The sequence below is a fragment of the Microcystis sp. LE18-22.4A genome (assembly GCF_027531105.1).
Lineage (GTDB): Bacteria > Cyanobacteriota > Cyanobacteriia > Cyanobacteriales > Microcystaceae > Microcystis > Microcystis aeruginosa.
Genome location: NZ_JAPZRB010000233.1, coordinates 1 through 48,957 on the forward strand (window position 1 = coordinate 1; position 48,957 = coordinate 48,957).

At 43.4% G+C, this 48,957-nt stretch carries 44 protein-coding genes and 1 pseudogene; 22 read left to right on the forward strand and 23 right to left on the reverse strand.

Features of this window, described 5'->3' with window-relative positions; all coding sequences use genetic code 11:
* Nucleotides 1-641: 641 nt before the first annotated feature.
* Nucleotides 642-2,006, reverse strand: a complete 1,365-nt coding sequence (locus tag O9295_RS10580) for an NAD-dependent succinate-semialdehyde dehydrogenase (protein WP_079208020.1) — start codon at nt 2,004-2,006, stop codon at nt 642-644.
* A gap of 24 nt (nt 2,007-2,030) precedes the next feature.
* Complete coding sequence (gene pdxA / locus O9295_RS10585; protein ID WP_288032902.1) at nt 2,031-3,059, reverse strand: 4-hydroxythreonine-4-phosphate dehydrogenase PdxA; 1,029 nt, start codon at nt 3,057-3,059, stop codon at nt 2,031-2,033.
* Between the two features lie 191 nt (nt 3,060-3,250).
* Here pdxA and corA point away from each other — a divergent pair, with 191 nt between their 5' ends.
* Nucleotides 3,251-4,408 carry a magnesium/cobalt transporter CorA gene (corA, locus tag O9295_RS10590; RefSeq protein WP_079208025.1) on the forward strand — a complete coding sequence of 386 codons (1,158 nt, stop codon included), beginning with the start codon at nt 3,251-3,253 and terminating at the stop codon, nt 4,406-4,408.
* Between the two features lie 217 nt (nt 4,409-4,625).
* On the opposite strand, the gene O9295_RS10595 is transcribed toward corA, so the two are convergent.
* A complete protein-coding gene (locus O9295_RS10595) occupies nt 4,626-6,290 on the reverse strand; it encodes a CHAT domain-containing protein (RefSeq protein ID WP_147068739.1) in 1,665 nt (554 codons plus the stop codon).
* A gap of 70 nt (nt 6,291-6,360) precedes the next feature.
* Entirely contained in the window at nt 6,361-7,344 is a 984-nt protein-coding gene (gene holA / locus O9295_RS10600; RefSeq protein WP_288032903.1) for a DNA polymerase III subunit delta, read from the reverse strand.
* A 266-nt stretch (nt 7,345-7,610) separates the two neighbouring features.
* On the opposite strand from holA, the gene O9295_RS10605 reads away from it, so the two are divergent.
* The gene (locus tag O9295_RS10605) at nt 7,611-8,561 is read left to right on the forward strand and encodes an SGNH/GDSL hydrolase family protein (protein WP_190722644.1); all 951 of its coding nucleotides are present in this window, start codon (nt 7,611-7,613) and stop codon (nt 8,559-8,561) included.
* Nucleotides 8,562-8,705: 144 nt separating this feature from the next.
* Here O9295_RS10605 and O9295_RS10610 read toward each other — a convergent pair.
* Nucleotides 8,706-8,903 (reverse strand): annotated as a pseudogene (locus O9295_RS10610) (WD40 repeat domain-containing protein).
* Nucleotides 8,904-9,068: 165 nt separating this feature from the next.
* Here O9295_RS10610 and O9295_RS10615 point away from each other — a divergent pair.
* The gene (locus tag O9295_RS10615) at nt 9,069-9,983 is read left to right on the forward strand and encodes a Ycf66 family protein (RefSeq protein ID WP_288032904.1); all 915 of its coding nucleotides are present in this window, start codon (nt 9,069-9,071) and stop codon (nt 9,981-9,983) included.
* Nucleotides 9,984-10,183: 200 nt separating this feature from the next.
* Here O9295_RS10615 and O9295_RS27360 read toward each other — a convergent pair whose 3' ends face one another.
* Nucleotides 10,184-10,375: a transposase gene (locus O9295_RS27360; RefSeq protein ID WP_103111750.1), complete on the reverse strand. Its 192-nt coding sequence runs from the start codon at nt 10,373-10,375 to the stop codon at nt 10,184-10,186.
* A gap of 318 nt (nt 10,376-10,693) precedes the next feature.
* Here O9295_RS27360 and O9295_RS10620 point away from each other — a divergent pair, with 318 nt between their 5' ends.
* From O9295_RS10620 to O9295_RS10635, 4 genes are all read left to right on the forward strand, one after another.
* Nucleotides 10,694-11,974, forward strand: a complete 1,281-nt coding sequence (locus O9295_RS10620) for an NACHT domain-containing protein (protein ID WP_261779253.1) — start codon at nt 10,694-10,696, stop codon at nt 11,972-11,974.
* A 96-nt stretch (nt 11,975-12,070) separates the two neighbouring features.
* On the forward strand, nt 12,071-13,996 hold the full coding sequence (locus O9295_RS10625) for an SH3 domain-containing protein (protein WP_288032905.1): 1,926 nt from the start codon (nt 12,071-12,073) through the stop codon (nt 13,994-13,996).
* Between the two features lie 45 nt (nt 13,997-14,041).
* Complete coding sequence (locus tag O9295_RS10630) at nt 14,042-14,365, forward strand: hypothetical protein (protein ID WP_288032907.1); 324 nt, start codon at nt 14,042-14,044, stop codon at nt 14,363-14,365.
* Between the two features lie 184 nt (nt 14,366-14,549).
* Nucleotides 14,550-15,017, forward strand: coding sequence for a M15 family metallopeptidase (locus tag O9295_RS10635; RefSeq protein ID WP_288032908.1), 468 nt, complete (start codon nt 14,550-14,552; stop codon nt 15,015-15,017).
* A 309-nt stretch (nt 15,018-15,326) separates the two neighbouring features.
* Here the strand turns inward: O9295_RS10635 and O9295_RS10640 are convergent, their stop codons facing one another.
* On the reverse strand, nt 15,327-18,653 hold the full coding sequence (locus tag O9295_RS10640; RefSeq protein ID WP_288032909.1) for an AAA-like domain-containing protein: 3,327 nt from the start codon (nt 18,651-18,653) through the stop codon (nt 15,327-15,329).
* Between the two features lie 114 nt (nt 18,654-18,767).
* Between O9295_RS10640 and O9295_RS10645 the strand changes: the two genes are divergently transcribed.
* Entirely contained in the window at nt 18,768-19,124 is a 357-nt protein-coding gene (locus O9295_RS10645; RefSeq protein WP_288032910.1) for a hypothetical protein, read from the forward strand.
* Between the two features lie 117 nt (nt 19,125-19,241).
* Nucleotides 19,242-19,478, forward strand: coding sequence for a hypothetical protein (locus O9295_RS10650; protein ID WP_002738997.1), 237 nt, complete (start codon nt 19,242-19,244; stop codon nt 19,476-19,478).
* Nucleotides 19,479-19,543: 65 nt separating this feature from the next.
* On the opposite strand, the gene O9295_RS10655 is transcribed toward O9295_RS10650, so the two are convergent.
* Complete coding sequence (locus O9295_RS10655; protein ID WP_288032911.1) at nt 19,544-20,467, reverse strand: lysylphosphatidylglycerol synthase domain-containing protein; 924 nt, start codon at nt 20,465-20,467, stop codon at nt 19,544-19,546.
* 38 nt (nt 20,468-20,505) lie between these two features.
* On the opposite strand from O9295_RS10655, the gene O9295_RS10660 reads away from it, so the two are divergent.
* Nucleotides 20,506-21,009 (forward strand): hypothetical protein, encoded by a 504-nt coding sequence (locus O9295_RS10660; RefSeq protein WP_190722618.1) that lies wholly within the window; start codon nt 20,506-20,508, stop codon nt 21,007-21,009.
* A 37-nt stretch (nt 21,010-21,046) separates the two neighbouring features.
* Here O9295_RS10660 and patR read toward each other — a convergent pair whose 3' ends face one another.
* A complete protein-coding gene (gene patR / locus O9295_RS10665) occupies nt 21,047-21,895 on the reverse strand; it encodes a heterocyst master regulator PatR (protein WP_288032912.1) in 849 nt (282 codons plus the stop codon).
* 274 nt (nt 21,896-22,169) lie between these two features.
* Between patR and O9295_RS10670 the strand changes: the two genes are divergently transcribed.
* Nucleotides 22,170-23,000 carry a tetratricopeptide repeat protein gene (locus tag O9295_RS10670; RefSeq protein WP_147068749.1) on the forward strand — a complete coding sequence of 277 codons (831 nt, stop codon included), beginning with the start codon at nt 22,170-22,172 and terminating at the stop codon, nt 22,998-23,000.
* Here O9295_RS10670 and O9295_RS10675 read toward each other — a convergent pair whose 3' ends face one another.
* From O9295_RS10675 to O9295_RS10700, 6 genes are all read right to left on the reverse strand, one after another.
* The gene (locus tag O9295_RS10675) at nt 23,001-23,858 is read right to left on the reverse strand and encodes a DNA-formamidopyrimidine glycosylase (RefSeq protein WP_287972982.1); all 858 of its coding nucleotides are present in this window, start codon (nt 23,856-23,858) and stop codon (nt 23,001-23,003) included.
* A gap of 264 nt (nt 23,859-24,122) precedes the next feature.
* Complete coding sequence (locus O9295_RS10680; RefSeq protein ID WP_288032913.1) at nt 24,123-25,466, reverse strand: cytochrome c biogenesis protein; 1,344 nt, start codon at nt 25,464-25,466, stop codon at nt 24,123-24,125.
* A 50-nt stretch (nt 25,467-25,516) separates the two neighbouring features.
* The gene (locus tag O9295_RS10685) at nt 25,517-26,245 is read right to left on the reverse strand and encodes a cytochrome c biogenesis protein CcdA (protein WP_066029848.1); all 729 of its coding nucleotides are present in this window, start codon (nt 26,243-26,245) and stop codon (nt 25,517-25,519) included.
* Between the two features lie 18 nt (nt 26,246-26,263).
* Nucleotides 26,264-26,626 (reverse strand): VOC family protein, encoded by a 363-nt coding sequence (locus O9295_RS10690; RefSeq protein ID WP_002799051.1) that lies wholly within the window; start codon nt 26,624-26,626, stop codon nt 26,264-26,266.
* Nucleotides 26,627-26,628: 2 nt separating this feature from the next.
* Nucleotides 26,629-27,585 (reverse strand): ABC transporter permease, encoded by a 957-nt coding sequence (locus O9295_RS10695; RefSeq protein ID WP_288032914.1) that lies wholly within the window; start codon nt 27,583-27,585, stop codon nt 26,629-26,631.
* The gene (locus O9295_RS10700; protein ID WP_288032915.1) at nt 27,586-29,319 is read right to left on the reverse strand and encodes a peptide ABC transporter substrate-binding protein; all 1,734 of its coding nucleotides are present in this window, start codon (nt 29,317-29,319) and stop codon (nt 27,586-27,588) included. It abuts the gene before it with no gap.
* A gap of 198 nt (nt 29,320-29,517) precedes the next feature.
* Between O9295_RS10700 and O9295_RS10705 the strand changes: the two genes are divergently transcribed.
* The 4 genes from O9295_RS10705 (at nt 29,518) to O9295_RS10720 (ending at nt 32,432) form a co-directional block, all read left to right on the forward strand.
* Complete coding sequence (locus tag O9295_RS10705) at nt 29,518-29,763, forward strand: DUF433 domain-containing protein (RefSeq protein WP_130756413.1); 246 nt, start codon at nt 29,518-29,520, stop codon at nt 29,761-29,763.
* A gap of 430 nt (nt 29,764-30,193) precedes the next feature.
* Entirely contained in the window at nt 30,194-30,865 is a 672-nt protein-coding gene (locus O9295_RS10710; protein WP_016514528.1) for a hypothetical protein, read from the forward strand.
* An 800-nt stretch (nt 30,866-31,665) separates the two neighbouring features.
* Entirely contained in the window at nt 31,666-32,043 is a 378-nt protein-coding gene (locus tag O9295_RS10715; RefSeq protein ID WP_002778608.1) for a DUF433 domain-containing protein, read from the forward strand.
* Nucleotides 32,040-32,432 carry a hypothetical protein gene (locus O9295_RS10720; protein WP_002791850.1) on the forward strand — a complete coding sequence of 131 codons (393 nt, stop codon included), beginning with the start codon at nt 32,040-32,042 and terminating at the stop codon, nt 32,430-32,432. The genes O9295_RS10715 and O9295_RS10720 overlap by 4 nt, the downstream gene beginning before the upstream one ends.
* 332 nt (nt 32,433-32,764) lie before the next feature.
* Here O9295_RS10720 and O9295_RS10725 read toward each other — a convergent pair whose 3' ends face one another.
* The 3 genes from O9295_RS10725 to murC form a co-directional block, all read right to left on the reverse strand.
* Nucleotides 32,765-33,586, reverse strand: a complete 822-nt coding sequence (locus O9295_RS10725; RefSeq protein WP_288032916.1) for a hypothetical protein — start codon at nt 33,584-33,586, stop codon at nt 32,765-32,767.
* A 412-nt stretch (nt 33,587-33,998) separates the two neighbouring features.
* Nucleotides 33,999-34,877, reverse strand: a complete 879-nt coding sequence (murB, locus tag O9295_RS10730) for a UDP-N-acetylmuramate dehydrogenase (protein WP_288032917.1) — start codon at nt 34,875-34,877, stop codon at nt 33,999-34,001.
* Between the two features lie 113 nt (nt 34,878-34,990).
* Nucleotides 34,991-36,418, reverse strand: a complete 1,428-nt coding sequence (murC, locus tag O9295_RS10735) for a UDP-N-acetylmuramate--L-alanine ligase (protein WP_288032918.1) — start codon at nt 36,416-36,418, stop codon at nt 34,991-34,993.
* A 447-nt stretch (nt 36,419-36,865) separates the two neighbouring features.
* Between murC and O9295_RS10740 the strand changes: the two genes are divergently transcribed.
* Nucleotides 36,866-37,882, forward strand: a complete 1,017-nt coding sequence (locus O9295_RS10740; RefSeq protein WP_288032920.1) for a type I glyceraldehyde-3-phosphate dehydrogenase — start codon at nt 36,866-36,868, stop codon at nt 37,880-37,882.
* Between the two features lie 117 nt (nt 37,883-37,999).
* Here the strand turns inward: O9295_RS10740 and O9295_RS10745 are convergent, their stop codons facing one another.
* Nucleotides 38,000-38,776 carry an ABC transporter permease gene (locus tag O9295_RS10745; RefSeq protein WP_288032921.1) on the reverse strand — a complete coding sequence of 259 codons (777 nt, stop codon included), beginning with the start codon at nt 38,774-38,776 and terminating at the stop codon, nt 38,000-38,002.
* Between the two features lie 127 nt (nt 38,777-38,903).
* Between O9295_RS10745 and O9295_RS10750 the strand changes: the two genes are divergently transcribed.
* The gene (locus tag O9295_RS10750; protein WP_288032922.1) at nt 38,904-40,016 is read left to right on the forward strand and encodes a DegT/DnrJ/EryC1/StrS family aminotransferase; all 1,113 of its coding nucleotides are present in this window, start codon (nt 38,904-38,906) and stop codon (nt 40,014-40,016) included.
* Between the two features lie 124 nt (nt 40,017-40,140).
* Here the strand turns inward: O9295_RS10750 and O9295_RS10755 are convergent, their stop codons facing one another.
* From O9295_RS10755 to O9295_RS10765, 3 genes are all read right to left on the reverse strand, one after another.
* Nucleotides 40,141-40,323: a hypothetical protein gene (locus tag O9295_RS10755; protein WP_288032923.1), complete on the reverse strand. Its 183-nt coding sequence runs from the start codon at nt 40,321-40,323 to the stop codon at nt 40,141-40,143.
* Nucleotides 40,324-41,101: 778 nt separating this feature from the next.
* Nucleotides 41,102-42,805, reverse strand: a complete 1,704-nt coding sequence (hflX, locus tag O9295_RS10760; protein WP_288032924.1) for a GTPase HflX — start codon at nt 42,803-42,805, stop codon at nt 41,102-41,104.
* 150 nt (nt 42,806-42,955) lie between these two features.
* Nucleotides 42,956-44,143: an RNA-guided endonuclease InsQ/TnpB family protein gene (locus tag O9295_RS10765; RefSeq protein WP_288032926.1), complete on the reverse strand. Its 1,188-nt coding sequence runs from the start codon at nt 44,141-44,143 to the stop codon at nt 42,956-42,958.
* A 277-nt stretch (nt 44,144-44,420) separates the two neighbouring features.
* Between O9295_RS10765 and O9295_RS10770 the strand changes: the two genes are divergently transcribed.
* Nucleotides 44,421-44,609, forward strand: a complete 189-nt coding sequence (locus tag O9295_RS10770) for a hypothetical protein (RefSeq protein ID WP_079205652.1) — start codon at nt 44,421-44,423, stop codon at nt 44,607-44,609.
* A gap of 45 nt (nt 44,610-44,654) precedes the next feature.
* Here O9295_RS10770 and O9295_RS10775 read toward each other — a convergent pair whose 3' ends face one another.
* On the reverse strand, nt 44,655-45,212 hold the full coding sequence (locus O9295_RS10775) for a Uma2 family endonuclease (RefSeq protein ID WP_002763043.1): 558 nt from the start codon (nt 45,210-45,212) through the stop codon (nt 44,655-44,657).
* 178 nt (nt 45,213-45,390) lie between these two features.
* Between O9295_RS10775 and O9295_RS10780 the strand changes: the two genes are divergently transcribed.
* The 4 genes from O9295_RS10780 to O9295_RS10795 all read left to right on the forward strand — a co-directional run.
* Entirely contained in the window at nt 45,391-45,885 is a 495-nt protein-coding gene (locus O9295_RS10780) for a tetratricopeptide repeat protein (RefSeq protein WP_072924763.1), read from the forward strand.
* A 143-nt stretch (nt 45,886-46,028) separates the two neighbouring features.
* Nucleotides 46,029-47,129 carry a S1C family serine protease gene (locus tag O9295_RS10785; protein WP_012264042.1) on the forward strand — a complete coding sequence of 367 codons (1,101 nt, stop codon included), beginning with the start codon at nt 46,029-46,031 and terminating at the stop codon, nt 47,127-47,129.
* 59 nt (nt 47,130-47,188) lie between these two features.
* Complete coding sequence (locus O9295_RS10790) at nt 47,189-47,797, forward strand: COP23 domain-containing protein (protein WP_002774765.1); 609 nt, start codon at nt 47,189-47,191, stop codon at nt 47,795-47,797.
* A gap of 39 nt (nt 47,798-47,836) precedes the next feature.
* A partial coding sequence (locus O9295_RS10795) for a S1 family serine peptidase (RefSeq protein ID WP_288032925.1) occupies nt 47,837-48,957 on the forward strand: 1,121 nt, incomplete at its 3' end.

Genomic DNA, 48,957 nt, shown 5'->3' on the forward strand with positions numbered 1-48,957 from the left:
GGGGTCAATTACCTAATTTTCAGGGAAAAAGTCCCTGAATTTACCCCTGATCACTCCCATATCTGGTACTTTTTGAGGGGAAAAAAGTCCAAAAGTCTTATCCAACAAGGTTTTTAGATTTATTCAGCAAGCCCTAAGTAGCCTATACTCAACGGATTTAGTATGAGGTGGCTTTACCGATTGTGGAATCAATTTGAAAATGGCTTATTTCGTTTTTGTAAATATAATATTCGAGACCTAATTTTTTTGATTGATTTATTAATAACTTTAATTTATATTCCCTTTCTTGTTGTTTTTTTACCTATTAGTATAGTCGTTGCTATTTGGGAAGAAATGACTGAGGACAAGGATTAAAAGGAGTATCCCCCATTTCTTGTTATCAAATGGCCTTAGCTCATCATCAAGGTGAAAGGTATTAAAGGTGTAAAGGTTACTGCCAACCGCGCAAATTAAAATAACCCACACAAAAATCAGCCCCTTTTCTGTAAAATTGGCCATAAATGGGACTCAATATGATCAAAAATGCGCGGCATATTTTTAATCCGTAGGGTGCGCTCTTCGATAGCGTAACGCACCGACAATTGTGGTGGGTGATTTTGGTTATGGTGGTGGGTTACGCGTTGCTAACCCACCCTACTGATTTACTTAATCCAAACAGTTTTAACGTTGACAAATTCGCGAATACCTTCGACACTTAATTCCCGTCCAAAACCAGAACGTTTAATACCCCCAAAGGGCAAGCGAGGATCGGATTTAACCATACCGTTAATAAACACACAACCGGCCTCAATTTCGGTAATTAAACGCTCAATTTCTGCGGGGTTATTCGTCCAAGCACTAGAACCTAAACCAAAGGGACTATCATTAGCTAAAGCGATCGCTTCATCGATATTTTTGACTCGAAATAGTAAAGCCACCGGTCCAAAAAATTCCTCTTTTTCCCCCGGAGAACCGACAGGAATATCGGTTAAAATCGTTGGTAGATAAAAGTTACCTTTTCCCTCTAAACGTTGACCCCCCACAAGGACTTTACCACCCATAGCGACGGTTTTTTCGACTTGATGGGCAATTTCCGAGACGATCGATACCGTGGCCAAAGGACCGATATCAACAGTTTCATCGAGGGGATCACCCACTCTTAAAGCTTGGAATTTGGCCACTAATAACTGTTCAAATTGAGCGGCGACAGTTTCCATAACAATAAACCGTTTAGCGGCGATACAAGTCTGACCATTATTTAACAATCGCGCCGTCACTGCCGTAGCCGCTGCCGCCTCGATATCGGCAGTATCTAAAACGATAAAAGGATCACTACCTCCCAACTCCAAAACCACTTTTTTGATCTGTTTTCCCGCGGCGGCTGCTAAACTCATCCCCGCCGGTTCACTACCGGTTAAAGTGGCGGCTTTTACCCGTTCATCGTTAATTAAATCACTAACGCGATCGGCCCCGATCAAAAGAGTTTGAAAAGCACCTTCGGGAAAACCGGCTTCTAATAAAATTCTTTCCACCGCTAAAGCTGATTGGGGGACATTAGAAGCGTGTTTGAGTAGGCCGACATTTCCCGCCATTAAAGCGGGGGCAGCAAAGCGAAATACTTGCCATAAAGGGAAATTCCAGGGCATAACCGCTAAAATTACCCCTAACGGTTGATAACGGACAAAACTGCGACTAGCATCGGTGGCAATCAACACATCTTCTAGATAACCGGCGGCATTATCGGCATAAAAACGACAAACCAAGGCACATTTGAGGACTTCTGCGATCGCTGATTTGATCGGTTTCCCCATTTCTAAAGTCATGGTTTTAGCCAATGCCACCTGATCCCGTTCCAAAATATCCGCCGCTTGCCGTAACCACTGTCCCCGTTCACTGATGGCGGTCCGGCGATACTGCTGAAAAGTGGCCTCAGCTAGGGCCAATTTCGCCGCCAATTCCTCCGAGGTTAGAGGGGTAAAAGTCTTGAGAATTTCTCCAGTGGCAGGGTTAACTGAAGCGATACCCATATCCCAATTGTCTCCTATCGAGCGCTATATCTCTAGTTTAGTTCTCCGGCTGTCCCGCTGCTGACATAATTCGATCGCTAATTGGATCGCCGCTTGCATACTCTGGGGTCTAGCGATGCCAAGACCGGCGATATCAAAAGCCGTCCCGTGGTCTGGAGAGGTGCGAACAAAAGGCAAACCGATGGTAGTATTAACAGCACAGTCAAAAGCCATTAATTTGACGGGAATTAGGCCTTGATCGTGGTATAATGCCAGATATGCGTCGGCGGGTTGCCCTGCACCGCTAAACCAAGCGCGCCCCGGTTCCACCCAAAGCGTATCGGGGGGGACAAGGCCGATTAATTGGGTTTGCGGGTATTTTTGCGCCATTGACTCTAGCCAAGGCTGTAACCAGTCCTTTTCTTCCCTTCCCAGTTTTCCCGCTTCGCCACTGTGGGGATTAAGGCCGGATATGGCGATTTTTGGGCGATCGATGCCGAAATCTAGCTTTAAAGACTCGATCAATAGATCTAGTTTTCGGGTCATCAGATCGGGGTTAAGGGCATCGGGAACTTCTCGCAGGGGGATGTGGGTAGTGGCGAGGAGAGTGCGTAAGTTATAGCCGGTGTGAGGGGATTTAGCGACGAATAGCATCCCATAACGGTTAATTCCCGGCATGGTAGCTAAAACCTCCGTTTGACCGGGGAAATCATAACCGGCCAACTGCCAACAGGATTTGGCAATCGGACCGGTGACAATACCATCAAATTCGCCCTTGAGGGTGCGTTTTATGGCTTCTTGCAGGTAAAGAAAGCTGATTTCACCACTGTGGGCATCCCCACGCCCGCAAACGATTTTTTCTTGATTGTAGGGCAAATCGATCAGAGAAAAGCGATCGAGAAGATGGGGATCGTGATAGGCTTTTTCGAGAAGCGTTCTTGTGCCGATTAGAGTAATCTGACAACTGCACGAGATGGGGGAATCGGCGATCGCTTTTAACACCACTTCAGGGCCGATCCCGGCGGGATCACCGACGGGGATAACTAGACGGGGAATAAAAGAGGCGGATTCCATAAATTTTGGCCGTCAAGATGGCTAATTCTCCCGATTAATCTGATCGTTGACAATCATCAGGAGGGAATAAATCAGTAAACAATCTTCAGTTTACTGTAATCTCATGGCGATAGATAGTAACTTTAGGCAAATTAAATTTTTTAACTTCTCTGTTTTCTGATTGCCCAAATTAGCCAGATTGTTGTAAGCTTATGACCCAACTACAACCCGATATATTCGTCAACAATCGTCCCGATACCGATGGAGACGAGGAAGAAGACTACTTCGATTATTTTTATGATGAACCGGGTAGTGAACCAGGGACATTAATTATTGAACCAGATGCCAAACCCTCGCGGATTATTTTAATCGACTACGATGAAGATAACGCCATTCGCAAGGTGGATATTACTCCCAATGCTTGCGCCCCCTATATTGGCACAAATACCGTGTCTTGGATGGATATTCAAGGGTTAGGTAGTGAGACGGTTTTAAAACAGGTGGGAGAAATTTTTAATCTGCATCCTTTGTTATTAGAAGATGTGGTTAATGTGCCGCAGCGACCGAAGTTAGAGGACTATAACAATCAATTGTTAGTGATTTCTCAGATGGTGCGACTGAAAGAAGATGAAAGCGGTTTTGATACGGAACAGGTGAGTTTTGTCTTGGGAAAACGCTATCTTTTAAGTTTTCAAGAGGAGGAATTACAGGACTGTTTTGAGATAGTGAGAGATCGAATTCGCACTTCCCAGGGACGAGTACGGAAATCGGGGGCGGATTATTTAACCTATTTATTATTAGATACGATTATCGATGGTTATTTTCCCGTGGTAGAACACTACGAAGATCGGATTGAAGCGTTGGAAGATGCGATTATTAGTCATCCCGATCGAGATACAATGCAGGAAATCTATGATGTCCGTCGGGAATTATTGGCACTGCGTCGCTTAATTTGGCCGATGCGAAATGTCCTACATTTACTGATGCGTGACCATCATGGTATAGTCAGCGATGAGGTACAAATTTATTTTCGGGATTCCTACGACCACGTCATTCAAATTCTGGAAATTATCGAAGCTTATCGAGAATTAGCGGCGAGTTTGATGGATGTTTATATGTCCACTATGGGCAATAAATTAAACGAAATTATGAAGTTTTTAACCGTAATTTCGACGATTTTTATTCCCTTAACTTTTATCGTTGGTGTCTATGGCATGAACTTCGAGAATATGCCAGAATTAAAAGGAGAATGGAGTTATTTCATGGTCTGGTTAGTCATGTTAGCCGTAGCGGGAGGCTTGATTTTCTACTTCTGGCGCAAAGGTTGGTTTAAACCAATTTATTCCCTTAAAGAGGAAGCAAAAAGTTAGTTAACGAAGCCAGGAGACAGGAGTCAGGAGTCAGGAGGCAGGAGTCAGGAGACAGGAGACAGGAGATTATTTTTATTTATTCTTCCCACACCCCACACCCCACACCCCACACCCCACACCCCACACCCCAAAACCCCAACACCCCAAAACCCCAACACCCCACACCCCACACCCCACTTCCCCACACCCGACGACAAACTTTTTCAGCCAACCCTAATTATTCCACCACAAATGCGAGGATTTGGCCTTGGTAACTGCCGAAGCGAATCTGTAAACCGGACTCTAGGGGAACTTCTTGGTTATGTACCTGTTTCCAGTGGCCATCTTGATAGATAAAAGTACCAAAACGGGAGAAATCTTCGAGAAAGTATTGATAGTCTGAATCATCGGGTTTTTTACGGCAAATGATCCGACAATGGTTTTTACTAACCCATTTTTCAGTAATCTGTAGATCATTTTCCATGTCCCGTCCTATATTCATGCCACCACCACGGATTGACCATTTTCTTTCGGGACGATCGAGATAGTATAAGAAAGCGGCGGGCATGGTTCTGGAGACATTGGGCATAACCGTCGGTGATTGAGTCTCATCAAGGGTTTGCAGCAATTGCCCGTCGAATTCTGGGTGCATATAGAGAATCGGCAAAGTCCAAGCGGGTTGATTGTACTTGTAGAGGGTTAATAATTGCTGCCTGGCGATACGAACGGCCTGATCAATAGGGACTCTCGGACCGGGAAACAACGTGGACATCTGCGCTTCTTTGTCTTTGAACCCGAAGAGGGTGCGGGTAAAAACTTCGATAAAACTCAAGGCCTCGCGATCTGCGATCGCATCTCGCATGGCCAAAACTGCGGGAACGCCGTGGTGAATCAAGACTTCCGCCAGACTGCTGCGGGGGATCATCTCCTGACCCGATTTAGCGGGATAAGCACCCCAACAGGCATTAAAAACCGTTAAAATAACTTGATTTCTCACCAAAGCTTGGGCTAACTCCGTCCCATTTAGCTGTTCCCCCGGCCGCAGAAATAGGGAACCGCCATTGGGGGCGGCCATTCCGTGACCGGCGTAGAAAAAAGCTTGATATTTACCCGTATCCAAGGCCCTGGTCAGTTCTTCGGCCTCGGGTCGAATTAGGGTATCGACTTTGACTTTCACTCCCAAATAGGAAATCTGAGGGGGGGAACTACTGCCCCCGGGGGAGATGGCCCGGATGAGATTGGCGGCCTCGGATTCCAGTGCCTGGTCGGAATTAGTTTCTCCACCCGTATTAATGGCGGTGAGATTGCGGGAACTAGCTGCGGTTTTAATCTGTTTTTCGCCGATAACTAAGAGAATATTGAGACTATTACTCGATTTTATCGGTGGCAGTGGTTCCACATCGCTGCTGGTGCGGCTAAAGAGTATATTCGGATGCAGAGATATGGCCTGTTTACCTGCTTGCTGCATAATTTCCCAGGGCAGCAGAATTAAATGGGGATTGCGACATTCCAAGCGAATTCGCAGGGGCTGATTTTTGCCGAGGGCGATTCCCTGACTTTGGGCGAAACTTTGACTAATTGATGCTTGAAATAACCATTGCCAGAGACTAATACCTAGTTTCTGCATTAATTGACCGCCATAACTGCCGCCTTCTCCCGAAAGAGTCAGTTTAGGTCGAGAATTTGCTTCTAATTGCTCTAACATCGGCAAGGTCGGCATTTTTTGCAGACAGAACATTTCCTGCCATGCCATCCATTCCGTGGTTAGACTCTCGGTCCATTCACAGTCATGATGCACATATCCCCCGGGTAGGGGTGCTTTCGTCACCCAACGGGCGAAATGATTACTTGTCGCTAAACTAGCGATGGCTAAATTTAGACTAGGGATGGCATCATCGGTCATTGTGGTTATTGAGAAGTTTGAAGTCTATAGAATCTTATTCTAGAGGATTTCTGAAAAGCAAGGAAGAGTATTAAGTCACCAATAAACAACAAAGTTCGATAATTTTGGTTTGCAAAGTTGCCAAAGGTTCTGCACCCCGCTTGAGACGATATTCTAAGTCAAGAAGTATGGGCAAGGTGGCCAGAAGTTGCTTAGAAGAAAAGGATTGTATCTCTTTGCGAATGAAATACAGTCGCTTGGGATTGGCAATTTCGGCGGCGGCGGCGATATTTTTGTCGTCTTTTTCTCCTTCTTCAATTTTTAATTTCACTATTGCCCAAGTGCGAAATTGACCCACTAGGGTGGCGGTGATACCTAGGGGGTTCTCGTTGCGATTTAATAATTCATTGACTAATTCGAGGGCCTTGCCTGTCTCCCGTTTTAAAATAGCACTGGCTAACTGTAAGCTGCTTTGATTGCTGGCGTTGACTAAGCTTAAAATGTCCTTTTTGTCAATAGTTCCCGCCGAATTATTTTTAAATAAACGCAGTTTTTCTAACTCCATCCACAGCAAGCGGCTGTTATTTCCCACCGCTTCCGCTAAGAGTTCGATCGCATCGGGAGTTAATTTTACTCCCACTTCTTTGGCAATTTCCCTAACTCTTTGGGCAATTTCCTCGACTTTCCAAGGCGGAATTAGTTCAAATTCTTTAACCTCCGCCTGATTTTGGATAAACTTGCTCGATTTTAAGCGGGAGTCGGGTTTTTTGGCACTGGTTAATAACAGATAGGAATTTTCGGGTAAATTGGGCAAAGTGCGCTGTAATTCCTGGAAAATATCCTCGGAACATTGTTGACAAATAACCGTATCAGCTAACCAAACTAAACGATTTCCCATGCCGAAAACTGGAGTCATCGCTTGATTGAGGGCCTCGATAATTGCCTCATTGCGATCGCCGTTGATTTTATCATAATTAAACTGTATCCAATTGGGATCAAGAAGTTTTGCTTGCAGATTTTTCACCGCTTGGTTAATAGCAAATTCATCTTCTCCCCAATAAAATATTGTCGGCATAAGTTTCGATTTTGATAATTTAAGACAACGTTGCTCATCAAGAGGAAGTGTGACGGGATTTGGCCTCATCTCTAGACCCCCAGCTACTGTTCTGCTATCAACTAGCTGTCGGGTTTAAGTCAATCATAGCAAAAGTTAAATTCTTAACTTTAAAAACCCTTGAGCGGATTTGTTAAAAATATCTTACAAAAAAAGCTTTTTGAGCCAAAATATGTTAATTTGTGCAGAACACGCTAATTGATCTAGGGTAGAATCCCATCTATTTTATGTTCAATAACCATCTGAAAAAATCTCTGTCTGTTACAGGTTTTGTCATTCTTTCCTTTTGCGTCCCCACCGCAGCGAATGCCTTTAGCCAGGCATTTGTTTTTGGGGATAGTCTCTCCGATGCTGGGCGATTTTTTATTGCCTCTGGAGGAATTGCCCCCCAGCCTCCCTACGACCAAAGATTTTCTAATGGTATAGTTTGGGTAGAATATCTGCAAACATCCCTAGGACTCACCCCCACTCTACAGACAAATTTTGCTATCGCTGGTGCCACTACCGGCAATGCTAACACAGTAGATCCCGGCTTGCCCGGCATTGAACAACAAGTAGGCGGTTTCTTGTTGACAAATCCAGCCGTGGACTCTGATGCTTTGTATATTGTCTTTGGTGGTGCGAATGATTATCTTGGTAATCAGCCAATCAATGTGAGTGATTCCGTTGACAATATCGGCGATTATATTATTGATCTTTACAATGCTGGTGCTAGAAATTTTCTCATTCCCAATTTACCGGATTTAGGGCAATTACCCGCCACCTTATCAACTCCTAACTCCAGCAATCTTAGTCTAATCACCCAATCTCATAACGGCTTACTGGCCTTCACTTTGAGTAGTTTATCGCAAAATATCCCCAGTATTGAAATTACTTCCCTTGACATTTTTTCCCTGTTTGCCGATGCTCGCAATCGTCCCATTGAGTACGAATTTACTAATGTTGATCAAGCTTGTTTAAGTACCATTCAAGACGGAATTCCCGTGCAACCTATCCAAGTTTGTCCTAATCCGAATGAATACCTTTTTTGGGATAATATTCATCCCACCACCCGCAGTCATCAATTAATCGGTCAATTGGCACTGAAAGCCTTAGGAATTCCCGAACCTAGTAGCACTTGGGGATTATTGGGTTTAGGCTTAATTGCTGCGGGATTGAGTTTAATTAAAAAACGTTAGTTAGGATTAAATAAATTAGGCAGAATCCTCGGAACAATTGTCTTAATTTTACTATTTTATCCTACTGCCAGCGTTTCTCGTCAAGGTGAAGTATAAATAAAACTTTGCCGAAGTAAGGATTTCAGTCGCAAAAACGCAGCTCATCTAGGGGAGAAACGCTTTATTCTGCCAGATTTTTATAGTTTTGTCAGCCCTAACAATAATCAAATATTTCTCATCGGCACTAATTACTAAAGATAGCAGTTTGTCTGTGGGTTGATCAAGGGTTCCTAATTCCTCTTTGCTTGTTAAATCTCAAAACTTAATTGTTTGCTCCGAAAGCTTGTTTAATCTGATCAGCACCAGCAGCAGAGGATAAACCCAGAATTTTCTAATATTGACGCTGGCTATTCATCAACACAGTTAAAGACGATATGACTCGATAATTTCCCAAATTAATCAAAAAATAGACTCGATCGACCCCAAATAACGCACAATAAAAAAGGAAATGTCAAAGGAGAATCGCAAATGTTGCCCTATATCCTAGCGGTCGTTGTGGGATTGAGTAGTCTCTACCTCCTCACCACCGCTTTTATCGCCCCCGATCGCCACCGTCAAGATGATTTTCTCTGGAGTGCGGTAGGATTATTCTATGCCCTTGTCCTCTGGTTGTGCGCGGGAAGGATTACAGGCGCTATCCTCCTCGGACAAGCTGCCGCAGCCATATTATTTATTGCTTTCGCTTGGCAAACTCTCAAACTCAGACAAGCACTTTTTTATCCCGACAAACCGGTTAAATTATTTACTATTGTCGGTTGGTTAGGCAATCGTCTGGGGAAAGTTACTCCCTCTCAATCCCCTAAAACTAAAGCTAAAGCTGAGAAAGTAGCGGCAAAAGTTAAAGAAACGGTTAAAGAAACGGTGGACCCCGTTATAGAAAAAGCGGCGGCTATCGGGGAAACTATTACAGAATCAGTGACAGAAATTGAGGAAAAAGCTCAAGAAACGGTGGACCCCGTTATAGAAAAAGCGGCGGCTATCGGGGAAACTATTACAGAATCAGTGACAGAAATTGGGGAAAAAGCCGCAGAAATTATTGATGATGATGAAACTTTCGATGATTTCGATGATTTCGATGATTTTGATTTGGCAACGGAAGAGATCAACCCTTCCGAAAATGCCCAAGAAATTCCCCCGACTGAACCTGTCGCAACTGTTGAAGTCGAAACTATTGCCGTTAGCGAAACGGTGATTATTGAAGTTACCGAGGAAGATTTGCCCCCAGAAGAAACTATCGGAGAAGATACTCCCCCAGAAACTCGATCACAAAGGGAAGAAAATTCCCCCCCAGAGGAAGATTTGCCCCCAGAAAAAACTATCGGAGAAGATACTCCCCCAGAAACTCGATCGCCAAGCGCAGAAAATCCCCCCTCATCGGATTAAAAGTTAAGATTATTGAGCGGGTGGGTTAGGCAATAATTACCCAAGAAATGGTTCTTCGTTACTTGGTATGGTTTGATAGGGGGGCATAAATCGACTAAATCCTTATCTGGCAAGAGACTTAATTGATTAGTTCGTTCTAGATCGAAAACAATTGACAAAAATTGCCAAATGTCTTTCTATATAAATAAGGGTTCCATCCCTTATAACCCCCGTCCATTGCATAACACAAACCGAAGAACCATGATTCCCTGACTTTTCCACTGTTTATAATGCCAGAACATGGTGGAGTAGGGAGAGAAATCTTTCGGGAATTCCCGCCAATTACAGCCATTTTTGAGTTGATAGAAAATCCCATCTAAAATCTGTCGTTTTGTCCCTTTCGGGGGGGCCAGTCAATTTCTTCTTTGGCAATAGCGGTTCTGCGATAGACTACTCTTCATTCGTCATACTACTTGAGTACATTTTAGCTTACTCCTCTATTGATTTTCGGGGACGACTAGACGGTGGCGCATTCACTGACGGGGTTCAGACCAAAGTATTGCCGTTAAACAGGCTACAGACTCTCTTCCCTGAAACCTATAATGGACAAGGTTTTCGCTTCACCTTTTCAGCCTAGCATCTACATTATAAAAGATACCAAATGGGTTCTATAATAGATTTGGTGGTTGGGAGATTAAAGCCTCAATATCAAACTGGGTAAGCATTCTTCCTTGATTTTTCCAATCGGGTCTAAAAAAATGATCATGCCTTCAAATCCTTTCACTATTGGTCAACGAGTTACTCCTGAAAATTTCATTGGAAGAAAGACATTAATCAGGAGAGCATTGCATCAGATTAGAAGCCGTAGTTCTCTAGCGGTTTGGGGTGGTCCGGGTATGGGCAAATCATCTTTTTTAAAACTGCTAACATATCCTATTATCTGGGAACAATGCGGACAAGATTATAACCAAGCAGTTGTTGTATTCATTGACTGTCAAAGCCTGGAACCTTTTAAGATTTCTGATTTTTGGCGCAATATTTTAGTAACAATTAAGAATAATTTTTCTTTCTTAAAAACCAGTATTGATACTCTTTCAGAAAAACCAGAAGCCACAGTTAATGATTTGCTTATTATCTTGCGTTTACTTAAAGAACAGGGTAAATTTTTAGTTTTACTTATCGATAATTACGATGTAACCTTACGTCCCAATTCTCAATATACGAAAGCTGATATAGATACCTTCGTCAGTCAGTGTCGTACCCTGGCTCAATCCGAGGAGCAAAATATCTCGATAGTTGTGACTTCATCTCGTCGGTTGAGTCAAATTGGTCCAGAACTTACACCTGATAAATCACCTTGGTATAATGGTTATTTATTTGAAAATCTTAAGCCTTTTACTAATCAGGAAGTAAACCTTTTACTCGATAGAAGTGAGAGTCTATTGGGTTGGAAACAAGCTATCCGTAAAATTGCTGATGGTAATCCAGCTTTACTGCAAAATGCTTGTTTCTTATTATATGAAGAATTGGTTTCGGGAAATAACCTTAATGAGAAAAAATTTATTCAAGAATTTCAAACAAACACTTTACACTTATTTCAAGCTATTTGGCAACTGTCCACTGAAACAGAGCAAAATTTGTTAATGTTACTGGCTTTATCCCAATTAGAAGGCAAATTAGGGAGGAATCGATACGCTCTCGGTGGAATTGAAGCGATTTTCAGTCAAAAAGAAATAGAATTAAATAATTTGGTTGAGCGAGGTATCTTAAAGAAGGTAGAGGGAGAAGAAAATACTACTTATTCTTTCTGCTCATCTATAATGGAGTGGTGGGTGATTAAGCAAATCGAGAATAGCCAGGAAGAGGAGTTGAAAAAACGACAAAGAGGATTCCTTAATTTAATGAGCCGCCAACAGACGACAAGAGTTAATACTGCTATTCGTTGGCTATGGCAAAATAAAGATAAGATAGCATCTATCATTGAGCAATTAGGGGGGTTATTAAGTACCTAAGCAAAATTAATTACACATATCTAACCACCTCTTGCCTCTTGTCTCTTGCCTCTTGCCTATCTTCACTAGGAAATTAATTTTGCACGACTCCTTATCATGATGACAACACAAACAAGGCACATAAATCCCTATATTGTCGGTCGTCCCATTTATGACCGAGAGTCATTTTTTGGCCGACGGAAACTTTTTAGATTTATTGAAGATAATCTCAAACAAAATACACAAGTTGTTTTGCTGCATGGTCAAAGACGTATTGGTAAATCTTCTGTACTCATGCAAATTCCTAATTTTGTGGGACTAGGTGAGTTCGTGTTTATCTATTTTGATTTGCATGATAAAACGCGACTACCACTTGACAGTATCTTACAAAATCTTGCTTCAACTATTGCTGATAAGTTGAATATTCCTCAATCAGAATCTTTGTCCTTGAATTATAAAACGGTTTTCTCTGATGAGTTTTTACCTCAAGTAATTGAGGTCTTAAAAGAGCAGAAACGAAAAATGGTTTGGTTATTAGACGAATTTGATGTTTTAAATGATCAAACACCTGATTCCCCAGTTGAATCTTTTTTTCCTTATCTGGAAACTCTTATCGGTCAATACAATAATTTATTTATCATTCCAGTAATAGGGAGAAGAGTAGAAGATTTAACCAACTTAAAAAGCTTATTTAGACAAGCTGTCAATCAAGAAATTGGCTTATTAGAAAAATCAGATGCTAAAGCATTAATTACTAAACCTGCTGCACATTATTTAAACTATGATTCTCAGGCTATCGATGCAATTTTAGAATTGAGTTCAGGTCATCCTTATTTTACTCAAGTGATATGTAATGCTCTTTTTTTACAAGCTGAAGAAGAGGATAAGTCAGAAATTACCTGTGATGATGTTACTAAAATTGTCGATGATGCAATTGAAACTGCTGAAGGAGGACTAGCTTGGTTTCGAGATGGATTACCGATTCCTGAAAGAGTTGTTTTTTCAGCAGTAGCGCAAGCGGAGAAAATGGCTGAGAAGAAAAATAATTCAGTGACAGAAGAACCTTTAAAATTGCTCAGAGAATATGGAGTTATCATAACAGAAGCTTTAAATAAAGCTCCAGAAAATTTAGTTCAATGGGAATTTTTAGAGAGAGTAGAAAATTCAGAATTTCACTACAAAATTAAAGTTAAGCTAGTTCGTTATTGGTTGGTTAAACGCTATCCTTTAAGACAGGCTATCTGGGATTTAGAAAAAGTTGATTTAGATGCTTGCAGACTTTTTGAATTGGCCGAAGATATAGCTGAGAATCGTAATTTATCTAGTTCCGATATTTATGAACAAATTGCAAAACTGAATCCTAATCATTTTACGGCTTTATTTAAATTGGCTGAAGATTATCTTGACACTAAAAACTATCAACAAGCATTAGAAAAATATAACAGAGCATATAAAGTTGATCCCACACGCGCTTATGAAGGATATGAGCTAACGCGAGGAAAAAAATATAGAATTTGGTGGAATAAAAACCGATTAACATTAGCTTTATTATCTGTATTTTTACTAACAATAAGTGTTACTATTAATCTGTTCCAACTGTCCCAAGTACAAACACAACTTAAAGAAAAAAAAGCCAGACTTGCTGAATTAGAAAAACTAGATGATTTAATTGCTGAATTAGAAAAACTAGATGATTTAAATGATCCTACCAGTATTTCAATGCAGCCAACAATGCCGAAGGAGCCAGAAGAAATAACGAAATTGAAAGCAATACGGAGGACGAAAGTAATAGTAATACCGTGGTGGGAAAAAACTTTGTCCAGCGGAACTAATGCTACAATTAGTGGCACTCCAGGAACGAAAAATATGCTCTCTGGTGCTGGAACTGCTAATAGGGTGGTAGGAACTGTCCGTACAGGCGATCGTGTGCAAATTTTGGGTAGTAGCTATGATAAAAATGGTTATCAGTGGTACAAAGTCTATCATCCTCAGTCCGGTAAGACAGGCTGGATTGCTGCTGATCAATTAATTAGTTCTGACTAGCTCTAGTGTGACAATAAGTAACTGCACACAATTACTACAACTAATATGAAATCTTTTATTTCAGCTTTTCAATATTTTATTATTCCTATAATTGTTGTAATGGGTGTATCGATTTATTTAGGGTTTAAACAGCCTGCTGAACCGCCAACCACTGCGATAGTTTCTACCTCGCCTTCAGTTTCTTCTACTTCTCTAATTTCTCCTGCTTCTATCCCTAAAAATACTCTAACGCCTCCCTTACAGCGACCTTATCCTTTGGCAAATACATCCAAAGCTTTGCCAGTTCCTTCGCCCATGGTTACTGGTGCTGATGATATCTATTCACTATCTTCGCCACCTCCCAAGGGAGCATCTCATTTATGCAAGTGAGTAATTATACTTATCCCTAAAACTGTTTTCTAGCAAGGCTTTCAAAATAGCTTGACATAAAAACCTGATTTAGGGGTTACAAAGGTGAGATGCTCCCCCTCCCAAGAATTACACTGTACTTTCACTTCCTAACCAAACTGAAATTCCTTTTCATATAAAATACGAAGAAAATGCTAATGATTTAGTGGAAATTGGTATTTTCTACGAACGTAAAGCATATCTAAATCGAGAAGCGGCAGAGATGTTTAAACAGATGCAATTAGCCGCTCAACAAGAGGGAATTGAGATCGTTCCTGTTTCTGGCTTTCGCTCAGTTGCCGATCAAAAAAAGCTGTTTGAGCGACAAATTCAACGCCAAGGAAGCAAGAAAGCAGCCTCTAAACTGAGTGCGCCTCCAGGTTTCAGCGAACATCATACAGGCTATGCTCTCGATGTTGGTGACGGTAAAAGTCCTAATACTATCCTCAAATTGACATTCGACTCTACTGAAGCCTATCGCTGGCTAGAAGTTCACGCTGCTCAATATGGCTTTGAACTATCATTTCCGAAAAACAATTTCCAAGGTGTTAGTTATGAACCTTGGCACTGGCGTTTTGTCGGTTCAGCAACAGCTCAAGAAATTTTTAGAGTAGCAAAGACACAAAGACAATGATTATACCCGGACTCTCTCGTTGACAAAAGGTCATTAGATAAAATTCTAGCGTTAAAACCAAAAATGTTGGGTTCTTCGTTACTTGGTATGATTCTATATGGAGGCATAAATCGACTAAATCCTGATCTGGCAAGAGATTTAATTGATTAGTTCGCTCCAGATTGCAAACAATTGACAAAAATCGCAGTAATGTCTGTTTCTATAAGGGTTTCATCCCTTATAACCCTGTCCGTTGCATAAGACAAACCGAAGAGATCAAGAAATTAACTAATTAATTTAACCTTCACCCCCCACCCAGTCAAACCAAGTTTAAAATGTGAATGGTTTTATTTTCCTAGTACACAGGGATAGAGCTTCTCGTTTTTCGGGACGATTCCCGAGATAATCTTCTAACCAAAGACAACCTCGATCGAGCAATTTTTGTAAATAATTATATTCTGTTTCTAAAGGCCATCGATGCTTTTGACCATCCCTAGCAATAATCACAATCTCTTGGCTATCAGGACTAAAAGTGATCCCATAGACGATATCTTCTTCTATTTTAAACTCCGAGCGCAAATTTCCGTCCCTGTCCCAGCGTCTAGCTGTACCATCCCTTGAAATAGCGGCGATTTTTTCACCATCGGGACTAAAACTAACTCCATAAACGGGAAAAGAATCAGTTTTAATCTCCTCGAAAAGATTGCCCTGTAAATCCCAAATTTTAATCTTTCCCCGAGTAGCAGTAGCAATTTTTTGATGATCGGGAGAAAACACCAAATCATAGATAATATTATCATCGGCTGTCCAGGAATTAATTAATTGAGGCCGATGATTGCTTAAATGCCAGTATTGAATTTTTCCCTCGCTTGTTCCCGTGATTATTGCTGTTCCCTCTCCATTAAAAGCAAGACTATAAATCGGTACTTGACTAGCAGTAAATTCTTGAAGCATTGTTCCTTTTTGACTCCAGATTTGTACTTTTCCATTTCTTCCTGTAATCGCTATCTGATTACTATCGGGATGAAAAGCTATACTATAGATTGAGCGCATTTTTGTGGCAAATTCTCTAATTTTTTTTCCCTGGGAATCGAGTAAAGTAATTTGACCATCTTTGTTAGCAATAGCGATAATACTGCCCTGGGAATTAATGCTAACACTGATATTATCGGCCTGAGCTTGATTTAAATTGTTCAGTTGCCAAATTTTAGCAGTTTCATCACTCGATCCAGTTACCACCTGTTTTCCATCTTGACTAAATACAGCAGTAAAAACTGATTCTTGATGTCCTCTGAGAGTAGTTATTTCTTCCCCTTGCATTCCCCAAATTTTAGCACTACCGTCACTAGATGCAGTAATTATAAACTTGCCATCAGGACTAAAATTCACACTGTTGACAAAATCTTGATGTCCCCGGAAAGTAGCTATTAAATTTCCCTGTAAATCCCAAATTTTAGCAGTTTTATCTGCCGCTGCTCCGGCAATTTTTTGACCGTCGGGACTAAAATTAACACTATAAAAAGCCTCAATATTTTCTTGACCTAAACTCAAGATAATTTTACCTGATAAATCCCAGATTTTAATCGTACCATCCCGGGAAGCGGTGGCAATTTTTTGACCATCGGGACTAAAACTAGCTGCATCTATCGATCTTTTATGTCCCTTAAATACCTGTAAAGTTTCACCTGATAAATTCCATAATCTAGCGGTTTTATCCCTGGAAGTGGTGACAATTTTTTGACCATCGGGACTAAAACTAACACTATAAACTGATTCTTGATGGTCAGGATAGGTGACTAAATTTTGTCCTTGCAAGTTCCAAATTTTGGCGGTTTTATCTTCGGAAGCAGTGGCGATTTTTTGACCATCGGGACTAAAACTAACACTATAAACTGCTCCTTGATGACCTGTCAAAGTTTGAATATTCTCACCTTTTTGATTCCAAATTTTTACCGTCCCATCCTGAGAAGCAGTGGCAATTTTTTGACGATCAGGACTAATACTAACACTATAAATAGTTCCCCGGTGTCCTTGCAGTTGGTTTTTTTCTTGAATGCGATCTAAAATTTGTTGCAGGGTAATAATTGGACTGGTAGCAGGATATTTACCCAGGGTTTGGTCATCGGTAACGATATTTTTTAAACTATTTACTGCTTGCATAGCCGCAATTAAAGATTCTAGTTGTTCAAATTGAAATTGCTGCCAATAACTGTCACCATTGCGCTGTAATTTAATACCTAATTTAGCGGTTTCTACTTGCTGCCACGCTTGTTTTACCTGGACAAAAGCTAAGAGAGAACCCAAAAGAGAAGCAATTAAAATTACCGAGCCAATTTGAATTCTTTTGGTAGCTTTTTGGTGAGCAATTGCTAGAATTTTATTAGCTTGCCTCTGGGTTTCTAGGCTAATTTCTGCCTCTCTTTTATCGAGATTTTGACTGGCAGTTAAAAACTGATAATCAAGATTACTTAAGCTTTTTCCCTGAGACCAATCGAGAGCATTATTTAAAGCTTTTCCGCGTAAAAGCCGCGATTCATCGGTATAATTAGACTGTTGCCAAGCGGCGATTGCTTCTGAGTAGGGACGCAATTGCTCTAATTGTTTTTCTACCCAATTGAGATTAAATATTTCTCGATAAATAGGATTATAAACTACTAATTGATTATCCTTTTTTACTACTAACCCCGATAACCTTAATTCCCCTTGTTCTGGACTATCATCGCACAGGATTGCCCCTTTTTCTAAAATTTGTTGATAGATGCCTAACAAACGACCGGCTTTGTCTTGATTTCTTAACAAGCGATCGGCAATAGTTCGCAGATGCACTGGTTCATCTTGAGATTCCCAATTATTAATAATTCTTTCTTTGATCAGCGTCTCAATATCTAAATTACTTTCCAGCAATAGCTGACAGATTTTCTGGGTTAAAAATGGCTGTCCTCCCGTCCAAAAAATAATTTTTTCTAAGCAGTCGGGTTGATAATTACTTTGACTAGATAATCCTGCGGCTAAAGGAGCAATTTCGGTCAGATTAAATCCTGTTAATTCGATCGCTTGGCCGATATTAAAAGATGTTTGGGTCTTTTCGCGAATTAAATCTGCTGGGGTAGCAACACCGAATAAAGCGAAAGTAATTCTTTCATACTGGGCATTTTCCGCTCTTTGGTTATAACAATAACGAATCAGGGAAAAAAAGTCATCTAGAGAAAACTGTAAACTGAGAATTTTATCGATCTCGTCGATAAAAATATATATTTTCTCTCCCCGACAATAAACTAATAAAACTTCCTCGATAAATTGTCCCAAACGCTGCACGGGAGGTAAATCCTCTCGCTCGCGCAACCAGGATTTAAGATTAATTTTTCCCGTCAGATTAAATCCTAAAAACAAACGGGTAATCACCCCGTTATACCATTGGGATAAATTATCATTACTGCCAAGACTGGTTATATCTACGGACGCGCAATCCATGCCCAATTGCTGTAAAATATGAGTCACTCGTACCCTTAAACTGGATTTACCCATCTGACGACAGTTAAAAACGTAGCAAAATTGACCATTTTTCAACGCCGTTAACAGTTCTCGATCGGCATTTCTCTCGATATAGGTAGGATGGTTATAGGCAAGACTACCCCCAACACGATATTGATAATTCATTATCCTTAAACAAAATTATCCCAATGTCACCAACGGAAATAAAATAGACAATTGTGATGGAGATATCTATAATGCAAGGATAATCGCTATTGACAACCTATCCCCAAGGCAATTATGAAGAAAACTTTTTTCACCTCCATCGCCGTTAGTGCCACCCTCGTCAGTGGTATTGTTTTAGGTACTCTTGATGCTGGCAGTGCCTCCGCTTGTGCTTTCGCTAAAGCTAAAGGCATTTTTGGCAGCAATACCACCTTCCATGTCAATCCTAACAAACTTATTTTAGGGGTTGCCGCCGCTACAGGAGCAATCACCGTAGCTGGTGTTTTAAGCTACCGTCGTTTTCACCCTGGGCAGCCTCCCGAAGATGCCACCGCTAACCTGCCGTCGGTATTTCCTATCCCCATTCCCCCCGTCGCTTTAAACGCGGCAGTGGAGGCGGAAGAAGCGGCAGAAACCAGCAAAATCTCCTAAAAATCTGCTATATTTCCTCAAAAAAGGTGTTGGCATCCCCGCAGCTTTCCCGCTAGGCAACACCTTTTTCTGCCTAATTGTGTCCCAGTTATCAGAATTTTCAGCGATTTTTAAGTTATGTTAAAAGGTGCAACCCTACCACCAGAGGTAAAGATGGGCAACTCTACCACATTTTCTGACACCCCACTTCACAAAGATCATCACACTTGGGAGCATTTAAAACAAGCCATCGCCGCTAGTTCCGGTTTTCGGCGTTGGCAGCAAGAACAACTAGAATCAGGTAAAAATAGAGACGATGCTGATGCTCGCATTTGTTCCTATCTACGGGAAACTTTAGAAACTTTAGCCTACTAGATTGATGCTCCCCAGCTATGACTGCATGGGGACTTTTTTTGTCCGTTTAAGCTAATTTGAAGACCTTATTTTCTGCGCGCCTCGTAACCCAACAACCAGACAAAAGCGACAATTAAAGGCAGGAAATAATAAATAGCTCGATAGGCGATTAAAGAACCGAAAAGCTCGGCATTAGATACATATTCGGGGCGTAATCTCAGCATGATAAACTCAAAAACACCTATTCCCCCCGGCACATTGCTTAATACCCCTGCCGTCATGGCAAATACATAGAGACCGAAAAATCCTAAAAACGAAGTATTGTAGCTGCCCGGGAGAAGAAGATAGAGAACTCTAGCGGCTAATATCCAATCAATAAAAGTCAGCAAAATCAAAGCTAGGGAAAGAGTCCAAGAGGGTAAATAGATATTTTCTTGGCCGATTCTTATTGGTTTTTTATAGGTGAGAGTCAAGAAAAAATATCCCGTAACCAGCAATAAAAAAATTATTCCTAAAGGTTTAGTAGTTAAAAAAGGTAATTTTAAAAGTTGAGGAATCCGTTGGGGATCGAGGAGGAAACTTAAACCACCAATCCCTAACATTCCTAACCAAAAGCTTAAATGGGTAAAAGTGATAACTTTGGCAATATCCACCACCCCCACCCCCGCAGGAGTATAGAAACGATAACGGATTGCTGTCCCAGAAAATAAGGTCAAACCAATGGTATTACCAAGAGCATAACTGATAAAAGCAGTGCGGATAATAGTGCCTAAAGCTAAGGGATGCTTGATATAATAAAAACCTAGGCGATCATAACCCGTCATCGACAAATAACCCAAAGCCATCCAAAAAATAGCTTCTAGCTGACGACTTGTGGTAATATGATCCAAACTAGCCAAGAGTTGGGCAAAAGTGTAGTGTTTAAATTCTTGACTAATTGCCCAGACCGCTAGAATAAATAAACTCAAGGACAGGATAATCGGAGCAAAACGCCGGATTTTTTTATACATCTTACTTTTTACGAATTACTTTTGACTCATTAAAATTTATGAAAAAATCAAAGTTAGATTTAGCTAAACGTTTAAATCGATCCCGAAAAAGGAAATATGATAAGTTCCTGACTTCCTCCTTATATTTAACAATTATTCTGGGTTTATTTTATCTACTCTACCTCAATCTTCCTTGGTCTTTTCATCTTTTTGTGCATTGGGTGACTAAAGGGGGTGATTTAGACAAAATTCCTGCCAAATTTTATGCAGAACTTAATCAATTGTGTTTGAGGGCAGATAGTAGGGGGGAAGTAAGAACGAGAAACTATACAGAACATACAGAAATTGCCGAATCTCTTGGTACATTTAGATGTACTTTAGTTAATGGTGGTCAAGAATGGTTAATAGAAGATTATAAATCTTTTAGTTCTGCCGATGAAGCGATTTTAGGCACTCAGTTAGCGGTTTTTATCGCCGAGATTTTGGGAACAGATTATAGTTATAACATTCGCGCTTATATTCCCAATACTAAGTATCAAATAGCTCCCAAAACCAAATCCTAGACTAGGGATGGGTTTCTCACCCATCCTTAGAAAAAAATTAGTTTTCCGATACGGGTTTTGGTCGGGAAGGCCGAGGGATAGGGGATTGTCCGGGGGTAAAAGGTCGTTTTTCTCCTTCCCCCGAGGGATGACGATTTTTATCAAAAGGCTTTTTAAAACCTCCCTTACCCATCGGTTTTTTCTTGCTGGCAAAACCGAGGTCTAAACCTTCCAAAATGGTTAAGGCATCCCCTTTCAGTTGTACCTGAAAATCCCAAAAACGACTGATCGGTTTACCAGGTAAAGTGCCGCGCAATTTTAGTTTAAAAAACTTGGGTTTGTCCGCTTCAGTTTTGGGCATTTGTCGGATTTTGACCACTACCGCTTGATTTTCCCGTTCGGTAAAGATGACTTCGCCTCGAATCGAGAAATAACCCGGGGTAGAAGCGAGGAGAGGCTCTATCTCCTGATCATCCTCCTTTTTCAGGGTTTCTGGTTCCCAAACACCGACAATCTGAACATGAAGGGCATCATTTTCCTGACGGGTGCGCGGATAAACCACCCAAAGATGGGGTTTTTCCAGATCGAGATGATTTTTAACCAAACTGATCACCCGACCGAGAATCACAGAATCGATCAGAGTACCATCGGCAGTTAAAATATTGCCTTTAGTTAATTGTTCCTCCGATCGCTGATAATGGCCATAGACGAGACCGATCGCCCGATACTGCCGCAGATGACTGGGAGGGGGGATCGGTTGTTGACGTTTGACTTCTTCGGGGGTGGCTGACTCTACGGCTAAATCAGCCTCGGTATGGGGGGATTCAAGGGGGACTTCCTGAATTTCCACTTCAGGGGTCGGGGGGGTTTTCGGTGATTCGGTAAACCGATTCCCAGGACGATTCATATCACACTCCTAGCGGCGGAGACACATAGTAAATTAGTAATCAAGCAAGTCAAAAGCGCGATCTGGGGGGTTACAATAACCCTCTAGGGCGACTCTACTGGCATCTAATATATTAAGAACCATGATCTTTTGACTGTCAACCCAGTCAAAACCCTTTTGAGTCTTGACCGTTTGCCCATTGTACTTAATAAAGAGCGGCCAATTCGATCGATCCCCTCATCAAATCTCCAGATTTCCATAACATTTTCCTCTCTGTCCCCTCGTACCCCAGTCTATGAAAGCCTCTCTCTCTCACCGTCGTTGGCTGTCCATCGGTCTCGTCCTCATGTTATTTGCCTTGTTGTCCTTCTCGATCATGCCGCTATTGACTTCTATTCTCAAAAGTCAGCACTCCTCGGGCCAGAGTCATCTGTCCGCAGTCAAACAAGAGGAATTAGCCAGTCAAGCACTGGGTTATCAGATGGTTTTAGAGCGCGAACCCGATAATCAGACGGCTTTGCGGGGATTATTAGATACTCGCTTACAGCAGGGCGATTTAAGGCAAGCGATCGAACCTTTAGAAAAATTAGCGCAACTTAACCCCCAACAATCCGATTATCTGCTACTTTTGGCGGAAGCGAAACAGCAAATAGAGGACTATGCAGGAGCCACAGCCAGTTATCGCGCTCTTTTAGCCTCCCATCCCCAAGAGCTGCGGGCCTTGACCGGATTAACTAATTTATTTCTTAGCCAAAACCGCTCGATCGAGGCGATTAGTCTGGTCAAAGACACGCTCGATCGCGCTTTAAAAGCTGCTGCCGATCCCAATAATCCTGCTAGTTTAATCGATATCGTTTCCGTTCAGTTACTTTTAGGCAAAATCTATTTCGAGCAGCAAAATTATCCGGAAGCTTTAAACGCCTATAAACAAGCTCAACAGATGGATGTTAACGATTTCCGACCGATTTTGGCAGCGGCGATCGTACTGAAAGAACAGGGCAAAAATCAAGAGGCTCAACCCCTCTTTCAAGATGCTCTCAGTCGCGCTCCTTTTGCTTACAGACAGGAGATTCAGACCCTAGCCGACGAAAATAACAAAATTGAAGCCACAGCCCCTAATCAGTGATCAGCTTTTTCTCCCTTCTCCCCTTGAGACTTGACACTGGGGACAAAAATGAGCCGAGCGCCCACTTAATTTAATTCTGGCAATAGTTGCACCGCAAAGGCGACAATTTTCGCCATTACGACCGTAAACCCAGGCCATCGCCCCATAATTGCCATTAACTCCCGTAACGTGGAGAAAATCGCTAAAACTGGTTCCGCCTTCAGCGATCGCTGTTTCCAATACAGAAATAATGTTTTTTGTCAATAAGTCTATTTGCTCAATTTTCAAGAGATTAGCGGCAGTTTGGGGATGGATGCCACTTTTAAAAAGAACTTCATCTGCGTAGATATTGCCAATTCCTGCGACTACATTTTGATCGAGGAGAAAAGTTTTAATCGGACGACGACTTTTTTGACAGTGACTATAGAGGTAATCGGGGGTAAAATTGCGATCAAAGGGTTCTAGTCCCAGTTTTTTGAGACCGGTAATCACAGTTTCTGGGGTTTTATCGGCGGCAATCCACCAAATTTTCCCGAAAGTGCGGGTATCGACAAAGCGCAATTCTTGCTGATTGGCAAAAAAGAAGCGTAAGCGCGTATGAATCGGCAGGGGAGTGGTATCTTTTACCCAGAGCAATTGTCCGGTCATACGCAGATGAACCCCGATACTGCTACCATTATCTAAATTGGCGAGGAGATATTTGCCTCGGCGCTGCCAATTGGTAATCGTGGTCTGAGCAATTCCTTGCAGAAAAGTTGCCTCGCAATTAGGATAGGCTAGGGTACGCTGTAATAATACCTCCCCACCGATAATTTTTTTGCCCTGGGTAACTTGATTTAACCCGCGACGCACCGTTTCTACTTCTGGCAATTCTGGCATATAAGTAATTGGGGTTTACTGAAAAAGTTTGTTGGTGGAGTTAGGAGTCAGGAGTCAGGAGTCAGTAGATAAACAGAACTTTTGATCGAGAAACGACACTAAATTAACGTCGATTCTAAGCTAAGAGGTATTTTAACCGCCTATCCTTAGATTAGCTGAATCTCCCCCCCCCCTTGCCCCCCCCGACGTCGGGGGGGGTTGCCTATTGCAAGAGTGCCTCTTGCCTGATCTTAACCAGCAATTTAAATGTGCGGAGCGGACAGCTTACTTTAACTTTAGCCTTTCAATGGTATCAATTATTTCCCGTTCAAAACTGACTTGAGCGCGATTAGTTTTACCACCAATATAAAAGCGATCACCCGATTGTAAAGCCCAAATTTGGGAATGGGAAAAGTAACTCATTACCACTCCCATCATCAATAAACCAAAACCTAAATAGACGATCGGGACTCCCGGATCTGCCTTAATTTGTAAACCTGTACTTCCCACTAATTCGACTATTTTTAGATTAACTCCATTGATAGGAATCGTCATTCCTTCTCGTACAGCAGAGGTTAAATCTCCCTTAGCATCGTAGACAACTACCGTACCTTGTAAATCTCTGGTTAAAAGAGAAACTCCCTCACTAAGATCGGTTTTAGTCGGAATCCAAGTTCCCCAGATTTGTCCATTACCTTTGGTGTCTAAACTAGCCATCGGTAGCTGTAGGATCGGACTATTATTCACCTGTACTTTTACCCCAGCAATCCCCCAACTGGTTTGATAAAAAGTCACCCCTTTATGGTGCAAAGGTTGGTTAACTTGAATAGTTTTGCGATCGATCTCCTGTCCTTGATTATCGATCACCGACAAATCAGAATAAAATTGTTCTATATCACCTTTAGGACTATAATCAATCCAAAAACGATTAACTTTAATCCCCCAATCCTTAGGGAGAGAATTTTTAGATAAGGGTCCAGCTTCAATAATATTTTTAACCTGAAAACTATCGCCACTAGCTACCATTTCTTGAGCGAAAAACCCCGTTAACGCTCCCCAGATCGCTCCTGCTAAAATAATTAACATGGCTGCATGAACGATAATCGGACCGATTTTACCAATCAGACCTTTACGAGCATAAAGACTGTTATTTTCTAGAAAAACTTTGTAGCCTTTTTTTTCTAACAAGGGGGTGAGAGATTCTAGGGAACCGGTTTCTAATTCAGCACTTAAAGCTAGTTTTTGAAATTGGCGAGATTGTTGATAAAATTGCCAGTTTCTGGCCGCCTTTAAAGCGGGTAATTGTCGTCGGAAGGTGCAAGCGGTTAAACTGGAACCGAAGAGAATTAATAATGATAGATACCACCAAGTGCTATAAACATGATTTAATCCCAATAGTAATAAAACTTTCCAAGTCAGAAAGCCAAATAAAGCGGGTTTCTCAGGATAATTAACTTGGTAGAAAGATAGAGATTGACCCTGTTCGATTACTGTCCCAGAAATGCTAAAAATAGCGATTAAAAGTAAAAGAATAATTGCCAATCGTAGATCGGCAATAGTCTGGATAAATTTCCGTCCCCATTGAGGCGGTCTATTCTTTAAATTTGAGGAAGTTTCCGATATAGTCATAGTTAAAAGTTTTGCAATTCTAGCCAATTATCTATCATAACTCTCCACCATCACAGCAGACGGGATAATAAAGAAAAAACTCCAAAACCGATTAATAAAACCCCACTGACAGGATTAATCCACCCGGACCATTGACGCAGGGAAAGAAAGCTTTTCAGCGAGGCAGTAAAAGAACCGACGATAATTAAGGGTAAAACATAGCCAGCAGTGTAGGATAACAATAATCCCCCTCCTAAGCTTAAATCCCCCGTATTTGCCACCCATGCCAATAGAGTTGCCAGAACTGGTGTACTACACGGAGAGGCGATTAAACCAAATGTTAAACCGAGAAGATAGGACCGCAAAATCGGGGGAAAATCGCCGGTAATCCAATCGGTAGCGCCAAGGGAGGGGAAGCGCAGGGGTAATAATTCCAAGAGGTTTAACCCCATGAAAATAGCGATCGCACTGACGATAATTGGTAAACCGATCCCCACCTGTCCATAGACTTTTCCTAAAGTAGCGGCAATTAGTCCCAATCCCGCTAAGGTGGTAGCTAATCCCAGGGAAAACCATGTGGACTGCCAAAAAGCCGCTAAACGACCTTGATTTTCGTAACCCCCGATATAAGCGACGGTAATCGGCAACATCGACAGCATACAGGGGGTAAGACTGGTGAGTAAACCGGCTAGAAAAATCACGGCAATACTGACAAAACTAAGGTGAGTTAGTTGGGAAGTCACTAAGCGATCGGCGTATTGTTCAAGGTGATAGAGTTGAGTCTGTAATTGGTCTAACATATTGGGGAATTTTTCAGGCTAAATTTGGCTCATTTCTAGGATATTACCATCGGGATCACTGACAAATAAGGCCTTTCTACCCGAGGCACTCATTTGAATTGTATAACCTTGACTTTCTAGATAGTTACCCATGGCCGCCACGTCATCAATAGCGAAGGCAATATGAGGATTGCGTCCCCATTTTTCGGGATTGGGACGGTAGTTTTGGTAATTGGTATCGACAATTAAATGAATTTGATAATCTCCCACTTGATACCAAACCCCATCGTATTGAAAAGGGCGATCGATTCTAGTCAATCCTAGAACATTTTCGTAAAAGTTAACGGCTTTTTCTAGATCGGTGACTAAAATCCCCGTGTGTAAGGATCGCATGATGTTCATAGTTAATATCTGACTCGCGGATCGAGCCAACTATAGGTTAAATCGGCAATTAAGTTAAAGATAACAATTAAAATCCCATAGATAAAGGTAATCGCCATCACTACGGGGGTATCACTGCGGGAAATAGAATCAATTAATAAAGCACCGATCCCCGGCACACGAAACACTTGTTCTGTGACTAAAGCTCCAGTAAAAATTGAGGGAATATCGAGAGCAATCAGGGTGACAACGGGAATTAAAGCATTGCGAACTATATGCTTAGTGAGGACAGAAAAATTAGTTAGTCCCTTCGCTAAGGCAGTTTTAACGTACTCTTGGTGAATTTCTTCAGTTACGGAAGAACGCACGAAACGCATCAACATCGCCCCTTGATATAAGCTTAATACAGTTACGGGCATAATTGACTGTTTCACCTGATCGATCAAACTATTAAAATTGCGGATTTCTAGGGTACTGTTATAAAAAGATGGTAGCCAGTTTAACTGCACACTAAAGATAATAATTAATAATAATCCCGTCACAAAGGTGGGTAAAGAAAAGCCAAGCATCGAAAAAGTAGAGATGATTTTGTCTAACCAAGAATAGCGCTTGACTGCTGAAATTACGCCCAAAGGAAAAGCGATTAAAACCCCGAAAATATAGGCAATACCGACAATCCAGAGAGTTGTGGGTAAACGCTGCCAAATGAGGGTAAAAACCGGGCTGCGACTGGTGAAAGAATAGCCCATATCTCCTTGAAGAAATGCTAACAACCACTTGACATAACGCACGGGAAGCGGTTGATCTAATCCGAGACTTTTGCGAATATTTTCTCGCACCGCTTCGGTGATAGCGGGATTAGCTGCAAATTCCCCCATCGGATCCCCCGGCGCTAGGGCCAAAATGCCAAAAACCACCATACTAATAGCTAAAAGAGTGGGAATCGAAAATAATAATCTTATCAGAAAATATTTGAGCATTTATTTACTACGCTTCCAGTCTTTGATCTTCCAAGTATTTCTATCCCAGGGAGTTAATTCAAACCCCGACAAACTATTGCTAATTGCCACCACATCGGCACGATGAACTAGGGGAATAATCACAAAATCATTAATTAACATATCATTCATTTTAATCCCTATTTCTCGCCGTTTTTCTGGGTTTAATTCTTGACTAAAAGCTTGCCATAATTTATCGTATTCAGGATTACAATAACGAGCATAATTATCACCGGCCCAACCATCAGCTTTTTGGGGAATTTCGCTACAGGTAAAGGTTTTAAAATAGGCTTTCGGATCGGGACTATTATTACCAGTAGTGTACATTTGTAGGTCAGCATAAAACTTTTCTACCGTGTCATCGTTAGCAGGATCGCTAGAAAAGAAAATACTGGCATCAACAGTTTTTAATTCTACTCCTATCCCGATCGCTTGTAAACTTTGTTTGATAATTTCTTGGGTTTTCTGACGGAGAGGATTGACAGTGGTTTGAAAAACTAATTTCATTTCTACCCCATTTTTATCCCTAGTGCCATCACCATTACTATCTTTCCATCCCGCATCATCTAGTAATTTCTTAGCCTTTTCTAGATTAAATTCATAGCGAGTATTGGGAGAATTATATTCCGATGGCATCACGATAAAATTAGGAGTTGTTTTCCCAGTAATACCATAAAGTTGCGTGGCAATAGTATCTCTATCAACGGACAAAGACAAAGCTTCTCTTACTTTTACATCACTCAAAAAAGGATGGGGAAACTTAATACTAGACCTCTCACCTTCAGGAGTAGCTTGATTAGGATCGCTCAGATTAAATAAAACTCGTTCAATCAAAGAACCGAAACTAGATATTAACTGACCCCGACCCGCTTTTTCTAAATCACTTAAAACCTTAGCCTCTACTTGCAAATTATAGGCATAATCCGCCTCCTGTGTCTGTAAAACCGCTCGTGCCGCCGAAGTTGCATCACCTCCTCCTTTTAATTCTATTCTTTGAAAACCCAATTTATCCGCTTCTCGAAAGAAAGAATTTGGTTCATAAACTGCCGTATCTCCCGGTTTAAATTCTACCACTTTATAGGGGCCAGTTCCCACCGGTAATAAATTAGCAGGGGCCTGGCGTGCTGTTTCATTGCTATATTTTTCATAGAGATGAGCGGGTAAAATCATCCCTTCTGTTCCCACAAAAACTAATGACCAAGCGGGATTAACTTGCTTAAAAGTTATTTTAACCGTATGGGGATCGATCGCTTCCACACTTTTAACTATTTCATAATTGCCAGCGCTAGTAGAACCAGTTTTCGGATTGGTAATAAAATTATAGGTAGCGATGACATCTTTGGCAGTAAAAGGAGTGCCATCTGACCATTTAATATCTTTTTTTAGCTTCCATGTCACCGATTTACCATCCCGGGCAACTCCCCCATTTTCAAGAGTAGGAATTTCTGCCGCTAAAAAAGGAACTAATTCCCCTTTTTCATCGAAACTAGCCAAAGGTTCTAAGGTAATGCGACTCGCTTCTGAGTCTTTGAATCCCGTGGAGAGATGGGGATTTAAAATCGTCGGTGCTTGCCAATACAAAAGTTTTAAAGTTTCTGAATTATTATTGGTCGTTGCCGGAGGATTATTAGCTGTTTGTTGACGACAAGCACTAAAAAGCAGCGTACAACTAAGGGATAAAATTAACAGGGGCAAGAAAAGCGATCGCTTAAACATTTTTAATGACAATCAATAATTCAACAGGGTGACTTAGGTGATTCCCTACCCCACCAATAACAAGTTATCAGACATTGAGTCTTGATCTCGATCGATTAATTGATTATTTGCCTTTATCCATTCCTAGTCAAGTTAAATCGATCATGCTATGGTAGCGATGCTGTACTAGACAATAAAATTCTAGGCACGACGACGAAAATGCTTATGACCTTATTTCATCAGGGTGCGACAGCAGAGGAAATCGTTAATCGTTACCCATCACTAAACCTAGCTGACGTTTACGCCACGATCGCTTTTTACCTCAAGCACCAATCGGAAGTAGAATCCTACTTGCAACAGCGACAACAGCAAGCACAGGAGATTCCGGTAATCAATCAAGGGAGATTTGACCCCCAGGGATTGCGAGATCGCTTTCTTGCGCGTAAAGCAGCGCGGCAAGCATGATTAAGCTTCTGGTTGATGAGAACTTTGATAATACTTAACTGGTGCGTTACGGCGGATTACTAATTTTGGTTTTTCATTCCAAGGTTATCACCGCCTAACGCACCCTACAAAATTGCTTTTGCATGAGTAGAAAACGGGTTTCTCGGAGAAACCCGTTTTCTGTGCGTTACTCAACGGATTTAGTGCGATCGCCGATCTTGTAGGGTGCGTTAATGAAATGTAACGCACCTTATCTAATGTTCAAAATCCGTGCGTTACGCTAACGCTAACACAGGCTACATCATATCGATCGCAAAGATAAATAATTGATAAGCGATCGGCGCATAACACATCATTGGAGCGGACAATATTAGAGTAGTTTACGCTTAGTTGAACGGAATCTCTTGCTGCTCAATTAAGCCGTTATGTTTCATTCGGAGCGCTAGCCTAAGTGGAATTTGTTTACGCAGATGAATTGAAGCGCTCCTTCTCGGTGCGAGGGCATTTCTATGACGTAGAAATCGCCGGAAAAGTGTTTCCGTGCCGAAGCGTTTTGGAAATTATCGCCAATGCCGGAGATTCTGAAGCCACAGGGGTGCCGGACGCGGTAGTGATAATGATGAATCCGGGTTCTTCTAGGCCACTCGATATAAGTTACATTCCAAAATGCTACTCAGTGAGCGATGTACTTGATGGCGGATGGTCGAGGGAACTGATTCCAGCCAGGCCAGATAACGCGCAGTACCAACTGATGCGCCTGATGTTGCTAAAGAGGTGGAAGCACGTCAGGGTTCTCAACCTATCAGATCTCAGAAACGGAAACAGCGGCAGCTTTTCAGTGGATTTTGAGGATGCTCAGAAGCGTGACCCCTCCAGTCCCCATAGCATTATCCATCCCAAGCGGCTCGGCGGGCTTCAACGTGATTGTGCGGGAAGTTCTCGCATAGTTGCAGCATGGGGTTCTACTGAAGTACTTCGAAATGCTGCTATTGCATTCTTATCCGAAATCCCTGGGGTGCAGGGGCTACAGTTGGACTACCCTTGGTACCGCTATCCCAGTCCATATAGAAAAGATCAGAAGATCGATTGGTTAATCAGTGCCTTCGATAAACTTGAAACATAACACTTCGTTCCAGGGGCCGCTGCGCGATAAAGCTGCGCAGCGCCTCTGAACTCGAACGTTATGCTGAAACGATACGCCCGTTAAAGTTATCTATTTTTAGACAAGTTTAAGCAAGCAAAAGTTATCGGTTTCGTTGATGAGTTCCGAGAGATTGTCGGCGATCGCAAAGATAAATAATTGATAAGCGATCGGGGCATAACACATCATTGGAGCGGACAATATTAGAGTAGTTTACGCTTAGTTGAACGGAATCTCTTGCTGCTCAATTAAGCCGTTAGGCGGCTTCACATCCCGTGTGCCTCATACTCACAGTTAGCCGTAGGGTGCGTTCCCTAATGTGGCTCCTACTGCTTCACTAGCAGTAGGCTAATCTGGCTAACACGCTTTTGGGCGTGATATACGGAAAAGTTACAGCAAAAAAGGAGGTTTATTATGGCTGAACGATTAGCAGTTGATGTTTCACAAACTTATGAAAGTGGATTTCTTGGTAAGTGAGGAGACGATAAATTTCCTTGCACTGGAGCAAGAATAACACGGGTGGAATTCCACAAAGAAGTTTCCAAACACCGTATTACTCCCTTTGATGATGGCATAGGACGGGGTGACGCTCACACAAATGATACTGAACTGCCAGATGTTGGAGTTCACTACTGGCTAGATGCAGGAACGAGGCTGAAATACATTTTGAAGGTCTGGGTTGAGGATTAAGGATTTTGTGAATCAGTCGTTGGGGGGCGTTGGCTCCCCTTGCTTTTTTTGTGCGCTACTATGGAATTAAATGATTAAAAGCTAAGACTGCTATGGCACTGGCATCGAATGGACAAACAGCTATAATCCGCACAGAGCGAGGGCTTACAATTGCGGATACTCGTATTACTCTGTATGACGTAATCGATTATCTCAAAGCTCAGTATCCACCCAAGTTTATTCGTGATGCCTTCAATCTTACAGATGCTCAGATTCATGCCGCCCTTTCCTACATTGAAACACATCGAACAGAAGTGGAAGCAGAGTATCAGGAGGTTTTAAAGACTGCCGCAGAAACTAAACAATTTTGGGAAGAGAGGAATCGCGAACGTTTTGCTCGGATCGCTGCTACTCCTCCTCGTCCAGGCTATGAAGCGGTTAGAGCTAAACTTCAGGAACGGAGAGCAAAGCGGGAAGCGAAGAAGCAATGATTGTTCTGGCTGATTACAACTTGAATCGGCAGGCAATTCTGATCTCTGGAAGTCTTGTTGTTAGCGGGTTATTAGATCTCGCTCTAATTCGGTTGAGGACATTTGAAGACGTTGGCTTACCCGCAGACAGCAATGATCGAGTAGTTTGGAGATTTGCCCAAACCAACGGGATGCTCTTACTTACGGCAAACCGGAATGCGAAGGGTGAAGACTCGTTGGAACAAGTAATGCGTGAAGAAAATCAACCGACTTCATTTCCGATCATTACGATTGGCGATCCGGATAGGGTCAATGAATCTGACTATCGAGAACGCTGCGTTGAAAGGCTTGTAGAAATTGTGATCGATATCCAAGACTATATGGGGGCTGGTCGGTTGTTTATTCCATAAGGTGATTGGCGCATCATATCTGTTGGTGACACGGCATAACAACCCCAATGCACTCCGACCAACGAAAGCTAATCAGTGTGATCGCCGATCTTGTAGGGTGCGTTCCCTAATGTGGCTCCTACCGCTCCACTAGCAGTAGGCTAATCTGGCTAACACGCTTTTGGGTGTGATATACGGAAAAGTTCTGGCGATCACGCCTAAATGGGGTGAGATGCCGAAAGTTGACCCATATCATTACTTTTAGGAGTGTTATACGGAAATTTTCCGTATAATCAATAGTTAGACCGCCAATTCTCGGTTGAGACAGTATGCAAAAGTTGTTTGTGGGGAAGTCATGCTTTTGGTTTTTTTGGGCGAGCGTGAACAGAACTGTTTAGATTCAATCCGCCTGCCATAAAGTTTCCCTCATCAATCATCTCTGGCCATTCAGAATGTTTTATGTCAGTTAAGCGAAGTGGAATCTCAGCAGTCTCTTCTAGCTTGAGATCACGATAGGTTGTTAATTCGTCGAGTCCTTCATATTGTTCTAAATTGCAAACCACGTAAGCTACTGGAAAATATTTAAGGATGCCGCTAAAGGTTCCAAGTTCACTAAATTCACTTAAGTTTCCTCTGACCGCAGGCATAATGACATCACGAACAACCACAATTTCTTCATATGGATAAATCCAGTAAAAAATTTTAATTTCTTCAGGGATCTGAGCTTGATCATCAAACAGAAATTCGCGTATTTTCTGATCAACAACATTATGGTCTATAACTCCCTTCGCTGCAACTAAATGACCAAGAATAGCTCTAATCAATATTGCTGGTTGCGTCTTGTAATGAATCATTGGTGGAACTTCCACAATTGATTTAAGAATCCTGCCTACTCCAAGAGCAAAGCTATTAAGAACTGGGTCGTAGCGACGCCCCAAGCGTGTATTACATTGTTTGCAAAGGGTTCGATACTTCACACCATTCTGTGAAATAAGACGTTTCTGTTCTTCAGGGTGGACAGTCAAACGTTGTACAATCGTGATCTGCTCAACAGGCTTCAAATCAAAACCTCTCTTTGGTGGGACGTGATCCCAGCTTAGAGAAGCTGATTGTTTACAAATATTGCAAAGACCTACTTTTCCACGCTTTCCTTGATTAATGTAATGAATATCCATTAGACGATTCTAGAATTAGAAGGGTTAGTTTTTACAGCAATTCTAACTCTTAATAAGAATGCATTGCCGTAGCAGCGCGGTCTAACAACCCCAATGCACACCGACCGACGAAAGGTTATCGGTTAGAGTTCAAGGTTATCTGCGGCGGGTGATGGGCAACGTTAGCCGTAGGGTGCGTTCCCTAATGTGGCTCCTACTGCTCCACCAATAGATTTTTGGGGAACGCACCATGCTAGAGGATTAAGTAGTCGTGCAAAATTAATTTCCTAGTGAAGATAGGCAAGAGGCAAGAGGCAAGAGGCAAGAGCGGGGTTAGATATGTGTAATTAATTTTGCTTAGGTACTTATAAAAATATTTGCCGTCGCACTCCAGCCTATCGCGGCTGAGTTCAACCGTTATCGAGAAAAATAATTAAATCCCGTCAAATTCTCCTAAAACTTTCACTTCTGGTTCTAACCAGAGGGACGAGCGATCGAACACTTGTTCCTGCACATGACGAATTAAACGCAGAATATCCGAGGCTTTTGCTGAACCAATATTCAGGATAAAATTAGCGTGTAATTCTGATACTTGCGCTCCACCAATTTGATAACCTTTTAATCCCATTTCCTCAATTAAAGCCCCGGCAAATTGCGGTTTAGGATTGCGGAAAACGCTACCACAACTGGGACGATCATAGGGTTGGGTACTTTTGCGATGGCGTAAATTATGGGTAGTAATTGCCATTATTTCCTCGCGATTATCGGTAGCTTCTAACTGAAATGTGGCTTCGACAACTAAACGTTGATCCCCTTGCAGAGAAGAACTGCGATAACTATAATTTAAATCTTCTTTGCTTACAGTTTCTAACTGACCATCGGGATTTAATACCAGCGCCCGCACTAATCGATCCGCCACACAGGAGGTGTGCGCCCCCGCATTCATCACCACAGCCCCCCCCACCGTACCGGGGATACCCACCGCCCATTCTAAGCCCCTCCAGCCCCTTTTTGCCGCTCTCCAAGCTATTTTTGGCAGGGGTTCCCCCGCCGCTGCTGTAATCGTAGCAGTTTCGGCATCAAAACAACTCGATCGCAGATGGCGAGTATTGAGGACAAGTCCGGGTAAACCTCGATCGCTGATTAGTAAATTTGAACCAGCCCCCAAAACAGTCAAGGGTAAATCTTGCGATCGCAACCAAGCGAACACTTCTCTTAATTCCTCTAGATTAACTGGTTCGGCATACCATTGCGCTCTTCCCCCCACCCGGTAGGAAGTGAAATCAGCTAGAGAAACAGAGGTTTTAATCATAGGGTTTTAGGGGGTTGGGGAGCATTTTCAGTGAACAGTAATCAGTAATCAGTAAACAGTAAACATAATAACTGATAACTGATAACTGATAACTGATAACTGATAACTGAATCCTATACTCTAACTGCTAATTGTTCGCGGTAAAGAGAGAGCATTTCGGGGATAACTTGATTGAGATTGCCAGCGCCGAGGAAGAGGGCTAGATCCCCTGGTTGGAGAATTTCTAGCAGGAATTGACCTAAAGAACTCAATTCGGGGTGATAGTAGGCGTTTTTATGGTGTTTTCTCACCTGTTCAGCCACTTGCTGCCCAGTGACGTGATTGATATTCACTTCCCCGGCACTATAAATATCCGTTAAGACTACCACATCGGCGGAACTGAAAGCGGAGCCGAATTCCTCTAAAAAGGTAGTGGTGCGACTGTAGCGATGGGGTTGGAAAATAGCGATCGAACGTTGGTACTGTTTGCCTTCTACCTTCAATTTTGCCGCCGCTAAAGTGGCCAACAATTCGCTAGGATGGTGGGCATAATCATCGATAAAAGTAATGCCGTTTGCCTCTCCCTTGTGTTCAAAACGGCGTTTTGCCCCGGCAAAAGTAGCGATCGCATCGGCAATAACAGCAAATTCTAAACCGAGATAACGTCCGATGGCCACCACTGCCAAAGCATTACTAATATTATGTTGCCCGGGGATTTTCACTTCCATTTGTCCCAAATAACTACCCTTTTCCCAGACGGAAGCTTTCATCATTCCCTGTTCATAGATAATCTCGCTGACGGTGTAATCGGCACCTTTTTCGGGATCGAGACTATAACTAATCGTCGGACGGAAATGCTCGGCGATCGTGTCACAATCTAAACAAGCGACTAAAATCTGGCACTGATGGGCGAATTCATGGAAAGTATCGATAACTTCGCTTAAATTATGGTAATGATCCGGGTGATCTAGCTCAATATTAGTGATTACGCCGATTTTCGGTGCGTGTTTGGTTAGGGAACCATCGGACTCATCGGCCTCTGCCACTAAAAAACGCCCTTGACCAAGACGAGCGTTACCTTCCCAAGCGTCCACCTCACCACCGACAATGATCGTGGGGTCTAATCCCGCTTCTAACAAAACGTAACCGATTAGGCTGCTAGTGGTGGTTTTTCCGTGGGTGCCGGCGACGGCGATACTGTCGTAATCAGCGATTAAAGCCGCTAAAACGTCGCTACGGTGAAAAATTGGGTATCCTAAGTCTCTGGCCGCTTGATATTCCTTGTTATGGTCATTAATCGCCGTGGAGCAGATTACTTGCGGAACTGTTTGGCTACTGTTTTGAGGGCCTGGAGAATGAAATAAAGCTAAATTATTTGCCTCTTGACGGTGGAAAATGTGCGCTCCCGCTCCCTGTAGCCGTTGGGTGATATGAGTAGGACGTAAATCCGAGCCAGACACAGGTAAATTGCGCTCGGCTAAGATATAAGCGAGGGCTGACATCCCAATACCGCCAATACCGATAAAATGGAAAGGTTGGCCGTTAAAATTAACTTTTTTCACTGTTTTCACTCCTCAGAGCCACGATTATATAAGTTTTAAACTCGATCGGTAGTAAAGTCAACTTCATGATAGGGGCATTTGAGCAGAATTCCCAAATGTTGCCCAGTTGCCTTGCAAAATCCTTGACGCAGAATTAAAATTTTTTCTCCCAATTCCTTTTTTTGGGGTGTGGGTGTGGGGTGTGGGGTGTGGGTGTGGGTGTGGGGTGTGGGGTGTGGGGTGTGGGGTGTGGGGTGTGGGGTGTAGGGTGTGGGGTGTGGGGAGGTGAGGAGAATAAATAAAAATAATCTCCTGTCTCCTGTCTCGTAGTCTCCTGTCTCCCGTCTCCTGAATGGTGAGCTAATAAATTATTTCCGATCGGGATCGTAAAGTTCAACCTTTAAGGTATGATTGGGAACATTAATTATTTTTTTATGTATTGCACTAAAACGTAGAGGGCAAGCAGCAGTGATTAGAGTAGCGATCAATGGTTTCGGACGGATTGGACGTAATTTCCTAAGATGTTGGTTAGGACGGACTAATAGTGGCTTGGAGGTAGTGGGGATCAATGATACATCCGATCCCCGGAGTAACGCTCACCTGCTCAAATATGATTCGATGTTAGGCAAACTTAACGCTAATATCGATGCCGATGATAATTCTTTAATTGTTAACGGTAAAACCATTAAATGTTATTCCGATCGCAATCCCCTCAATCTGCCCTGGGCAGAATGGGGTGTAGATCTAGTGATCGAAGCTACTGGTGTTTTCGTCGATGAAGAGGGCGCTTCTAAGCATATTGTCGCAGGAGCTAAAAAAGTCCTCATTACCGCACCGGGTAAAGGTGCGGGTGTGGGAACCTATGTCGTCGGTGTCAACGCTCACGAATACGAACACGATAAATACAATGTCATCAGCAATGCCAGTTGTACCACCAACTGTCTTGCTCCTGTCGTCAAAGTGATTCACGAAAACTTCGGCATCATCAAAGGGACGATGACCACCACCCACAGTTACACTGGTGATCAACGCATTCTGGATGCTAGTCACCGGGATCTCCGTCGCGCTCGCGCCGCTGCCGTTAACATCGTTCCCACCTCCACCGGTGCCGCCAAAGCTGTAGCCTTAGTTATCCCCGAAATGAAAGGGAAACTTAACGGTATCGCCCTGCGTGTACCCACTCCTAACGTTTCTGTGGTGGATTTAGTCGCACAAGTGGAAAAAAGCACGATCGCGGAACAGGTAAACGAAGTCCTCAAAGAAGCTGCGGAAAATTCTTTGAAAGGAATTCTCGAATATAATGATTTACCCCTCGTTTCCTCTGATTATCGCGGTGTTGATGCCTCCTCGATCATCGATGCTAGTCTAACGATGGTGATGGGTGGCGATATGGTGAAAGTTATCGCTTGGTACGATAACGAATGGGGTTACTCCCAACGGGTGGTTGATCTCGCTGAAGTCGTCGCCAGCAAGTGGAAGGCCTAATTTTTAGCCGTCAGGAGATAGGGAAATGGGGTGATGGGGAAATTCAACTAAAACCCCAAAACCCCAAAACCCCAACACTCAACACCCAAAACCCTAACACCCACCTCCCGATTCCTTTCAACTGATAAGTGATAAATTCTCACTGAAAAAGCGCCGATAGATTCCCTCTGTCACCAATTGAGCGGTGATTAGGTTAGCTAGGGCAATCATAAACAGGATCAGTATCTGGTAGGAAGCGGCGTTTAAAGGTTCACTTCCTGCCAATACCTGTCCGGTGAACATTCCGGGTAAACTGACTAAACCCACCACCATCATCTGATTGAGGGTGGGGATTAAACTAGCTCGAATCGCTTCTTTTTGATAACCTGCGATCGCCTGTTGAGGGGTTGCCCCCAAACAAAGATGGGTTTCGATTTCTAAACGGTGACTTTTAATCGCACTGTTTAATCTTTCCCCGGCTAAAGAGGCACTATTCATGGCATTGCCTAACACCATCCCCGTCAAGGGAATCAAGTATTGGGGTGAGTACCATTGTTGCGGTTGAATAATTAAAGCGATCGCATAACCTAAAGTTAGACAGCTACTAATCAATAAAGAGCCGAAAACTAGCGGTAATAGGGCCTTATCCCGGCTATCAATGCGATTTTTAGCAACAATAGTCGCAATAGTCATCATCACTGCCAAAATCCCCAGCACTGCCAGAGGATTATCAAGGGAAAAAATAACGGCGATAACGTAGCCTACCACTAATAATTGCAGGATCGATCGACCGGTCGCTAATAATAATTGTCCCTCTAGAGCTAAATTTGACCAACGGGAGAGGAGTAAACAAATACCCATCATCCCCAAAGCCCAACCCAAATCCACCAGATTTAGTTCTACTAATCCATCCATAAAAATAAAAGAAACAAATTACAAGGATACTTCATCTATAAATAGCAAGTTTATAATTATTTTTGACTAATTATTCCTTTTTTTTCGCCGACAAATCCCGATTAGTCTCTAATTTGAGTGAAAGCGCGTGAGTACAATTCCCCCCGTCGATTTATCCCGTCAATACCAAGTCATCAGCGAAGAAGCTAACCATGCCGTTTTAGAAATCCTCCGTTCTGGGCGCTATATTGGTGGCGAAGCTGTGAGCGAATTAGAACGACAATTTGCCCTCTATCACGGTGTTAGCGATTGTGTCGCCTGTAATTCGGGAACCGATGCCCTTTATCTGGCACTGCGCGCCCTCGGTATTCAAGCGGGGGATGAAGTAATCACTTCCACTTTTTCGTTTATTGCCACCGCCGAAGCGATTAATTTAGTCGGGGCAGTGCCGGTTTTTGTCGATATCGATATCAATACTTTTAACCTCGATGTGGCACTGTTGGAAAAAGCGCTTACTCCCCAGACTAAAGCGATTATCCCAGTACACCTTTTTGGGCAATCTGTCAATATGTCTGAGGTGGTAAATTTCGCTCGTTCTCATAATTTATTGGTGATTGAGGATTGCGCTCAAGCAACGGGAGCAGAATGGCATGGGCAGAAAGTGGGGAGTATCGGCGATATTGGCTGTTTTAGCTTCTTTCCCACCAAAAATTTAGGCGGTTGTGGCGATGGTGGCGCAATTACCACCAATAACCCCGAGTTAGCGGCACAAATTCGCATGATTAAAGAACACGGCAGCAAGGTGCGTTATCTCCATGAGGTAATTGGGGTGAATAGCCGCTTAGATGCCATTCAAGCGGTTATTTTGCAAATTAAGCTAAAATATCTCGATTTTTGGAATAATCAACGGATCGAGATTGCCCAACGTTATCGGGAATTACTGCAACCTTTGCCTAATATCACTTTACCTACCGCTTTAGCCGGAGGTAAGCACGTTTGGAATCAGTACACAATCCTAACGGAAAATCGTGACCAAATTCGGGCGGCTTTGCAGGAAAAAGATGTCCTATCCATGGTTTATTATCCGATTCCTCTGCATTTACAGCCGGTTTATCAGTATTTAGGCTATAAAAAAGGTGATTTACCCGTGGCTGAATTGGCCAGTGAAAAAGTGTTATCTTTACCTATGTTCCCCGATTTAAGCTTTGAGGAACAACAACAGGTAGCCTATGCGCTGAAAGATTGTTTGCATAGTTCCTGAGTTATCAGTGGGAATTATGAATTATGAATTATGAATTATGTAGGTAGGTGTTAAAAATTGTCAGATTCCCCCCTGATCAAGGGGGGACAATTTGGGTGCATCTCAATTGATGGTATAGTAGTCGTTACTGCTGTGTGATGGTAATAGTTACTACCGTCGTACCGTCTTTTTTCGTTTCTGTTTTGATTTCGATTTTATCTTCTCCGCATCCGCCCATGATATTTCGGTAATCGTATTCTGTAATATCTTGAACTTGATCGTATTCTGAATTGACAAGAACCAAATCAGTAATTTGAAGTTGGGACATTGGAATTATACTCCTAATTAAGAAAAAAGTAGTTGGCTTGAGATTGGGTTTACCTCACTCATCTGTTCCTAGATTAATCGCTCTCCCAGCAGATGACAACCCCCTGGAAGGATGATTTTTGAACATAATTCTAGTATTTATGTTCAATTTTCAAGGACAGTCCCCAACGAGAAAATAAGGGTTTCCGGTTATTTCGCCAGCAACTTTGAGATGAAAACTGAGTTTTGCCCCCTAAATCCTGAACATAAATCAACTATTTATGTGTTTCCATTCAATTAATTTCTAAGCGCGAGACCACGGTGCGCCCCTATCATTGGCGCGATAATATGATCGTAGGGGCGAATTGCATTCGCCCTCTTCAAAAACCTGGCATTTTTATTGGCGATCGCAAAGCTCTTATTCATCGGACCGCGTCCTGTAGGGGCGAAGCATTCGGGCATAAGGGACTTGCGCTTTGATAACGTACCTTTTGGGCGAACGCAGTTCGCCCCTACATTGTGGACAAAATCCGTTACCGTAGGGGCGCCAGGAACCTGCGCCCTCCGATCGATCAGGTTTGCTGATCACCCTAATTAGGGTTTGCGGCAAAAAGGTTTTCGTGGGGGCAGGGTGTGGGGTGTAGGTTTTTACCCATTTTCATCTGGTAAATTACCTAATTTTCAGGGAAAAAGTCCTGGAATTTTACCCCCGATCACTGCAAGGGTCAGCACTTTTTGAGGAAAAAAAAGTCTAAAAGCCTTATCTAACAAGGTTTTTAGATTTATTCAGCCAACCCTACTTAAGCGATTAAATCGATTAACTTTTGTTTTAAAGTTTCCAATCCTAGCCGACGAATAGCCGAGATAAAAACAGCTTGGGGATATTTTTCCTTAGCTATTTCCAAATCGTCGCTTTTTACCTGATCCAACTTATTAAACACCATTAACATTGGACCAGTTTGAATCGGCATCTCCGAGAGGATTTTTAACACCGAGGCAATCTGACTTTCCCAAGCTGGATGGGAGAGATCCACCAGATGGAGTAAGGCGTCTGCTTCCGTTACTTCCTCTAAAGTTGCCCGAAAAGCATCCACCAGCGAGGGGGGTAATTCGTGGATAAAACCCACCGTATCGGTTAGTAAGAGGGTGTGAGAGACTTGGGTGAGGGGATCGGTAATAGTTAAGCGTCGGGTGGTGGGATCGAGGGTAGCAAACAGTTGATCGGCGGTATAAACTTCGGCAGCGGTGAGAGCATTAATTAAAGTGGATTTTCCCGCATTGGTGTAACCGACGATCGCCACACTGGCTACATCTTGTTTTTGCCGTTGTTTGCGTAAACGGGAACGATGAGCTTGCAGTTGATCCACCTCATCCTGGAGACGGGATAAACGACGTTGAATAGTTCGGCGTTCTGTTTCTAATTTTGTCTCCCCCGGTCCGCGAGTGCCAATTCCTCCCCCTAATCTCGACATAGCTAATCCGCGCCCAGTGAGACGGGGTAAAGTGTATTCTAATTGGGCTAATTCTACCTGTAGTTTACCCGCTTGGGATTGGGCCCGTTGGGCGAAAATATCCAAGATCACCTCGGTGCGATCGACCACTCTCACCCCGATTTGGTTCTCTAGATTGCGAATTTGGGCGGGAGAAAGGTCGCGATTGAATACAACTAAATTAGCCCCCGAAGTTTGCACCTGTAGGGCGATTTCTGCCACTTTTCCCGAACCGATCACTGTTTGAGGATGGGGATGATCCCGTTTTTGTCGGGTGACTTGCAAAACTTTGCCCCCGGCGGTATCAACTAAACGTTCTAATTCGCTTAAACCGTCCTCGAACTGGCGATCGCTCATACCGTCGGTGATTAAACCAACCAATAGCACCCGATCTTCGGCTGTATCAACGGTTATAGCGGTAAATTCTCGCTGAAACTCCGCCTCTAGTCCTTCCACTAACTCTAAAAAGTCCTGTTTGCTTAAATCCTCTAGATTTAAGGGAGGGGAGACAGACCAGTATATATTACTATTGACATTTGTTTGACTTTGTGGTATGAGATGCGCCAGATAGACTTGCTCCACATAACCGGTCGCCCCACCACCGCGACGGATCATACCTGTACCGGTTAATGTTAAGACCACCAGTGCGTCTAATCTTTGCAAAGCCATGGCGGTTAAACTGGATTCTTTTGGCGGTTCCTGCTTGAGTTCCGTGGCGATACAACGAATTCCGCAAAGACGTTCGGAACCGTAGCGGGGTAGTTCCAAGAGAGAAAATTGGGTTTGTCGGGGGGTTCCCACTCCCACACGAATTACCTGGCCGCGACGGTTGATATAGGTGCAGAGGGGTTGATGGATATCGGTACTGATAGCCGCCAGTCTTTGGGCGAATTCTGGGGTGGTGAGAGTATCAATAGGCAAGCGTTCATGGTACAGCCTTTGTAGCTGTTTCATCTGACTGGCTTTCAGTCCCTGGGTATTGCCGAAGATGGTATCGATAGGCTTTCCTCGCAATTAGGATTTTATCTATTATTGTAGCGATTATGAGACTCGCTGCTCCTTGAGGGCGTTTCTCATCAAGATGAAGTGTAACCTAATTTGGTGCTGATTCAGAAGTAGTGTTGACATCCTCGCCGCCGTAAAACGGACGGCGATTCCCAAACCTCACGATTTAGGTTTCTGCTTCTTTCCCGAAGGATTTTTCGCACCTGCCTTCACAGATTTACTCTGTTCTGGTCTTATGGTCGCTCCACAGACTGACACCGCAAGCCCTGCGGCCAAAATATTTTTACTGGCGTTAATGTCTCGGTCATGGTGAGTCCCACAGTTCGGACAGTCCCACTCTCGAACATTTAACGGCAGCTTTTTCACAATATACCCACAATTACTGCACCGTTTAGAACTGGGAAAACATCTATCTATTTCGATGTAATTTTTCCCGTACCAACGGCATTTATAGGCTAATTGTCGGGTGATTTCTCCCCAGCTTACATCAGATATTGCCTGAGATAATTTCGGGTTTTTGACCATATTCTTAACGGCTAAATTCTCAACAACAATCGTTTGGTTTTCACGAACTAATTGAGTGGTTAGCTTATGTAAATGGTCTTTTCTGCTATCGGTGATTTGAGCGTGAATCTTGGCTACTTTGATTCTCGCTTTTTCCCGATTTTTTGACCCTTTCTGTTTTCGAGAAAGACTTTTAGATGCTCTTCGCAGTCTCCGATAATGCTTGTTAAAATGCTCAGGATTAGATACTTTGTCACCATCGCTGGTAATCACGAGGCTACTAATTCCTAAGTCAATTCCAATGGCTTTATCTGTTACTGGTAATGGCTTAATTGTTGGGTCATCAAATCTAATTGAAATATGCCAACGTCCTGAGGGATGTAATCTGACTGTTACTGTACTTGGTTCACAGCTTTCTGGTATTTGTCTTGACCATCGAATCGCTAAAGGTTCTGTGCATTTGGCTAAATAGATTTGTCTGTCTTTGAATTTAAAAGCAGATTTGGTAAATTCGGCACTTCCTCCCTGATGTTTTTTCTTAAAGTTAGGATACTTAGTACGACCAGCAAAGAAATTAGTGAAAGCTGTTTGTAAATGTCTTAACCCTTGTTGTAAGGGTACACAGCTTACTTCATTGAGAAAGTTTAATTCTTCTTGCTTTTTCCAATCGGTTAGCATTGAAGAAGTTTGAGCGTAGCCTACTCTTTCTTGCTTTTCATACCAAGCTTGTGTTCGTTCGTGGAGAGCTTTGTTGTAAACTAATCTTACACAGCCCAAAGTGCGCCGCAATAGCGACTCTTGTTCTGGTGTAGGGTAAAATCGGTAAGAATAGGCTTTTTCCATGTCTCGTATTTTAGCATATATTTCGTAAACGATGCTCATATTTAACAGCAAAGCCGCCGTAAAACGGCGGGGTTTCAGACCCAAATTTTCGATGAAATGTAACGCACCATCAATTTTATAATATTCGGTGGGTTATGCTACAGTGCTTGTCATCTTGGTGCGATCACTGTTTTAGAGAACGAAAAGCGATCGCATCCTTTCCTAGGTTGGGTCATCGGAGCGAAACCCAACACCCAAAATCTAAATCCGTCTGAATCTTTTTGTTGGGTTTCCTTGGGTGTATTGTTGGGTTTCCTTTTTGTTGGGTTTCCTTGGGTCTATTGTTGGGGTTCCTTACGTCTATCGGCTAGACAAGGAAAAAGCGATCGAGGATTTCCGACAAGCCGCCGAACTGTTCCGCCAGCAAGGGAACGCGCCAGCACGCGAAAAAGCCCTGCAATTCCTACGGCAATTAGGCGCGGTCTAGATACTCGATCGATTTTGAATCTCACCCCGAAAAAAGCGATCGATCTTACAGCAAGATTTCTAGCGCTAGGGTGAACCCCGGAACCACATCTTCCCCGCTTAAAATCGCGTTCTCGGGATAACAGGTAATCGTCCCGTCCTGACGGTAGACGAAAGCCTGTTTATTGTGGCGATCGATCAACCATCCTAACTTCACCCCGTTCTCCCGATACTCCTCCATTTTCCGCTTTAACTTGGATAAACTATCGGTTTTAGAACGGATCTCGATCACGAAATCCGGCGCGAGATCGAGAAATTCATCCTCCCTTTCCTGCCAACCGGACGGTAAACGTTCTCTCGCCACGAAAGCCACATCGGGAGAGCGTACCGCGCTATTGGCCAGTTTAAAACCGCCGCTAGAACTAAATACCTCTCCTAACCCGTTCTGTTCGACCCAGTAGAGCAGGCGAGCGCCGGCTTTCAGTTCTCGATTCGCTGAAATACTTCCGATCGGGGGCATAGTGACTAACGTTCCATCTGCATTGCGTTCAAAGCCTAATTCCGGGTTCTGACAACTGAGGCGAATTAATTCCGCATCAGTAATCGTCGGGGATTTGCTTACCATATTGCATCAAAAAAAACAAGTATTTTTCACTAAATGATAACAAAGCGATGCCGATTGCCGCGCTTTTTCCTTTTGTACCCGAAAGGAAAAAAAATTGATCGCCCTATCCTGCATATTCTCAAAAAAGCAACCGATGAATTAGGTAGAAGCTCAAATCACCCTCACCGAGGAACTACCCATGAAATCCTTCGCCCTTCTCACCACCGTCAGCCTGATCGGCCTCTCCACCCTCGCCACTGTTCGCCCCGTTATGGCCCTAGAAAGCCGACAACCAGCCGAAACCCGGATCGCTCAAGCGAACTACAAAGAAGCGATCGCCCACTTTAACCGGGGAATTAACTACATCCAACAGGAAAAATATGATCTCGCCCTCGCTCAATTCACCAGAGCGATCGAACTCGATCCGGACTATGCCGAAGCTTACCTCGGTCGGGGCATGATTTACACGATTCGCGAACAATGGCGGCCGGCGTTTCAAGACCTGAACACCGCGATCCGACTAAACCCCCGCGCTGCCTACGCTTACCATTTCCGCGGATACGTCCATCTCGCATTTAACCAGAGACAAAATGCGATCGCCGATCTAACAACGGCCGCCGAATTATTTCGCCAGCAGGGAAACACAGAAATGTACAACAGCGCCATAGAAGCACTACGGCAGATAGGTGCGTAAGTTGCAAGGGAGAGCGATCGCTCTCCCCCTCTAAACTTTTGTAAAAAAAGCAATCTGAGGACTTAAAACTTGATCGCATAATTGGGAAAAAACCAACGATAACATCCTTGCAAGTATCCCTCGACTAAAGAGGAGCCAACCCGATGAAACCAATTACTTTCACCCTATCGGTGCTACTGGCCACCACTGGCCTACTCGTTCAACCAGGAGGCTTCCTGATGGAAAACATTCCACCCATCCTCGCGCAGGAGCAGACCGCTTCTAGAGTCTATCAGAAAGCCAGCCCCGCCGTCGTCACCGTCAAAAATGGCAGCGGCCACGGTAGCGGCTTTCTCGTCAGTCCCGACGGTATCATCATTACCAACGCCCACGTTGTTGCGGATGGCCCCCGGGTGGTGACAGTGAAATTTTCCAACGGACAGCAGGCCTCGGCAGACGTGATCGGCTTCGCTAAAAATGGCGTGGATTTAGCCGTCCTGCGGATTTATAACCGCCAAAACCTGCCCTATCTTCCCCTGGCCCGTCCGAACTCCGCCAAAGTCGGCGAAAGCGTTTTCGCCATCGGCACACCCTTAAACGAGGACTATCAAAACACCCTCACCCAGGGCATTATCAGCCGTCTCGACCCCGAAAAAGGCATTGTGCAACACAACGCTAATATCAACAAAGGCAATTCCGGCGGGCCGCTTTTGAATTCACGGGGGGAAGTGGTGGGGGTTAACGTCGCAGGCGATATCGGGAGTTACGTTTACGACGGTGCGGGAAACCCGATCGGCCTTACCCAGAGCGGCATTAATTTCGCCGTTTCCCTCGATCGCCTGCAAGCTTTCCTCACCGCAGTTAAAACAGGTGATGTCTCCACCGTCTCAACATTAGGACAGGACGATCGGATACAGTTACTCGCCCTCCCTCTTAACGGTCAGACCGTTCAAGGCAACTTGACCAAAGACCAAAACGAGCAATATTACGGGTTCGAGGGTCGTGCAGGACAGAAAATCGTTCTGGATATGAACAGCAACGAGATCGCTCCCTATCTTGTCCTCTATCGCGTTCTCCAATCTTCCGAGGGGACAAAATACCCACAGGTCGCCCGTAGTAACCAGCGCGTTGATCGCGCCCCCGGGGATTTTAACGCTCGACTCGTAACCGAATTACCTGCCGATGGAGTTTATATCCTAGTGGCTACCTCTCGCGAAGGGGGTGAATCGGGTCGCTACACCCTCAACGCCGCCGCTAACCCTTAAATAATCCCATTTTGACCCTAATCACGATTCTAATCCCTATTTTCTGAGGAACTATCCCTATGAACTCTAGATATATTTCCCACCGTCTCGCTTGCGTCGGCCTCCTCGCCACTGTCCTCCTCGGTGGTATCGCCCCCGGTTTCAGCCAATCGACCACCCCGAATCGCGTCACCTTCTTCTGTAAAGAGGTGTTCGATCGCGCATCGGGAGGAAAAATCCCCGCCACCCTCGCTTGGATTCCCCAAAGGAGCGGCAATGTGCGGATTATCGGCTGGAAATCGGAATATTTCTCCAAACGTTCCCCGGTTCGTTGCGAGGAAGTCACGAAAAAATTCCAGGAAGCCTATAATCAAGGGCGTTTTAACTATCTCACCACCGGCCGGGCGAAGGGATACCCGATCATCTGCAGCGTTTCACGATCCGGCGATCCCTGCGATGGTAATAGCCAACTTTTTACCCTTAAACCCCACGATAATCCAGATTTAGTCTTGCAACAACTCATGGACATCCTAGAGGGGAAAAGCTCGGATATGCTCCTCCAGAATTCCGGAGATAAAACCTATATCTCGATGACGGAGTTTTTCGCCAAAGCACCACTCGCTGATCGCGACGCACCCTGTGGTACGAGATCTGCTGGCCCGCAAAATAATTGCGTTCCCACCCGCTAGAATTTTCGCTGTTTTACCCCGAATTTCCCCATAATAACCATGTTGAAACCCTTTCCCCTACTCCTAAGCCTCCTACTTCTGCCCGTCGTACCAGTTAAAGCGCTATCCCCTTTCTCTGCTCCGGCGATCGTGGCGGAAGACAGCCCAAACGCGCAGATCGAGCGATCGATCCGTCAAGTCACCGTTAAGATTACTAGCGAGATAAATCGGGGATCGGGAATCATTATCGGGAAAAAAGGCAGTATATACCTCGTTTTGACCAACGCTCACGTTACCCGCGGCGCGAAAACCCTACAGATCCAAACCCACGACGGCCAAACCCGCACAGCCTCGATCGCACCGAATTCCCTTTTAAAAGATAAGGATCTGGCCCTCGTGGAGTTTAGCGATACCAGGGATTATCCGATCGCTAAAATTCGCGCCATTTCCCCGGATGCGGAACTAGATATCACTGTAACCGGTTATTCCGCAGAAACGGGGCAGTACACCACCGATAACGGGAAAATTGAACAAACAAGGGATCGACCCCTCCGGGAGGGCTACAGCGTCGGTTATAGTGGCGATATCGTGCAGGGAATGAGTGGCGGTGGTATCTTTTTCGAGGATGAGTTAATCGGCATTAACGGGCGATCGGCCCATCCGATTCTCTCTAACTACATCTACGAGGACGGTACAAAACCCACAGACGCAGAAATCCAACAGATGAGAGCGGTTAACTGGGGCATTCCCCTTCATACCCTATTAACCTACATCCGTCCGGAAATCCTCAGCGCCTATAACCTGCCCCTACCGCAGGTGAACCCCGATATAGAAACCACCGCCCCTACTCGCTATATCGCCGAATTAGAAGCGAAAGCGAAGGGTTTCACCGTCCGGATCGATAGTAGCAGTACAGCCAATGGAAGTGGCGTAATTATTGCTAAAAAAGGGAATATTTACACGGTTTTAACCGCAGACCATGTATTATGTGAGAAGAAGGAAGAAAGTCAAGATGCTGCAAGTAAACTTTGTCCCGATAACACCTACACCGTCGTCACCAGCGACGGCAAAACTCGAAACATCGAGAAAAGCACCATCATCCGGCAGGAAGGGGTAGATTTAGCAGTTTTTCAGTTTGAAAGCCTGGACAATTATCCCGTTGCGGAAATAGCGAATTATAA

Excerpts from the sequence above, each read along its gene's own strand:
- O9295_RS10580 (WP_079208020.1), bottom strand. The coding sequence starts at position 2,006 with ATGGGTATCGCTTCAGTTAACCCTGCCACTGGAGAAATTCTCAAGACT.
- pdxA (WP_288032902.1), bottom strand. The coding sequence starts at position 3,059 with ATGGAATCCGCCTCTTTTATTCCCCGTCTAGTTATCCCCGTCGGTGAT.
- corA (WP_079208025.1), top strand. The coding sequence starts at position 3,251 with ATGACCCAACTACAACCCGATATATTCGTCAACAATCGTCCCGATACC.
- O9295_RS10595 (WP_147068739.1), bottom strand. The coding sequence starts at position 6,290 with ATGACCGATGATGCCATCCCTAGTCTAAATTTAGCCATCGCTAGTTTA.
- holA (WP_288032903.1), bottom strand. The coding sequence starts at position 7,344 with ATGCCGACAATATTTTATTGGGGAGAAGATGAATTTGCTATTAACCAA.
- O9295_RS10605 (WP_190722644.1), top strand. The coding sequence starts at position 7,611 with ATGTTCAATAACCATCTGAAAAAATCTCTGTCTGTTACAGGTTTTGTC.
- O9295_RS10615 (WP_288032904.1), top strand. The coding sequence starts at position 9,069 with ATGTTGCCCTATATCCTAGCGGTCGTTGTGGGATTGAGTAGTCTCTAC.
- O9295_RS10625 (WP_288032905.1), top strand. The coding sequence starts at position 12,071 with ATGATGACAACACAAACAAGGCACATAAATCCCTATATTGTCGGTCGT.
- O9295_RS10630 (WP_288032907.1), top strand. The coding sequence starts at position 14,042 with ATGAAATCTTTTATTTCAGCTTTTCAATATTTTATTATTCCTATAATT.
- O9295_RS10640 (WP_288032909.1), bottom strand. The coding sequence starts at position 18,653 with ATGAATTATCAATATCGTGTTGGGGGTAGTCTTGCCTATAACCATCCT.
- O9295_RS10645 (WP_288032910.1), top strand. The coding sequence starts at position 18,768 with ATGAAGAAAACTTTTTTCACCTCCATCGCCGTTAGTGCCACCCTCGTC.
- O9295_RS10650 (WP_002738997.1), top strand. The coding sequence starts at position 19,242 with ATGTTAAAAGGTGCAACCCTACCACCAGAGGTAAAGATGGGCAACTCT.
- O9295_RS10655 (WP_288032911.1), bottom strand. The coding sequence starts at position 20,467 with ATGTATAAAAAAATCCGGCGTTTTGCTCCGATTATCCTGTCCTTGAGT.
- O9295_RS10660 (WP_190722618.1), top strand. The coding sequence starts at position 20,506 with ATGAAAAAATCAAAGTTAGATTTAGCTAAACGTTTAAATCGATCCCGA.
- patR (WP_288032912.1), bottom strand. The coding sequence starts at position 21,895 with ATGAATCGTCCTGGGAATCGGTTTACCGAATCACCGAAAACCCCCCCG.
- O9295_RS10670 (WP_147068749.1), top strand. The coding sequence starts at position 22,170 with ATGAAAGCCTCTCTCTCTCACCGTCGTTGGCTGTCCATCGGTCTCGTC.
- O9295_RS10675 (WP_287972982.1), bottom strand. The coding sequence starts at position 23,858 with ATGCCAGAATTGCCAGAAGTAGAAACGGTGCGTCGCGGGTTAAATCAA.
- O9295_RS10680 (WP_288032913.1), bottom strand. The coding sequence starts at position 25,466 with ATGACTATATCGGAAACTTCCTCAAATTTAAAGAATAGACCGCCTCAA.
- O9295_RS10685 (WP_066029848.1), bottom strand. The coding sequence starts at position 26,245 with ATGTTAGACCAATTACAGACTCAACTCTATCACCTTGAACAATACGCC.
- O9295_RS10690 (WP_002799051.1), bottom strand. The coding sequence starts at position 26,626 with ATGAACATCATGCGATCCTTACACACGGGGATTTTAGTCACCGATCTA.
- O9295_RS10695 (WP_288032914.1), bottom strand. The coding sequence starts at position 27,585 with ATGCTCAAATATTTTCTGATAAGATTATTATTTTCGATTCCCACTCTT.
- O9295_RS10700 (WP_288032915.1), bottom strand. The coding sequence starts at position 29,319 with ATGTTTAAGCGATCGCTTTTCTTGCCCCTGTTAATTTTATCCCTTAGT.
- O9295_RS10705 (WP_130756413.1), top strand. The coding sequence starts at position 29,518 with ATGCTTATGACCTTATTTCATCAGGGTGCGACAGCAGAGGAAATCGTT.
- O9295_RS10715 (WP_002778608.1), top strand. The coding sequence starts at position 31,666 with ATGGCACTGGCATCGAATGGACAAACAGCTATAATCCGCACAGAGCGA.
- O9295_RS10720 (WP_002791850.1), top strand. The coding sequence starts at position 32,040 with ATGATTGTTCTGGCTGATTACAACTTGAATCGGCAGGCAATTCTGATC.
- O9295_RS10725 (WP_288032916.1), bottom strand. The coding sequence starts at position 33,586 with ATGGATATTCATTACATTAATCAAGGAAAGCGTGGAAAAGTAGGTCTT.
- murB (WP_288032917.1), bottom strand. The coding sequence starts at position 34,877 with ATGATTAAAACCTCTGTTTCTCTAGCTGATTTCACTTCCTACCGGGTG.
- O9295_RS10745 (WP_288032921.1), bottom strand. The coding sequence starts at position 38,776 with ATGGATGGATTAGTAGAACTAAATCTGGTGGATTTGGGTTGGGCTTTG.
- O9295_RS10755 (WP_288032923.1), bottom strand. The coding sequence starts at position 40,323 with ATGTCCCAACTTCAAATTACTGATTTGGTTCTTGTCAATTCAGAATAC.
- O9295_RS10765 (WP_288032926.1), bottom strand. The coding sequence starts at position 44,143 with ATGGAAAAAGCCTATTCTTACCGATTTTACCCTACACCAGAACAAGAG.
- O9295_RS10775 (WP_002763043.1), bottom strand. The coding sequence starts at position 45,212 with ATGGTAAGCAAATCCCCGACGATTACTGATGCGGAATTAATTCGCCTC.
- O9295_RS10780 (WP_072924763.1), top strand. The coding sequence starts at position 45,391 with ATGAAATCCTTCGCCCTTCTCACCACCGTCAGCCTGATCGGCCTCTCC.
- O9295_RS10785 (WP_012264042.1), top strand. The coding sequence starts at position 46,029 with ATGAAACCAATTACTTTCACCCTATCGGTGCTACTGGCCACCACTGGC.
- O9295_RS10790 (WP_002774765.1), top strand. The coding sequence starts at position 47,189 with ATGAACTCTAGATATATTTCCCACCGTCTCGCTTGCGTCGGCCTCCTC.